The organism is Actinocorallia aurantiaca (assembly GCF_039533685.1).
Taxonomy (GTDB): domain Bacteria; phylum Actinomycetota; class Actinomycetes; order Streptosporangiales; family Streptosporangiaceae; genus Actinocorallia; species Actinocorallia aurantiaca.
This window is the reverse complement of record NZ_BAAATZ010000021.1, coordinates 182487-236589: the sequence shown is the minus strand read 5'-3', so window position 1 is coordinate 236589 and position 54103 is coordinate 182487. Positions and strand designations below refer to the sequence as shown.

56 protein-coding genes and 1 pseudogene (1 of these 57 running past the window's edge) are annotated in these 54103 nt (G+C 70.2%); 35 read left to right on the top strand and 22 right to left on the bottom strand.

Annotation, left to right across the window (positions count from 1 at the left end; all coding sequences use genetic code 11):
- Positions 1–195: the beginning of an alpha/beta fold hydrolase gene (locus ABD327_RS25340; RefSeq protein ID WP_344453404.1), read on the bottom strand. The gene continues 495 nt to the left of window position 1, outside the view; 195 of the gene's 690 nt are visible here — the first part of the coding sequence; it begins with the start codon at positions 193–195; the stop codon falls past the left edge of the window.
- Positions 196–284: 89 nt separating this feature from the next.
- On the opposite strand from ABD327_RS25340, the gene ABD327_RS25335 reads away from it, so the two are divergent.
- A complete protein-coding gene (locus ABD327_RS25335; RefSeq protein WP_344453402.1) occupies positions 285–1283 on the top strand; it encodes a helix-turn-helix transcriptional regulator in 999 nt (332 codons plus the stop codon).
- On the opposite strand, the gene ABD327_RS25330 is transcribed toward ABD327_RS25335, so the two are convergent.
- On the bottom strand, positions 1222–2115 hold the full coding sequence (locus ABD327_RS25330) for a HEAT repeat domain-containing protein (protein ID WP_344453400.1): 894 nt from the start codon (positions 2113–2115) through the stop codon (positions 1222–1224). The genes ABD327_RS25335 and ABD327_RS25330 overlap by 62 nt on opposite strands.
- A 113-nt stretch (positions 2116–2228) precedes the next feature.
- Positions 2229–3419 (bottom strand): lipid-transfer protein, encoded by a 1191-nt coding sequence (locus tag ABD327_RS25325; RefSeq protein WP_344453398.1) that lies wholly within the window; start codon positions 3417–3419, stop codon positions 2229–2231.
- A 112-nt stretch (positions 3420–3531) separates the two neighbouring features.
- Between ABD327_RS25325 and ABD327_RS25320 the strand changes: the two genes are divergently transcribed.
- Positions 3532–5244, top strand: coding sequence for a protein kinase domain-containing protein (locus ABD327_RS25320; RefSeq protein WP_344453396.1), 1713 nt, complete (start codon positions 3532–3534; stop codon positions 5242–5244).
- A 28-nt stretch (positions 5245–5272) separates the two neighbouring features.
- On the opposite strand, the gene ABD327_RS25315 is transcribed toward ABD327_RS25320, so the two are convergent.
- Positions 5273–6325, bottom strand: coding sequence for a polyprenyl synthetase family protein (locus tag ABD327_RS25315; RefSeq protein WP_344453394.1), 1053 nt, complete (start codon positions 6323–6325; stop codon positions 5273–5275).
- A 107-nt stretch (positions 6326–6432) separates the two neighbouring features.
- Between ABD327_RS25315 and metF the strand changes: the two genes are divergently transcribed.
- A complete protein-coding gene (gene metF / locus ABD327_RS25310) occupies positions 6433–7329 on the top strand; it encodes a methylenetetrahydrofolate reductase [NAD(P)H] (protein WP_344453392.1) in 897 nt (298 codons plus the stop codon).
- 8 nt (positions 7330–7337) lie between these two features.
- Here the strand turns inward: metF and ABD327_RS25305 are convergent, their stop codons facing one another.
- The 3 genes from ABD327_RS25305 to ABD327_RS25295 form a co-directional block, all read right to left on the bottom strand.
- Positions 7338–7934 carry a GNAT family N-acetyltransferase gene (locus ABD327_RS25305; protein ID WP_344453390.1) on the bottom strand — a complete coding sequence of 199 codons (597 nt, stop codon included), beginning with the start codon at positions 7932–7934 and terminating at the stop codon, positions 7338–7340.
- A gap of 369 nt (positions 7935–8303) precedes the next feature.
- Complete coding sequence (locus tag ABD327_RS25300; RefSeq protein ID WP_344453388.1) at positions 8304–9269, bottom strand: hypothetical protein; 966 nt, start codon at positions 9267–9269, stop codon at positions 8304–8306.
- A gap of 148 nt (positions 9270–9417) precedes the next feature.
- A complete protein-coding gene (locus ABD327_RS25295) occupies positions 9418–9765 on the bottom strand; it encodes an arsenate reductase family protein (protein ID WP_344453386.1) in 348 nt (115 codons plus the stop codon).
- A 387-nt stretch (positions 9766–10152) separates the two neighbouring features.
- Between ABD327_RS25295 and ABD327_RS25290 the strand changes: the two genes are divergently transcribed.
- The gene (locus ABD327_RS25290; RefSeq protein WP_344453384.1) at positions 10153–11172 is read left to right on the top strand and encodes a hypothetical protein; all 1020 of its coding nucleotides are present in this window, start codon (positions 10153–10155) and stop codon (positions 11170–11172) included.
- A 282-nt stretch (positions 11173–11454) separates the two neighbouring features.
- Here ABD327_RS25290 and ABD327_RS25285 read toward each other — a convergent pair whose 3' ends face one another.
- The gene (locus ABD327_RS25285) at positions 11455–12141 is read right to left on the bottom strand and encodes a TetR/AcrR family transcriptional regulator (protein WP_344453382.1); all 687 of its coding nucleotides are present in this window, start codon (positions 12139–12141) and stop codon (positions 11455–11457) included.
- 143 nt (positions 12142–12284) lie between these two features.
- Here ABD327_RS25285 and ABD327_RS25280 point away from each other — a divergent pair, with 143 nt between their 5' ends.
- From ABD327_RS25280 to ABD327_RS25275, 3 genes are read left to right on the top strand one after another with little or no spacing between them, the layout of a single operon-like run.
- A complete protein-coding gene (locus ABD327_RS25280) occupies positions 12285–13340 on the top strand; it encodes an NAD(P)H-dependent amine dehydrogenase family protein (RefSeq protein ID WP_344453380.1) in 1056 nt (351 codons plus the stop codon).
- 10 nt (positions 13341–13350) lie between these two features.
- On the top strand, positions 13351–13641 hold the full coding sequence (locus ABD327_RS37510; RefSeq protein WP_425547206.1) for a nuclear transport factor 2 family protein: 291 nt from the start codon (positions 13351–13353) through the stop codon (positions 13639–13641).
- Entirely contained in the window at positions 13590–13952 is a 363-nt protein-coding gene (locus tag ABD327_RS25275) for a type I restriction enzyme endonuclease domain-containing protein (protein ID WP_344453378.1), read from the top strand. The genes ABD327_RS37510 and ABD327_RS25275 overlap by 52 nt, the downstream gene beginning before the upstream one ends.
- A 13-nt stretch (positions 13953–13965) precedes the next feature.
- Here ABD327_RS25275 and ABD327_RS25270 read toward each other — a convergent pair whose 3' ends face one another.
- On the bottom strand, positions 13966–15090 hold the full coding sequence (locus tag ABD327_RS25270) for an NsdA family TPR-like regulatory protein (protein ID WP_344453376.1): 1125 nt from the start codon (positions 15088–15090) through the stop codon (positions 13966–13968).
- 152 nt (positions 15091–15242) lie between these two features.
- On the opposite strand from ABD327_RS25270, the gene ABD327_RS25265 reads away from it, so the two are divergent.
- The 3 genes from ABD327_RS25265 (at position 15243) to ABD327_RS25255 (ending at position 17424) form a co-directional block, all read left to right on the top strand.
- Complete coding sequence (locus tag ABD327_RS25265; RefSeq protein WP_344453374.1) at positions 15243–15716, top strand: ATP-binding protein; 474 nt, start codon at positions 15243–15245, stop codon at positions 15714–15716.
- Positions 15688–16071 carry a TetR/AcrR family transcriptional regulator gene (locus tag ABD327_RS25260; RefSeq protein WP_344453372.1) on the top strand — a complete coding sequence of 128 codons (384 nt, stop codon included), beginning with the start codon at positions 15688–15690 and terminating at the stop codon, positions 16069–16071. The genes ABD327_RS25265 and ABD327_RS25260 overlap by 29 nt, the downstream gene beginning before the upstream one ends.
- Positions 16072–16332: 261 nt before the next feature.
- On the top strand, positions 16333–17424 hold the full coding sequence (locus ABD327_RS25255) for an alpha/beta hydrolase (RefSeq protein WP_344453370.1): 1092 nt from the start codon (positions 16333–16335) through the stop codon (positions 17422–17424).
- A 113-nt stretch (positions 17425–17537) separates the two neighbouring features.
- Here ABD327_RS25255 and ABD327_RS25250 read toward each other — a convergent pair whose 3' ends face one another.
- Positions 17538–18425: an NAD(P)H-binding protein gene (locus ABD327_RS25250; RefSeq protein ID WP_344453367.1), complete on the bottom strand. Its 888-nt coding sequence runs from the start codon at positions 18423–18425 to the stop codon at positions 17538–17540.
- Positions 18426–18517: 92 nt separating this feature from the next.
- On the opposite strand from ABD327_RS25250, the gene ABD327_RS25245 reads away from it, so the two are divergent.
- A complete protein-coding gene (locus ABD327_RS25245) occupies positions 18518–19126 on the top strand; it encodes a TetR/AcrR family transcriptional regulator (RefSeq protein WP_344453365.1) in 609 nt (202 codons plus the stop codon).
- Positions 19127–19182: 56 nt separating this feature from the next.
- Here ABD327_RS25245 and ABD327_RS25240 read toward each other — a convergent pair whose 3' ends face one another.
- A complete protein-coding gene (locus ABD327_RS25240; protein ID WP_344453362.1) occupies positions 19183–20067 on the bottom strand; it encodes an SDR family oxidoreductase in 885 nt (294 codons plus the stop codon).
- A gap of 2 nt (positions 20068–20069) precedes the next feature.
- Entirely contained in the window at positions 20070–20996 is a 927-nt protein-coding gene (locus ABD327_RS25235; protein WP_344453360.1) for an EamA family transporter, read from the bottom strand.
- Positions 20997–21085: 89 nt separating this feature from the next.
- On the opposite strand from ABD327_RS25235, the gene ABD327_RS25230 reads away from it, so the two are divergent.
- Both ABD327_RS25230 and ABD327_RS25225 read left to right on the top strand, forming a co-directional pair.
- The gene (locus ABD327_RS25230; protein ID WP_344453358.1) at positions 21086–21610 is read left to right on the top strand and encodes a MarR family winged helix-turn-helix transcriptional regulator; all 525 of its coding nucleotides are present in this window, start codon (positions 21086–21088) and stop codon (positions 21608–21610) included.
- Between the two features lie 75 nt (positions 21611–21685).
- On the top strand, positions 21686–22504 hold the full coding sequence (locus ABD327_RS25225) for a GNAT family N-acetyltransferase (RefSeq protein WP_344453356.1): 819 nt from the start codon (positions 21686–21688) through the stop codon (positions 22502–22504).
- 30 nt (positions 22505–22534) lie between these two features.
- On the opposite strand, the gene ABD327_RS25220 is transcribed toward ABD327_RS25225, so the two are convergent.
- Together ABD327_RS25220 and ABD327_RS25215 are read right to left on the bottom strand one after the other, a co-directional pair.
- Positions 22535–24973, bottom strand: coding sequence for a DUF6042 family protein (locus ABD327_RS25220; protein WP_344453354.1), 2439 nt, complete (start codon positions 24971–24973; stop codon positions 22535–22537).
- 59 nt (positions 24974–25032) lie between these two features.
- Positions 25033–25548 carry an alpha/beta fold hydrolase gene (locus ABD327_RS25215; RefSeq protein ID WP_344453352.1) on the bottom strand — a complete coding sequence of 172 codons (516 nt, stop codon included), beginning with the start codon at positions 25546–25548 and terminating at the stop codon, positions 25033–25035.
- 236 nt (positions 25549–25784) lie between these two features.
- Here ABD327_RS25215 and ABD327_RS25210 point away from each other — a divergent pair.
- A pseudogene (locus ABD327_RS25210) lies at positions 25785–25886 on the top strand (LysR family transcriptional regulator); the annotation flags it as partial.
- A 91-nt stretch (positions 25887–25977) separates the two neighbouring features.
- Here ABD327_RS25210 and ABD327_RS25205 read toward each other — a convergent pair.
- The 3 genes from ABD327_RS25205 to ABD327_RS25195 all read right to left on the bottom strand — a co-directional run bounded on the left by ABD327_RS25205 (position 25978) and on the right by ABD327_RS25195 (position 27884).
- Entirely contained in the window at positions 25978–26349 is a 372-nt protein-coding gene (locus ABD327_RS25205) for a VOC family protein (RefSeq protein ID WP_344453350.1), read from the bottom strand.
- Between the two features lie 108 nt (positions 26350–26457).
- Entirely contained in the window at positions 26458–27405 is a 948-nt protein-coding gene (locus ABD327_RS25200) for a hypothetical protein (protein WP_344453348.1), read from the bottom strand.
- Positions 27402–27884 carry a SigE family RNA polymerase sigma factor gene (locus tag ABD327_RS25195; protein ID WP_344453346.1) on the bottom strand — a complete coding sequence of 161 codons (483 nt, stop codon included), beginning with the start codon at positions 27882–27884 and terminating at the stop codon, positions 27402–27404. Before ABD327_RS25195 ends, ABD327_RS25200 begins: the two co-directional genes overlap by 4 nt.
- A 158-nt stretch (positions 27885–28042) precedes the next feature.
- On the opposite strand from ABD327_RS25195, the gene ABD327_RS25190 reads away from it, so the two are divergent.
- Genes ABD327_RS25190 through ABD327_RS25180 form a run of 3 tightly spaced genes read left to right on the top strand, consistent with a single transcriptional unit; the run spans position 28043 to position 31555 of the window.
- On the top strand, positions 28043–28564 hold the full coding sequence (locus ABD327_RS25190; protein ID WP_344453343.1) for a PadR family transcriptional regulator: 522 nt from the start codon (positions 28043–28045) through the stop codon (positions 28562–28564).
- A gap of 16 nt (positions 28565–28580) precedes the next feature.
- Positions 28581–29273, top strand: a complete 693-nt coding sequence (locus tag ABD327_RS25185) for an ABC transporter ATP-binding protein (RefSeq protein ID WP_344453340.1) — start codon at positions 28581–28583, stop codon at positions 29271–29273.
- Complete coding sequence (locus ABD327_RS25180) at positions 29270–31555, top strand: ABC transporter permease (protein WP_344453337.1); 2286 nt, start codon at positions 29270–29272, stop codon at positions 31553–31555. The genes ABD327_RS25185 and ABD327_RS25180 overlap by 4 nt, the downstream gene beginning before the upstream one ends.
- A gap of 26 nt (positions 31556–31581) precedes the next feature.
- On the opposite strand, the gene ABD327_RS25175 is transcribed toward ABD327_RS25180, so the two are convergent.
- The 3 genes from ABD327_RS25175 to ABD327_RS25165 all read right to left on the bottom strand — a co-directional run bounded on the left by ABD327_RS25175 (position 31582) and on the right by ABD327_RS25165 (position 33508).
- Positions 31582–31992 (bottom strand): VOC family protein, encoded by a 411-nt coding sequence (locus tag ABD327_RS25175; RefSeq protein ID WP_344453335.1) that lies wholly within the window; start codon positions 31990–31992, stop codon positions 31582–31584.
- Between the two features lie 57 nt (positions 31993–32049).
- The gene (locus ABD327_RS25170; RefSeq protein ID WP_344453333.1) at positions 32050–32751 is read right to left on the bottom strand and encodes a siderophore-interacting protein; all 702 of its coding nucleotides are present in this window, start codon (positions 32749–32751) and stop codon (positions 32050–32052) included.
- A 292-nt stretch (positions 32752–33043) separates the two neighbouring features.
- Positions 33044–33508 (bottom strand): YbaK/EbsC family protein, encoded by a 465-nt coding sequence (locus ABD327_RS25165; protein WP_344453331.1) that lies wholly within the window; start codon positions 33506–33508, stop codon positions 33044–33046.
- 49 nt (positions 33509–33557) lie between these two features.
- On the opposite strand from ABD327_RS25165, the gene ABD327_RS25160 reads away from it, so the two are divergent.
- The 4 genes from ABD327_RS25160 (at position 33558) to ABD327_RS25145 (ending at position 36928) form a co-directional block, all read left to right on the top strand.
- A complete protein-coding gene (locus ABD327_RS25160) occupies positions 33558–34415 on the top strand; it encodes a sterol desaturase family protein (RefSeq protein ID WP_344453329.1) in 858 nt (285 codons plus the stop codon).
- Between the two features lies 1 nt (position 34416).
- A complete protein-coding gene (locus ABD327_RS25155) occupies positions 34417–35034 on the top strand; it encodes a lysoplasmalogenase (RefSeq protein ID WP_344453327.1) in 618 nt (205 codons plus the stop codon).
- A 327-nt stretch (positions 35035–35361) separates the two neighbouring features.
- Positions 35362–35802: an SAV_6107 family HEPN domain-containing protein gene (locus tag ABD327_RS25150; protein WP_344453325.1), complete on the top strand. Its 441-nt coding sequence runs from the start codon at positions 35362–35364 to the stop codon at positions 35800–35802.
- Positions 35803–36610: 808 nt separating this feature from the next.
- A complete protein-coding gene (locus ABD327_RS25145; RefSeq protein WP_344453323.1) occupies positions 36611–36928 on the top strand; it encodes a hypothetical protein in 318 nt (105 codons plus the stop codon).
- 125 nt (positions 36929–37053) lie between these two features.
- On the opposite strand, the gene ABD327_RS25140 is transcribed toward ABD327_RS25145, so the two are convergent.
- Positions 37054–37527, bottom strand: a complete 474-nt coding sequence (locus ABD327_RS25140) for a P-loop NTPase family protein (RefSeq protein WP_344453321.1) — start codon at positions 37525–37527, stop codon at positions 37054–37056.
- Between the two features lie 238 nt (positions 37528–37765).
- On the opposite strand from ABD327_RS25140, the gene ABD327_RS25135 reads away from it, so the two are divergent.
- Positions 37766–39118 (top strand): MFS transporter, encoded by a 1353-nt coding sequence (locus ABD327_RS25135; RefSeq protein WP_344453319.1) that lies wholly within the window; start codon positions 37766–37768, stop codon positions 39116–39118.
- Positions 39119–39206: 88 nt separating this feature from the next.
- Here the strand turns inward: ABD327_RS25135 and bldD are convergent, their stop codons facing one another.
- Positions 39207–39701 carry a transcriptional regulator BldD gene (bldD, locus tag ABD327_RS25130; RefSeq protein ID WP_344453317.1) on the bottom strand — a complete coding sequence of 165 codons (495 nt, stop codon included), beginning with the start codon at positions 39699–39701 and terminating at the stop codon, positions 39207–39209.
- A gap of 364 nt (positions 39702–40065) precedes the next feature.
- Here bldD and pyrR point away from each other — a divergent pair, with 364 nt between their 5' ends.
- The 13 genes from pyrR (at position 40066) to metK (ending at position 54092) form a co-directional block, all read left to right on the top strand.
- Entirely contained in the window at positions 40066–40653 is a 588-nt protein-coding gene (gene pyrR, locus ABD327_RS25125) for a bifunctional pyr operon transcriptional regulator/uracil phosphoribosyltransferase PyrR (RefSeq protein WP_344453315.1), read from the top strand.
- Positions 40650–41594 carry an aspartate carbamoyltransferase catalytic subunit gene (locus ABD327_RS25120; RefSeq protein ID WP_344453312.1) on the top strand — a complete coding sequence of 315 codons (945 nt, stop codon included), beginning with the start codon at positions 40650–40652 and terminating at the stop codon, positions 41592–41594. Before pyrR ends, ABD327_RS25120 begins: the two co-directional genes overlap by 4 nt.
- Positions 41595–41613: 19 nt before the next feature.
- Complete coding sequence (locus ABD327_RS25115; protein WP_344453310.1) at positions 41614–42918, top strand: dihydroorotase; 1305 nt, start codon at positions 41614–41616, stop codon at positions 42916–42918.
- Positions 42915–44045, top strand: a complete 1131-nt coding sequence (gene carA, locus ABD327_RS25110) for a glutamine-hydrolyzing carbamoyl-phosphate synthase small subunit (RefSeq protein WP_344453308.1) — start codon at positions 42915–42917, stop codon at positions 44043–44045. Before ABD327_RS25115 ends, carA begins: the two co-directional genes overlap by 4 nt.
- On the top strand, positions 44045–47353 hold the full coding sequence (carB, locus tag ABD327_RS25105; protein ID WP_344453306.1) for a carbamoyl-phosphate synthase large subunit: 3309 nt from the start codon (positions 44045–44047) through the stop codon (positions 47351–47353). The genes carA and carB overlap by 1 nt, the downstream gene beginning before the upstream one ends.
- 29 nt (positions 47354–47382) lie before the next feature.
- Positions 47383–48273: an iron-sulfur cluster-binding protein gene (locus tag ABD327_RS25100; RefSeq protein WP_344453557.1), complete on the top strand. Its 891-nt coding sequence runs from the start codon at positions 47383–47385 to the stop codon at positions 48271–48273.
- A 76-nt stretch (positions 48274–48349) separates the two neighbouring features.
- A complete protein-coding gene (locus tag ABD327_RS25095; protein WP_344453555.1) occupies positions 48350–49345 on the top strand; it encodes a dihydroorotate dehydrogenase in 996 nt (331 codons plus the stop codon).
- Complete coding sequence (gene pyrF, locus ABD327_RS25090) at positions 49342–50034, top strand: orotidine-5'-phosphate decarboxylase (RefSeq protein ID WP_344453304.1); 693 nt, start codon at positions 49342–49344, stop codon at positions 50032–50034. The genes ABD327_RS25095 and pyrF overlap by 4 nt, the downstream gene beginning before the upstream one ends.
- Positions 50035–50219: 185 nt before the next feature.
- Positions 50220–50540 (top strand): integration host factor, actinobacterial type, encoded by a 321-nt coding sequence (gene mihF / locus ABD327_RS25085; RefSeq protein WP_344453302.1) that lies wholly within the window; start codon positions 50220–50222, stop codon positions 50538–50540.
- Positions 50541–50633: 93 nt separating this feature from the next.
- A complete protein-coding gene (gene gmk, locus ABD327_RS25080; protein ID WP_344453300.1) occupies positions 50634–51227 on the top strand; it encodes a guanylate kinase in 594 nt (197 codons plus the stop codon).
- Positions 51228–51247: 20 nt separating this feature from the next.
- Positions 51248–51502 (top strand): DNA-directed RNA polymerase subunit omega, encoded by a 255-nt coding sequence (gene rpoZ / locus ABD327_RS25075; RefSeq protein WP_344453298.1) that lies wholly within the window; start codon positions 51248–51250, stop codon positions 51500–51502.
- An 11-nt stretch (positions 51503–51513) separates the two neighbouring features.
- Positions 51514–52728: a bifunctional phosphopantothenoylcysteine decarboxylase/phosphopantothenate--cysteine ligase CoaBC gene (gene coaBC / locus ABD327_RS25070; RefSeq protein ID WP_344453296.1), complete on the top strand. Its 1215-nt coding sequence runs from the start codon at positions 51514–51516 to the stop codon at positions 52726–52728.
- A 170-nt stretch (positions 52729–52898) separates the two neighbouring features.
- Positions 52899–54092: a methionine adenosyltransferase gene (gene metK / locus ABD327_RS25065; protein ID WP_344453294.1), complete on the top strand. Its 1194-nt coding sequence runs from the start codon at positions 52899–52901 to the stop codon at positions 54090–54092.
- Positions 54093–54103: the final 11 nt, after the last annotated feature.

Genomic DNA, 54103 nt, shown 5'->3' with positions numbered 1-54103 from the left:
GTCGCCGATGACGTCCAGGATGTCCTGGGCGTGGGTGTCCACGTCCACCTTGGGGGAGGCCTCGGCGGCACGCTCGGCCAGGCCGGTGAGGGTGACGGGGAGGACCTCGTGGCCCTGCGAGCGCAGGACGTCCGCGACCTCGTCCCACACCCAGGCGCCGAGCCAGAAACCGGGAACCAGCACGTAAGTCGCCATTTTCGGCACCTCTCGTTGATCTGTCGTTCGGATGCCTGAAGGCTAGAATGATTACCGGACAGAACCTGTCCGGTAAGGAGATGTGCCCCTTGTCACACCCGACCACGCGGGTGCTCGCCATGCTGGAACTGCTCCAGGCCCACCACCGGCTGGGCGGGGCCGAACTGGCCGAACGGCTCGGCGTCGACGAGAGGACCGTCCGGCGGTACGCCCGGCGGCTCGACGACCTCGGTATCCCGGTCGTCGCGGAACGCGGCAGGTACGGCGGCTACCGGCTGATGCCCGGCTACAAGCTGCCCCCGCTGATGCTCACCGACGACGAGGCCACGGCCGCCGTCCTGGGACTGCTCGCCGCGCGGCGCCTCGGCCTGGCCGCGACGGCGGCGGAAGCGGCGCTGGCCAAGGTGCGGAGGGTGCTTCCCGCCGCGCTGGGGGAGAGAGTGGAGGCACTGCGGGAGACCCTCGGGTTCACCCTCGCCGAACGGCAGGCCGTCATCCCGGACTCCGACAAGGTGCTCGGCCTGGCAGCCGCCGTACGGGCACGGCGGCGCGTGACGCTGCGGTACCGCTCCCACCAGGGCGCGGAGTCCGAACGGGAACTCGACGCCTACGGCCTCGTCTTCCACTCCGGACGCTGGTACGTGACGGGCCACGACCACCACTCGTCCGAGACGCGCACGTTCCGCGTGGACAGGGTGCTCACCATGACCCCCGGAACGGCGACCTACGAGATCCCCTCCGACGCCGACCCCGTCCAGCACGTCACGCGCTCACTCGCGAACGTGCCCTACGCGCACCGGGTCGAGGTGGTCGTGCACACGCCCCTCGAAGAGCTCAGAAAACGCATCCCGCCGTCGGTGGGAACCCTCTCCGAGACCTCCGACGGGACGCTCCTGAGCACCCGCGCGGATTCCCTGGACGGCATGGCCGCGATGCTGGCCGGCCTCGGCGGGCGGTTCACCGTCCGGGAGCCCCCGGAACTCGACGACGCCGTGCGGAGGCTGGCGGCGACGCTGCTGGAGAGCGTCAAAGCCAGCCGGACAGGGGATTGGAGCTCAGGAGGGACAGCATGTTCTTCATCCGGTTGACCCGGCGCTCCGGCTCGCGCTCGGTCCAGCCCGCAGAACGCAGCCTCTTCAACGCCTTGCGCAGGGTGCGCTTCATCTGGCGGGAACCGCTGCCGGAGCCCATCCGGCCCGCCGCCAGGACGAGGTCGGGGTGGGGGTCGGGCTCCGCCAGGAGCGTCAGGAGGCGGTCGAGGGCCGCGGAGTCGCCGGTCGCGCCGACACGGGCGAGCGCAGGCGAGCAGACCTCCGGCTCGGGCGCGTACATCAGCCGGGCCATCAGGGCGTTGACCCTCTCCGGCTCGTAGGACCACCGCCACAGCACGTCGGCCGTGACGGCGCGGACCCGGAGGGCGGGGTGCTCCGCCAATCGGCACAGGGTCTCCGTCAGCCGCGCGGGGGAGACGGGATTGTGCCCCTCCCAGTCGTCGATCGCGGAGATGAGGTGGACGACGGACGGGCCGACCTCCGGATCGGGGTGGTCGATCAGCCGGAGGAACTCCTCCAGCGCCCGTTCGCTCAGGCGGGCGTCGCCGATGTCGTCGAGGACCCCCGCGGCGGTGACGACCACCTCGGGATGGGGGTGGCGGAGGAGGGCGAAGAGCTCGGGAGCCGCCTCGACGGACGCGACGAACCCGTACACCTCCAACAGGCGCAGCAGGACGCCCGGCTCGTCCCGCCAGCGGGGCATCATGGCGCGCAGGCCCGGCTCGTCGCCGGGACCGGGACGTTCCGCCTCCAGGGCGGAGAGCGCCGCCTCGACCTGCTGCGGGTCTTCGCTCTGCCAGGCGAAGATCAGCGCGGGCGAAGGCTGCTGCGGGTAAGGGCTCTTCGACGGCGTGGGGAAGGCGTCCACGGCTCACCTTTTCTCTCATGATCCGGTGGCGGGGGAACGACTCGTAAGACACGCGGCCTTCGGGAAAGGTTCCCGTGCCGCCCGGAAAAGAGACGGACGGCACGGGAGGAGGATCAGCGCACGGGCTTCTTGTAGACCGCGACGGCGCAGGCGCTGCCGAGGCCGATGTTGTGCTGGAGCGCGACACTGGCGCCCTCGACCTGGCGGGCGTCGGCCTGGCCGCGCAGCTGCCAGGTCAGCTCGGCGCACTGGGCGATGCCGGTGGCGCCCAGCGGGTGGCCCTTGGAGATCAGGCCGCCCGACGGGTTGACGACCCACTTGCCGCCGTAGGTGGTGGCCTGCGCGTCGATCAGCTTGTGGCCCTCGCCGACCTCGGCCATGCCCAGCGCCTCGTAGGTGATGAGCTCGTTGGCGCTGAAGCAGTCGTGCAGCTCGATCACGTCGACGTCGTCGATGGACACCTCGGCCTCGTCCATCGCGCGCTTGGCGGCCCGCTCGGAGCAGCCGTAACCGACGATGTTGATGGAGGAGTTGCCCTCGAAGCTGTCGGGGGTGTCGGTGGAGATGTACTGGCCGGCGATCTCGATCGCCTGGTCCCACAGGTCGTGCTCGTCCACGAACCGCTCACTGACCACGAGCGCGGCGGCCGCGCCGTCGGAGGTCGGGGAGCACTGCAGCTTCGTCAGCGGGTCGAAGATCATCGGCGCGTTCCGCACCTCGTCCAGGGTGTACTCGTCCTGGAACTGGGCGTACGGGTTGTTGACGGAGTGCTTGTGGTTCTTCCACCCGATCCACGCGAAGTGCTCGGCCGTGGAGCCGTACTTCTCCATGTGCTCGCGCCCGGCGTTGCCGAACATCTGCGGCATCGGCGCCGCCGCCTCCCAGCCGCGCCCCGCGACCATGGAGTTGAGGTGGTGGTCGATGATGGTGACCTTCGAGCCCTCCATGCCCCCGCCGAGCGAGCCCTTCTGCATCTTCTCCATGCCGAGGGCCAGCGTGCAGTCGGCCAGGCCGCCCCGGATGGCGTTGCGCGCCAGGTACAGCGCGGACGAACCCGTCGCACAGGCGTTGGCGACCGTCATCACCGGAATGCCCGTCATGCCGGTCTCGTAGAGGGCGCGCTGTCCCATCGACCCGAACATCGACCCGGCATAGGCCTGCTCGACCTTCTCGTAGGCGACGCCGGCGTCCGCCAGCGCCTTGCCCACGGCCTCCTTCGCCATGTCCGGGTACTCCCAGTCCCGCGACCCCGGCTTCTCGAACTTGGTCATCCCGACCCCGACCACGAACACCCGACCGGCCATCGCCCGTCCTCCTCGACAGAACCGAAACTGATTCGGTGCGAGCATAGGCGGGTAAGGCAGCGCTTGCTTGGGCACGTCCCGGAGTACGGGATTTCGATAGCCTGGCCCCACCATGGAGATCCCCCGGCAGATCGGCCCGTACCGTCCGCTGGACCACCTCGGCTCCGGCGGAATGGGCGAGGTCTACCTGGCCCGGGCCCCCAACGGATCCCTGCTCGCGGTCAAGACCATCCGCGCCGACCTGATCACCCGCCCCGACCTGCGCGTCCGGCTCCGGCGCGAGGCCGAGGCGATGTCCCGGGTGAGCGGCGAACACCTCGCCGAACTCGTCGCCTACGACCTGGACGCCGAACTGCCCTACCTGGCCACCCGGTACGTCCAGGGGCGGTCGCTACGGGACCTTGTGGCGGAGGAGGGGCCGTTGCCTCGGGCCGCACTATGGCGACTCGCGAACGGGCTCGCACGGGCGCTTGCCGGCGTCCACGGGGCGGGGTACCTGCACCGGGACCTCAAACCCGCCAACGTCATGGTCGTGGACGGCTCACCCGTCGTGATCGACTTCGGCATCAGCCACGCCCTGGACGAGACGCGCTTGTCCAGACACGGCCGCGCCAGTGGGACTCCCGCGTACATGGCGCCGGAACTCATCGCGGAGGGGCGTGCTGAGCCTGCGGGGGATGTGTACTCATGGGCGGCTACCGTCGCCTACGCCGCCACCGGCCAGGACGCCCACTGGTCCGCCCTCGGGCCTGTGGCCCTCGCCAAGGCGCTTTTCTCCACGGAGGAGCTCTCTCCGGATTTCCGGGAGATTCTGGACGCGGCTTTCGCTTCTGATCCCCGGGACCGGCCCAGTGCCGGGGAACTCGTGGAACGTCTTGCCCGGCTGGCTCCTGTTACTGGTGCGGATCTGCACTTGGACCATCCGTATGAGGCGGGGGCCACCACTGTCACGCTCACTTTGCCGGGAGGTCGTCAGGTCTCCCTCGACCTTCCGCCCGATGTACAGCCAGGCATTACGCTCCGCTTCCCATGGCAGGGCAGCCTAGGGCGCAACGGAGGACCCCCGGGAACCCTTTACCTGCATCTCGAATTCCATACCCATTCTCAGAGCTCTCCTGTTGTTCCGAAGGGTGTTTCGCTCGAGACGATTTCTAAAAATTCTCGTAGGTCTTTTACTTTGGTGATGGGCGCAGCTGTACTGGTATGTGTACTAGCAGGATTTTTTGCTTTCGGAGGATGGCGTTCTGAAAAGAAGATGTTGGAGGGAAAGCCTGAGGCGTATTCCTCTAAGGGAAGTCGGTCTTCGAAGGTCTATCTGGATCTTCCTTACGCCTGCTCTGTACTGAAGGAGGATCTCGTTCGGAATCTCCTCCCAGAATTCGGCTCTCCACGGGTTTCCTCAAGGTCTCTTGATCAGGAGAGGGTATGTCAGGTCACAGAGAAGGCGCGTGAATCCATACGCGAACTGCGGGTCGAGTTTATACTCGTGACTGCTTCCAGTCCTGAGCAACTTGCTCAACGCGGAGTGGGTCTCTTCCGTGAACTTCAGCAGTTTGCGCGGGACGATCCTTACGCTCAGGCCATCCAGGAAGACTTCCCTCTCGGGGACATGGCTTTTTCCTATGTCTGGGGGGAAGGGGAATCGAACGTAATCTTCGTAACTTCCCTGATAGGTAATGTTGTGGTACGTGCCGAATTTCGGGAAGGGGGAAGAAAGCTTTCTCCTATTGAGAAGTCGGCTGCTCTCGAGAATGTCAAGAAACTGGCGAGAAGCGTCGTCGAAAAACTCCCCGAACAAGTCGTTGAGGCTCGGCCGACTTCCTAGGAGACGGGATTCGATTGACTTTGGAACTTCAGACGCGGCGGGCGGTGGCGGCGACGGTTAGGTCGGTGAGAGCCGCGCGGGCCTCGTCGGTGATGGGAGCCTCGCCGAGGGCCTTGTAAGCCTGGGAGGCGAAGTCTTCGATGAGAGACTCGCAGCCCTCCAAGGCGCCGGTCTCGGTGAGGATGGCGCGCAGTTCCTCCACGCCCTCGAGGTCGAGCTCGGGGTCGCCGAGGCGCCTGTTGAGGATCTCACGCTGGGCCTCTGAGCCGTGCTGGTGGGCGAGTGCGATCAGCACGGTGCGCTTACCTTCGCGCAGGTCGTCTCCGGCGGGCTTTCCGGTCTCAGCCGGGTCGCCGAAGACACCCAGAACGTCGTCACGGAGCTGGAAGGCCGCGCCGAGGGGCAGGCCGTAAGCCGAGAGGGCATCTAGATCCGTCTGGGAGGCGCCGGCCATGGCGGCGCCCAGGTGCAGCGGACGCTCGATCGTGTACTTGGCGCTCTTGTACTTGACGACCCGCAGCGCGGATTCGACGTTGCCGGTGCCACGGGCCTGCTCGAGCATGTCGAGGTACTGGCCGCACATGACCTCACTGCGCATGACGTCGTAGATCGGGCGTCCGGCGGCCAGGACGTCCTGGGAGAGGCCGCTGGTGTCGAACATCTCACCGCACCAGGACAGGACCAGGTCGCCGAGCAGGATCGCCGCGCCGGTGCCGAACGCCTCGGCGCCGCCGGGCCAACCCTCGGTGCGGTGCATGGCCTCGAACCGGCGGTGGACCGAGGGCAGACCGCGCCGGGTGTCGCTGCCGTCCATGACGTCGTCGTGGATCAGCGCGCTTGCCTGGAGGAGCTCCAGGGAGGCGGCGGCCGCCAGGATCTCAGGGCCGTCCGCTCCGCCCGCCGCGCGCCAGCCCCAGTAGCAGAAGGCGGGACGCAGGCGCTTGCCCCCGGACAGCAGGGCGTCCAGGGCCCCGAGCATGGGGGAGAGGTCCTCGGTGATCGCGAGCAGAACGGGACGCTGGCGATCAACGAAGGCGTAAAGGGCCTCATCGACCTCTTTGCGGACACGGCTCGAAGTCATGCGGGCCAGCCTAATGGGGGGCGATCGATTTCTGTACCTTTGGGCGTTCTGTTGTTTCTCTGCTCCCGCTCATCTTCTGTCTAGCGCAGGATCGGTAATCTTCTCCCATGACCTCCGCACGCCCCTCCATCCGTGAGCTCCTCGCCCAGGGCGAGAAGTCCTTCTCCTTCGAGTTCTTCCCGCCGAAGACGGAGCAGGGGGCGATCAACCTGTGGCGCAGCATCCGCGAGCTGGAGGCGCTGAAGCCCACCTTCGTCTCTGTGACCTACGGGGCGGGTGGATCGACCCGTGACACCACCGTGGGGATCGTGGAGAGGATCGCCACCGACACGACCCTCACCCCTGTGGCGCACTTCACAGCGGTGGACCACTCGGTGGCCGAGCTGCGGCAGCTGATCGGGCGATTCGCCTCGGTCGGCGTGACCAACCTGCTGGCCCTGCGGGGCGACCCGCCCGGCAACCCCATGGGGGACTGGGTCCGCCACCCGGAGGGCCTCGAGTACGCCGAGGAGCTGGTGCGGTTGATCAGGGCCTGCGGCGACTTCTGCGTGGGCGTCGCGGCCTTCCCGTACAAGCACCCGCGTTCTCCGGACATCGAGACCGACACCCGCCGGTTCGTGGAGAAGTGCCGGGCGGGGGCGGACTACGCGATCACCCAGATGTTCTTCAAGGCCGAGGACTACTTCCGGCTGCGGGACCGGGTGTCGGCGCAGGGCTGCGACATCCCGATCCTGCCGGGGATCATGCCTGTGACTCAGCTCAGCACGATCGAGCGGTCCGAGCAGCTGTCGGGTGCGCCCTTCCCGCCGGAACTGGCCGAGCGGTTCCATGCCGTTGCGGACGATCCCGAGGCGCTACGACAGCTGGGAATCGAGCACTGCGCAGAGCTCTGCCAAGAGCTTCTGGACGCCGGCGTGCCCGGCATCCACTTCATCACCATGAACCGGTCGACCGCGACACGTGAGGTCTTCGGGCTGCTCAACACGAAAGCGACGACGATCTAGAGGACGGCCTACGTCCGGGAATCCTCGGTGAGGGGCACCCGGGCGAGCGGCAGCGGCGCGCCCATCACCGCGTACGGGGGACCGCCGCCGGGGAATTCGAAAGAGCTGAGCAGGTCGACGAACCCCACGGACCGGTAGAGCCGGTGGGCGGGGGTCTCGGGCTGCCGGTCCAGGGTCGAGAGCACGACGGTGCTCTCGGGCCGGTCGGTGCACAGGGTGGTCAGCAGTTTTCGCCCGAGTCCCATGCCCTGGTAGTCGGGGTGAACGTGGAGCTCGGCCACCTCATAGGCGTCACCCAGCCAGAGGTCGGCGTGCGCACGGCCGCCCCTGGCGTACAGCTCCGATTCCACGACGTCGTGCCACCACTGCCCGGCCGAGCCGTGGAAGCCGTAGATGAAGCCGACGGGAGCGCTGCCGAGGGTTCGTCGGCGCTCCACGACGAAGGCCCGGAAACGGGGGTGGTCCGCATGCCGCTGCATGATCGCCTGACGTCCAGGGAGCTGGCTCCTCGGCGGGTTCATCGCGGCGACGTACACCTCGAGCAGGGCGCTGAGCATTCGCCGGAAGGTCCTGGCGTCGATCTCTCGCAGGGTGGGCTCTCTCACCTATCCGAGCCTAGGCCCGAACACTCGCCCTCGGTCAACCGGTGGGCAGACTCCGTTCGGTGCTGGTCAGCTTTTCGTAGATGCCCCACAAGATGCTGTCAGCCGCTTTCCTTATGTCCTTCTGGCTCTTCAATAGACCGTCACCCCAGGTTCGGGCCTCAGGACCGAGCCAGGCGTCCGTCGCGTTGAAGGTCCGCACTGCTGGGTTGAGTGCCTCTCGCATCTGATCGATGCTCCCATAGGCCGCGCTATACCGTTGAAACAGCTCACGATAGGCAGGGTTAGGCACGTTCCCCGGTGGCACGGTCGCCGGAGTATAGGGCGGGGGGACGCTGTCGGGGGGAGGGGGAGCGGCGGGCATGCCCATGGTCAGCTCACTCTCGCTGCGGTGGTGAGTCTCGTGGCGTCGTCCAACCGCGGGGCCAGCGGGGTGGACTGGAGGACCTGAAGGACCTCGGCCCGGTTGCCGAGCTTGTCGGCCTCGCCGAGCATCGCCGCGACCCACCGGGAGTCCATCTGGAACTGGTTGTCGGCGGTGGCGATCGACTGCGTGATCGCCTTCAGCTTGGCCTTGTCGCCTTCCGCCGCGTCGATGAGCCGGGCGACGCCTTCGGGCCCGAGCCGCTCGTAGTAGGCGGCCGTGTATTCGGGGTCCTTCGCGTGCTCGGCGAGGTTCTTCCACACCCCGGTGGTGACCGGGGAGCCGCCGCCCAGGGCGGTATTGGTGGCGTAGGCGTCGGTGACGGCGACCTTGACGGCCTCGTCGGTGCTGCCGAAGCTGCCCAGGTCCGATCCGGTTCCGGGAGGCACGGCCGGTGTGGCCGGGACGTCGTTCCCGGTGGGCTGGTCGGCGTCGTTGCCGTCGTTGACAGGCTGAGTGACATTGCCGTTGTCGCCCACTGGAGGATTCTGAGGCGGCTTGTCGTCGCCGTTCTCTCCGGTCTGCCCTGGCTGAGAGGGAGTGGGGTTGTTCCCGAGTGTCGTCGCCCCGGTGGATCCGGCGAGCCCGGCGTCGGTGTTGTCCGGCGTGCTCGGCGTGACCTCGCGTCCCAGTTCGGGAGCCGTAGGCGCGTTGACGTCGGGATCCTCCCGCAGGGCGAGGGCGAGATTGCGCCGCCGTGTCAGCATTCCGAGCTGATCGGTGATCCACTGCTGGACGGCCCGCGCCTGCTGGTACCCGGCGGCGGACACCCCGGCCGGCGCGGGATTGGCGCGCAGCCACTGCTCGACGTCCCCGGCGGCCCGCTGCAGTTGCTGGACCACCTGCCCGAGTGCCGCGGGGTCGATCCCCCGGAAGTTGGGGTCACGGCTGGCCGGACCTGACCGCATGCTCATCGGCGCTCTCCGTTCCCGGCTACCTCTCGTGATTTTTGTGTATCACAGGTCTTCCGGATACGTCTGCCATGTCCATCGGTCGTATGAGATTTACAGAAAGGAAAAGGCCGAAGAGCGCCCGATCGCGTCGGACGTCCCCGGCCTCCGGTCAGGAAAGCGCCTGTCCCAGCGAATCCTCGTCCCGCGCCACGTAGGCCCGCCCGTCGTCCGTGATGACGATCGGCCGCTGGATGAGCGAGGGGTGCGCGGCGAGCGTCTCCAGCCATCGCTTCCGGTCGTGCTCGGCGTCCCGCAGCCCCAGCTCCTTGGCGACGGGCTCGTTCATCCGCGTGATGTCCCACGGCTCGAGCCCCAGCTTTCCGAGCACCTCTTCCAGCTCGGCGACGCTCGGCGCGTCCTCCAGATACCGCCGCTCGCTGAACTCCAGCCCGGCCTCCTCCAGCGCCGCCTTCGCGGCCCGGCTCTTGGAACACCTCGAGTTATGCCAGATCTCCATGTCTCCGACTCTAGACCCGGCCCCGCTCTCGCCCGAGCCCGTCCTGCTCGAGCGGCGCCCCGGTCGTCCAGGTGGCCGCGCGGTTCCTGCGGTGTCCACGGTTTGCGGGCGTTCAGGCTGAACAGGCGGCCCGAGGTTAGTGTGGGATGTGACGGAGATTCACGAGAGCGGGACGGTGAGCACCCGCCCGTGCGGCTGCGGCGCCTGCGGCAACGCCGAGACGTACGTGATCACGGGATGGCGGCGGCACCGGCGATGGGGTCGAGACGGTCGAGGCGCGACAGCGGGCCGAGAAGGCCGCACCGGCACCGAGCTGACCGGGTCCGCGGTCCGGGTTCAGCGCGCCGGGCCGGTCCGCGATGAGCCCCCGCGAGGAAGGAGCCGATGATGGACGGTCCCCCGCCCCGCCGTTGGACGCTGGCGGACCTGGAACTGATCCGGCTGGAGGTCGCCATGGACGACCGCCTGGGCCACCTGACGGCCACGCTCACCCCCGAGGAGGCGGCCGCATGGGAGGAGCGCGCCCGCCACCGCACTCCCGATCAGCTGCCCGTGCCCGACTGCGACCTGGCCCCCTCGGAGAGCGTGCCCGCGATGGCGGAGCAGATCCTCGCGGAGCTGACGGATGATGAGAGGACGCTGCGGGCCCTGGCCGGCTCCCGCTACCAGGGCACCCTGCTGCACGTCGCCGAGAACCCCGCCACACCGCTCGCGGTGCTGCTCGGCCTGGCCCGCCACACCTGCGCCACGGTCGTGCGGGCGGCCACCGGGCACCCGCGCCTGCGAGCCGATCACCTGGAGGACCTCTACCGCACCGGCGGCGTTCAGATCCGGGTCGGCGTGCTGAGCCGGATCGACGTGCCCCGCCACCTGGTCGAGAAGGGCGCGAGCGATGCGGCGCACGACGTGCGGTGCGCCGCAGCCGGTCATCCCCGTCTCGCACCCGCCCTGCTGGAGGCGCTCGCCGACGACCCGGCACAGGCGGTCCGTCTCGCCGCCGCCCGCAATCCCGCGGCCTCCTCCGGGCTGCTGGCCCGCCTGGCCGCCGACCCCGACCGCGACGTCCGTCAGAGCGTCGCCCTGCATCCGGCCACCGACACCACCACCGCGCGTGTCCTGGCCGCCGATCCCTCCTCGTGCGTGCGGCTTGCTCTGGCCCGGGGCCCGGCGCTGCTGTGCGAGCCCGCGCTGGCCGGCCTGCTGTCCGCCGATGAGGATGAGCACGTCCGTGAAGAGCTGGCCGCGAACCCCGCCTGCCCCGCCGAAGTCCTGGTGCGGCTCGGCCGCCGCGGGCAGCCCGTCACCGTCCGCCGGGCCGTCGCCGCCAACCCCGCCTGCCCGGCCGACGTCCGGACCCGCCTGGCCGCCGACCCCTCTCCTTACGTGCGCCGCGCCGCGCGCTGCTGAAGGGAGGTCAAAACTGACCGAAAGGGGCCCTGCCAAGTCGCGCGAATGCTCGCGGCTCTCGAACCGGGGCGACGAAGTGCCCCGCCGCGACGACCACACCGGAACCCGGCTCAAGTGATCTCGAGACGCGGACCACGTCCAGGGTTCTGGTCTCAGTGGCAGACCCGCCGTCGGTTCACACCCACACGCTCGGCCGCTTCCCGCGTCGGCCGTCACCCTGGTGGGCGTGGAACGTCGAGAGTTCGTTATCGGTCCGCGGAGTGATCCGGGGCGTGTACGGCTTCAGTCGCCGGTGTCCCGTTTCCGGAGTTGGCTGTAGCCGGCGATGAACGCCGTGATGTCGTGGCCGACGACCTCGGCGAAGCCGCGCTCGCCGTACTCGCCGGAGGCCCAGTGCCGGGTGCCGGTCTCCAGGAGCGTCTGGACGACGCGTGCGAGGTGCAGGACGTCGAGGTCGGCGGGGATTCTGCCGTCGGCCTGGGCGTGCTCCAGCAGGCCGAGGAAGAGGAACCTGGTCGCGTGGTGCTCGTCGGAGGGGTGTTCCGCCAGTGCTCGCTGTTCTGCCCGGTACCCCTCCAAAGTGGTGTGGATGAGAAGTTCCGGGGGATTGCGGCGCATCGTCTGCTCCAGGGTGGCCAGCACCTTGAAGATCACGTCCGGCAGGTCGTAGGGCTCGGCGACCAGTTCGCGCCACTTGTGCCGCGCGTCCCTGGTGGACAGGAAGCCGGCCTCCAGAAGGGCGTCCTCCTTGCGCGGGAAGTAGAAGTAGAACAGCGCTTTGGAGACCCCCGCGGCCCGGCAGATGTCGGCGACCGTGGTGTCGGGGAATCCCTTGGTCCGCCACAACGCGGTCGCCGCCTGGAGGAGCGCGTGTTTGGTCTCGCGGGAACGGGCCTGCGCCAGGCTGGCCCTTCGCTGACCCTGGTCAGCGGGTGTCCTGCTTCGGCTCGCCGCTCTTTCGCCTGCCATGGTCGTACATGTTAACGAACGCGGGATGCCGAGAATGTTGACCGCGGTCAGAAACTGAGCTTAGGCTCCCGGCAACGCCCAGGAACGGCAGGACGTCCGCAGGGGACCTGTCGTGGTGGCCCGGCCCTTCGCCAGGAGGCATCGTGGAACCCGCATCCGACCGTCCCTTCCGCGTCGTGCAGTGGACGACGGGCAACGTCGCGCGCCAGGCGCTCGCGGCCGTCGTGGAGCGCTCCGACCTGGAACTCGTCGGCGTGTACGCCTACAGCGAGGAGAAGGTGGGCCGGGACGCCGGTGAGCTCGCCGGGCTCGGCCGCACGCTCGGCGTCGTCGCCACCGACGACATCGAGGCGATCATCGCCCTCGCGCCGGACTGCGTCCTGTACATGTCGTTGCATCCCGACGTGGAGCACCTGGAGCGGCTGCTGCGGGCGGGCGTCAACGTCCTGACCACCGCTTCGTTCCTCACCGGACGCGCCTACGGCGAGACGGCGAGGGCGGCGCTGGAGGCGGCCGCCCTGGCGGGGAACGCGAGCCTGTTCGGCAGCGGCGTGAATCCGGGTTACGCCGACCAGCTGGCCGCGGTCGCCTCGGCGGTCTGCCGCGAAGTCGACCACGTCAAGGTGTTCGAGTCGTTCGACATCGGCATGTGGGCGGGAGACGCGAACCAGGACGGGCTGGGCTGGGGCCGTCCGGCCGGTGACCCCGGGCACGCCAAGGACGTCGAGAAGGCGACCGCCCCCTTCGGCGACGCCGTCGAGGCCCTCGCCGACCTGCTGGGGGCCGTGGTCGACGACGTCCGCTGCGAGGTCGGTTTCGCCCACGCGACCAAGGACCTCGACCTCCCCGGACGCCCGGTCGGCAGCGGAACCGTCGCCGGGCTGGACATCAGGTGGATCGGCGCCCGCGACGGCGCGGACATCGTCGAGGCGCACGTCCGCTGGACCGTCACCTCCGAGCTCGACCCCGTGTGGGAGGTCGCCATGGCCTACCTGATCGAGGTGCGCGGCCACCCGCAGGTCAACCTCCGCGTCGAGGTCCTCCCGCAGGACATGACCTCGATGAGCCTGGAGGACATGCTCGCCATCGGCTCGGTCATCACCGCCATGCCCGTCGTCAACGCCATCCCCGCCGTGGTCGCCGCGCGTCCGGGCATCGTCACCTACGCCGACCTGCCCACCCAGACCTCCCGCCTCTGACCGGAGCCCCGTGGACGGCATCGAGGCACTCGAGCAACCGAAAGTCCGGTACCGCCGGGCCCTGGACACCGAAGACCGGGGCGCCATGCGCCGGGTCTTCGCCGACGACGTGGTGGTGGACACCACCGGCTCGGGAGGTTCTGTGGTTACCGGCGCCGACGTCTTCCTGGTCTTCCTCGACTCCGCGCCGGACCGCGAGAACCCCATCGCTTCTTCGAGGCGGTGCGGACGTCCCGCAGGAAGCACGCGATGGACGAGCGGGAGGAGCAGGGGCCCGCCACCGCCGCCGACGTCCAGTTGATGATCGCCCAGCTCGACACATCCGTCGTCGCCACCGAGGACGAACTCGCCTTCTATGACGCGCTGGCCGCCGACCCGTCGGCGGTCGAGCAGATGGACGGCTCCCTCCTCGCGCGGATCGCGCACGAGCTGTACGAGCAGATCCGCCGGGACGTCACCGTCGACTGGAAGGTCAAGGAGCAGGTCCGCGACCGGATCATGGCGCGGGTGCTCCGGTTGCTGCGCAAGTACGGGTACCCGCCGGACAAGCAGCCCGCGGCGATCGAGCGCGTACTGAAGCAGGCGGAGGACATGGTGGACAAGCTCACCTGAGCGTTCTGCCCGGTCACACCAGCAGGGTGTGGAGCTGCTGGCGCATGTCCTTGACCTCCCGTACGTCGCGCCACGGGGTCGAGAGGGCCGCGATCTCGGTGAGGTAGCCGTCCAACCGAGCCGAGGAGACCAGCGGGGCGATGCGTGACAAGGTGCCCATGAGTTCTGCGGCGAGGAGCGGCTCGGACGAGCGGAGGGCCGCCTGCACCTGGCGGGCGAGGAGGTTGGCTCCGAGCCAGGGGGAGGCGGGGAGAAGGAACTCCACCGCCTCGTGCAGCGTGTCCTGTGCGGCTTTCCACTCACCTTGCTCGTAGAGGGCGACGCCCACGTTCCCGGTCAGGTTGACGCGCTCGAAATCAGGCAGATCGGTTCCGATCGTCCGTGCCCTGTCCAAGGACATGGAGGAGTGCCTTTTTTCTCCGAGCAGTCCGAGTGCTCGGCCGAGACCCATCGACGCTCGTGCCTCGGAGGCCGGGGAAATGCCGGGAACCGTCAAGGCTTGACGGGCATACCACTCTCCGTGTCGGCCGTCGCCTCGGTAGCAGGAGAACATCGCGAGTTCGTTGAGCGCGCTGACCTGTCTGTCGCGGTCCTGACCCGCTCGGGCGAACGACGCGGCGAGCTTGCCCGCCTCCTGGGCCTGGGGGAGGCGGCAGGCGTCGTACTGGACGAGCGAGACTTTCCGTGCGAGTTCGGACGCTGCTCCGAGGAGTCGGACGTCCTTGCTGCCGGTGACGGCGTTCCGGACGCGGCGAAGATGCCGGTCGGCGTCCTGAAAGGCGGTGAGGCCACCCGATCCGTAGAGGGATTTGTTGACTCTTTCTGCGATGGCCCCCACGTAATCCGGGTCGCGGTAGGGATTGCCTTCGGCGCTGGGAACGAGGGTCACGCTTGCCGCACCGGCGAGAAATGCGCGTCGTTTCACTTCGGCCTCATCGATTTTGCGTCTTATGACCACCTCATAGCCTACTCGCCCGAGTAGTCGGGAAAGGCGGTTGAATCCGATATCTTGTTTCCCGCCCGCCACTGTGGACACCCACGCCTGGGTACGTCCCCAGGCGTCGCCCAGTTGGGCCTGGGTCCACCCGCGTTCCTTCATGATCGCTTTGGTGGCTTCGGGCAGTTCCCTGAACTCCATGGGGCCGAGATTAAAGGACGACAGGATATCTGTCAGTATCGCGTATAAGTAGTTCTCATGCCCGCCTGTTCAATGGGCCCGGAGGTCTTCAGGATCGTTCCGCTCGCGCATTCATCGAGAAGCGCAGGAACAGGGGAACGATGTCACAAGAAATGACGAAGAACGAGAAAGCGGCATTGGCCGGAATCCGGGGGATCGCCGCGGGGATCGAGCTGAACCTCCTCACCCGGCCCGCCCCCGACGTGCCGGCGACGGTCCGCTCCCTGCTGCGCCTGCGGCTCGCGTCCTGGCGCGTCCCGGCGGACCTGGCCGAGGACGTCCTGCTCGCCGCCGTCGAACTCGTGAGCAACGCCTGCGACGCCGCCCCCGACACTGAGATCGCCTTCCGGGCCCGGCTCGACCCGGCCACCGGAGCGCTATGGGTCGGCGCCTGGGACACGTGCCCGGACGTGCCGACCGCGCGGCGGCCCGAACTGACCCTCGAGGGCATCGACGCGCTCCCCGACGACCACACGTTCGGCGGGTGGGGCCTGCCTCTGGTCGCGGCCCTCGCGGCCGACTGTGGAGTGACCCGCACCGCCGACGGCAAATGGGTCCATGCCGTCTTCTCGCGGAGCCCGCGATGAGCGTCCTCCGGATACCGCCGCTCACGGATCCCGCGCCCCGCGTTCGCCGACTTCGGCCTCGTCGCCCTGGACGTCGCGCCGATCACTATCGGCGGCGACGTTCATCATCGGCACGAACGTCCAGCTGCTCACCCCGACGCGCCCGATCGATCCGGAGCTCCGCCGGGGCACGTGGGAGGCCGTCGAGCTGTACGCGGCGGCGGTCCGCGACCCGGTTCTGAAGACCGTCACCCAGGCGTGGACGGCGCGCGGCCGCCGGGCGCTGGAACGCCACTTCGACGCCGCCGCCGCCCGGGAACTCGACGCGCTCATCGAAGGCCTCGTGCTGCACGGCGCCTGTCGACCGACCCGATGACACCCGGGCAGATCCGCCAAGCCGTCCACCGGCACGTGCGCTGACCAGGGGCGATTTCGCGGGGTTCGTCCGTTTGCCCCCCGTACCTTCCGATGCTTGAAGATCGCCTGCTACCTTCATAAATACAGTGACGTCTATTAAAGGAGTGGTCATGAGGCCACATCGATCCGCCTCCGGCCCCTGCTCGGTCGGGACGAACTTCGGCGGCCAGGAGCAGGCCGCCTTCAATGCCGCCCAGGCCGTCACCCCGGGGGCCTGACCATGACCAATCCCCTCAAGCGAGTCCTCGGAGTGCTGGTCGCGGCCGTCCTGCTGGCGCCCATCCCCGCCGGCCAGGCGGCCGCGGCGCGGCCGACGCTGACCGACGGGTTCGGGCTGACCCAGGTCACGAGCGCCGCCAGCACGGCTCCGACCAACACCGACGACAACTTCGTGATCACGGTGACGTCCGCCCAGGTGGCCGGACAGCAGAACATCCGGATCATCCTGCCGGGCGACTACGCGGCCAACCCCGCCAAGCGCTACCCCGTCCTGTACTTCCTGCACGGCTCGCCGGACGACCCGTCCGCGTCCTTCTACGGCAACGACGTGCTCGCGGGGACGCCCGGCATGATCACCGTCGTGCCGGACGGAGGCAACCGCGGCTGGTACGCCAACTGGCTCAAGCAGAACACCGCCGCCGGGGCCGCGAACTGGGAGAACTTCCACATCCAGCAGGTGCTCCCGTTCATCGACGCCAACCTGCGCACGATTCCCACCAAGCAGGCCCGCGCCATCGCCGGAATCTCGATGGGAGGCTTCGGAGCCTTCCACTACGCCCAGCGGCACCCCGGCCTGTTCAGTCAGGTCGCCTCCCTGTCCGGAGACCTGGAGATGGGTGCCAACCAGATGGGGCTGCGCCTGATCGTGGTCGCCTCCCTGACCAACGCGAGCGGCGCGCTGTGCGGCTCCACCTCCGGGACGGTCGGCTGCGACGGCAACGCCTACGCCCCCGGGGTGGACAGCGACGCCCTCTTCGGCAGTCCCTACCCGGTGCTCAACGCCGACTGGCGCTGGAACGAGGCCGACCCGGTCGCCAACGCCGAGAAACTGCGCGGCATGGGCGTCCACATCTACACCGGCAACGGTGACGGCGGGAACTACGACGTCCGCGAGTGGTGGCTGGAGAGCTCATCCGCTCACATGAAGACCAAGCTCGATTCCCTCGGCATCCCCGTCCACTACGAGAATTACGGCAACGGGGCGAACTGGGGCCCCTACTGCCAGGGCGGCGGCCACGAGCCCGGCTGCTGGTACCAGGACCTCATCGACCTGATGCCCCGCCTCCAATCCGCCCTCACCCCGGCCGCCTGACCCACCCCCGGTCGCACGCCGCCAGGCGGCCCCGAGCCCCTGGCGGCGTCACCCCGCCCCGGCACCGAGGACAGGTCTTCGATCGTGCTGACCGTCCCGGAGTGCCGGCTGCCTCATCGCATCTCGTTCTCGAAGAGGGCGCGGAAGGCGCGCGGGGGTCGTCCGGTGATGCACTGGACGGTGTCAGTGGTGCGGTCCTCCGCCCCCTCGGCAATGGCGAGGTCCATCCCGGCCAGGATCGCGGCGAACTCCAGTGGCATCAGCGTCGCGAGGCGATCGCGCATCTGCTCGTAGGACAGGCGGCGGTGGACGACGGGACGGCCGGAGACCTCGGTGACGATCGTGGCGATGTCGTCGTAGCCGAGCGCCTCCGGCCCGGTGAGGACGAGGTCGGTGTTGGGAGCCTGTTCGTCGGTCAGGGCGTGGACGGCGACGGCCGCGATGTCCTCGGCGTCGATGAAGCCGACCCGGCCGTTCCCGGTGGCGGTCAGGATGGCGCCCTCTTCACGGATGCTGAGGGCGTGGACGTGCTCGCCGGTGAAGTTCTGCATGAACCAGGAGGGCCGCAGCACCGCCCACTGCTCGAAAAGGCCGGGGAGGGCCTGGTGCACCATTCCCACCGCCGGGCCGCCTTCGGGGACGGCCGAGGAGCTGAGGAGCACCGCGCGGTGTACGCCCGCCTCGCGGGCCCGCCGGAGGAAAGGCAGCATGGTCGCCGCCGGGTCGGGGTCGCCCACGGGCGGCAGGAGGTAGACGCGGTCGACTCCGTCGAGGGCGGCGTCGTGGGTGTCGGGGCGGTACCAGTCGAAGGGGACCGGCTCCGCGCCGGGGACCGGGGCGGCGTGACGGACGGCGGCTCTGACGCGGTGACCGGCGGCTGTCAGCCGCGCGGAGATGCGGCTGCCGGTGGTGCCGGTGGCGCCGATGACCAGGGCGGCGGCGGTCTCGCCCGCCGAACGCCCGGGCCGGTGGGGATCCGTCGGAGAAGTCGGTGCGGACATGGGTATCCTCCATCTCGTAGAATACGGACCCCGGGTCCGTTTCGTTTTCGAAGATACGGACTCGTGGTCCGTTTCGCAAATGGAGGAGCCGCGTGCCCGAGCGCAGACCACGCAAGGACGCCGTCCGCAACCGGGAGGCCGTGCTCTCGGCCGCCGACGCGCTCTTCGCCCGCGGCGAGAGCCCCGAGGACGTCACCATGGCCGACATCGCAGCGGCGGCGGGCGTCGGCAAGGGAACGCTCTTCCGCGCTTTCGGCGACCGCGCCGGACTGCTCCGCGCGCTGTACGAGGCGCGGCTCGAACCGATCGTGGAGGCCGTCGAAACGGGCCCGCCGCCTCTGGGCCCCGCCACCCCGCCGCACCAGCGCGTGCCCGCCCTGCTCGACGCCATCGTGTGCTTCAAGCTCGACAACCGCCGCCTTGCGCTGGCCCTGGAGGAGACCGGGAGCGGCAGCCCTTACCGAGCCGAACATTACGAGCGGTGGCACAGCCTGCTCCGAGCCGTGTTGGAGCAGATCCCCGGCCTGGCCGACAGCGACTTCACCGCCCACGCGCTACTCGCCGCCACCCGGGCCGACCTCGTCGAACGCCTGGTCGGCCAGGAGGGCGTACCGCGCGAAAGGCTGCGGGCTCAACTGGCGGGCTTCGTCGCCAGAGTCGTGGACTCCCGCCCGTCGCAGGGACCGGCGGCGAGCAACTGATCGAGGAGATCGGCGGGTGGCGTCCCCGGCTTCGGCGGAGGCGGCGGTCCGTGGTTTCAGTCGGCGTCGGCCGGAGCGAACACCGCGGCGTGGTCGCGGACGAAGTCGGTGATGCCGCGCGGGGGACGGCCGAGGAGGTCGGCGACCGTGTCGGTGGTGAAGTCGCCCCAGCCGGAGGCATACGCCTGCGCGTACTCCTCGAGCATGTCGACGATCCAAGTCGGGACGCCGTAGCCGAGCAGGGTCTTGCGTTTGGCGTCATCGCCGACCGGCAGGTACGTGATGGGCCTGCCGAGAGCGAGACCCAGGTGTTCGGCGGCTTCGTCGAACGTCAGGGAGCGCGGGCCGGTGAGGGTGTAGGTCCGGCCGTGGTGGTGGTCCGGGGTGTCGAGGAGCACGCGGGCGGCGCACTCGGCGATGTCGCGTGCGTCGATCATGCCGATCCGGGCCGAGGCCAGGTTCAGTGAGAACGTGCCGGTGGCGGAGATGTCGCCCGCCTCGTTCAGCAGGTTCTGCATGAACCAGTGCGGACGCAGGATCGTCCAGTTCATGCCGCACTGTTCGGTCTCCCGGTCGGACAGCGCGTGCAGCCTGCCGCTGCGGTTCGGCGCGTCGTGTGCGGCGCCGACGACTGACAGGCGCACGATGCGTTCCACACCGGCCTGGCGGGCGGCCCACACGGCGTTCATGTTGTTCTCCGGGGCGCGCGGGCTGTTCGGGGTGAGCAGCCAGACGTCCTGCACGCTCTCGAAGGCGGGCGGCAGCGAGCGCGCGTCGTCGAGGTCGCCGACGAAGACCTCGACGCCTCGCTTGCGCAGGCCGTCCGCTTTGGACTCGTCGCGGACGAGGGCACGAAGGTTCACATCGGCCCCTTCCAGCGCGTTGACCAGTGCGGTGGACACGGTTCCGGTGGCTCCGGTGATCAGTACGGTGCGCGACACGTTCACTCTCCTTTGGCGGTGGCGGGGGTGCGGATCAGGCCACGGACGGTGTCAGGGGACAGTTGTGCGGCGGAGATGGCGGTCAGAGCGAGTACGAACCCGACGCCCTGCCATGGCGTCAGGGATTCGCCGAGGAACACCCGGCCCAGGATCGTGGCGACCAGGGGTGAGATCAGGGAGAGGAACGACACGGCGACCACGGGCAGCCTGCCGAGGCCTCGGAACCAGATCGGGTAGGCGAGCAGGGCGCCGACGACGGACAGCCACGCGTAGCCGCCGATCGCGCGGAGGTCCAGCGCGGGCGGAAGCCCCTCGACGGCGAGGGCGAGCGGGAGGAGTACGAGTCCGCCGGCGGTGAGCTGCCAGCCGGCGAAGGCCGCCGGGCCGACGCCCTCCGGACGTCCCCAGAGCTTGGTCAGGACGAGCCCGCCGGCCATCGCACCGGGAGCCGCGAGGCCGGCCAGGACGCCCAGCAGGTCGAAGGAGACCTGGCCGCGCAGGACGATCAGCCCGACGCCCGCCACTCCGGCCAGGCCCCAGCCGATCCGCCAGCGGGTGGGCTTCTCGCCGAGCAGCAGGAACGCCAGGCCGACGACGATGAGCGGCTGGACGGCGCCGAGGGTCGCCGCGACGCCGCCGGGCAGCCGGTAGGCGGCGACGAACAGCAGCGCGAAGAGCGCGCCGATGTTGAGGGTGCCGAGCAGCAGCGAGCGCCACAGCCACTTGCCGTGCGGCAGCTTGCGCGTGACGGCGAGCAGGATCAGCCCCGCCGGCAGCGCGCGGATCACACCGGACACCAGCGGGTGGCCGGGCGGGAGGAACTCGGTGGTGACCAGATAGGTGCTGCCCCAGCTGATCGGCACGGCCGCGGTCAGCGCGGTCACTCCCAGGGTGCCCTGGACGGGCGCGGTGCGTGGCGCGGTGTCCATGATGACCTCTCAGCGTTGAAATGTTTAACGTTGAGGAACGTATGCCGATGATAACTTAATGTCAAACAGTTCAACGTTGAGGAGTTCTCATGGGGCGTGACGCCGTCGACCTCATCGTCGAGCAGTGGGCCCGCGCCCTCCCGGACCTCGACGCGTCCCCGATGGAGGTCCTCGGCCGCCTCTCCCGGCTGACCCGGATCGTCGAGCGCGAACTCAAGAAGCTCTTCAGCGAATTCGGGCTGGAACGGGGCGAGTTCGACGTCCTCGCCACCCTCCGCCGCGCCGGTTCACCCGACGGCATGACCGCGGGCGCGCTGGCCCGCTCCTCGATGGTGACCTCGGGCGCCGTCACCAACCGGCTCGACCGGCTCGTCGCCAAGGGCTACGTCACCCGCGACGTCGACCCCGAGAACCGGCGCACCGTCGTCGTCGCCCTGACGCCCACCGGCCGCGACCTCGTAGACCGCGCCATCGTCGCCCACGTGGCCAACGAGCAGCGCATCCTCGCCGCACTCGACCGGCACCAGCGGGCCGACCTCGCCGCGACCCTGCGCACCCTGCTGCTCAGCCTCGGCGACGAGGTGAACGACGCCGACGCGGCGGACGAGACCTGAACGGCCGCCTGCGGGCGGGGCGCCCGGAGGAGAATCGGAGTGCGAGCCGCGAGCGGACATGGTGCGATGACCGCTATGAACGAAGTAAGGCGTCCCAGCGGCAGTGATCCCGAGCTGCTGGTCGCGATGGAACGCAACCTCGCCGAGCACGCCTGTCACCTGCACCGCAGGATGGAGGGCCCGACCGTCACGGAGACGGAGGACCTCCTGATCGCCGACAGCGGCCTGGACGACGACACCTTCAACATCGTCGCGGCGGCACGTCTCACCACCGACACCGCACCGGCCCGGGTCACCGAGACCGTCCGGGCCCTGGCCGCGACCCGGCGCCCTTTCTCGTGGTGGGTGGGCCCCGCCTCCACACCGACGGATCTCGCCGCGCTCCTGAAAGACGCCGGTCTTCAGGCGTCAGAGACCGAGAGCGGAATGTCGATGCGCCTGCTCGCACCCCCGGCGGAGCCGCACCTGGAGGATCTGGACATCCGCCCGGTCACGACCCCCGAACAGCTCGCCGACTACTCGACCGTCCTGGCCGCGAACTGGGACCCGCCGGCCGCCACCGTGCGCCGCTTCTTCGCCGACGCCGCCGAGTGGGCCCTCGCCCCCGACTGCCCCGCCCGCTACCGGGTCGGCTACGTCGAGGGCCGCCCCGTCTGCTCCGCCGAGGTCTTCCTCCACGGGGTAGTCGCCGGGATCTACAACATCGCGACCCTGGCGACCGCCCGCCGCCGCGGGTACGGCGGCGCCATCACCCTGGCGACCATGCGCACCGCGTACGACGAGGGCTACCGCACCTTGGTCCTGCAGGCGTCGTCAGACGGCGAACCCGTCTACCGCCGCCTCGGTTTCCAGCCGTGCGGCGTTTTCACCGAGTACGCCATCGCTCCCCGCTGACCGGCGCCTTCTGAACGAAGACCTTCATCTTCAGAACATCGGCTGGACGAAGAGCGGGATGTCGCCCGGCCTTCCGTAGACCGGAAGGCGTTCGAGCTTTCCGCTCTGCACGTTCAGCCGGTAGGCCGGCCGCGGTTCCTCAGAGTGGCCCACGCCCGGGATCAGGAGATGCCGGGTGTCCTCCCACACCATGGCGGGACCGCCGAAGTACTCGGGGTCGCAGTCAGGAGGCAGCCACACGATCCTCGGGTTTCGTCCCAGGTCATGGACGTCGAAGAACGTCAGGGCATGCGGGTCGCGGCGCATCGTGTACAGCAGCCGCCCGCCCGGAGCGAGTTCGGCCGACGGGTCGATCGGCAACCGGAGCCGGGTGCCGTCGGCTGCGATGAGCAGCCTCCCGTCCTTGCGGGCGGCGAGGGCCGTGCCGGTGATCGGATCGACCCATTGCAGCAGAACGTCGAGCTGCTCGGGCGCGTGCCCCGGTCGCCACCGCCATGACCGCGGATAGGGCGGGCCGTTGACCGAGGAGCGGTTGACGTAGACCTGTCCTGCGAAGACCCCGATCACCTGGAGCCAGAAGTCGTCCTCCAGGCCCGGCATCGTCTGGGCGCTTCCGTCCGCGAGATCGAGTAGCCGGACCACGTCGTCCCGGGTGCTGATCGCCACGCTGCGGCCGTCTCGGCTGCGCTGCAGCGTCCGGATCGTGTCGCCGAGCATGTGGACTGTGCCGTCGTGCCGGACGAGTTGGGCCCACTGCCAGTTCTCGAAGTCCTCCTTGTCGAACGCTGCCAGGACGACGCCGTAGGGCGTCTCGAGTGCGACGTCGGGCCCGTCCCGTAGGCAGTTGTCCTCCGGGACGAGATCACAGCGGTCGGTCCGGCCGAGGATCCGTGGTTCCCCGTCCCGCCAGACGATCACTCGGCCGTCGCACCGGAACAACCCGGCGCGGGGCGGGTCGGCCGAGCCGAACTCCTCGGCCCCCTCCTCGGGGTACTCCCGACCGGGTGACTCCCACCATTCGTCGGCGTCTTGCCGCTCGAAGAACTCCCCGGCTTCGGCGAGCCGTTCCTCCAACTCCGCTTCCGGGTCGGGATCCTCATGTTCGACCCAGTCCGGGACGGGCGGGAACGTCGCATCGCTGTCGGCGGGCCACTCGTGCCGGGCCTGCTGGGCGTCCAGTGCACGCAGGAGCTCGGTGTCTTCGTCATCGGGGAGGTGGTGCTCGTCCTCACCGCCCTCACCCGCGTCGCTGCCGCCGTATACGAGGTCTTCGTCGTCCCAGCGGCTGCGTGCGGTGAGGGTGATCGGGTCGTCCGGGCCCGGCTGCAGCACGGTAAGCCCTTCTTCCTGGACATAGGGAAGGGCGGAACAGAAATCCTCGACGCTGATCAGGAGACGGTCGGCGAATTCTGCTGCGGTGCCGGTGATGGTGTGTCCCGGGCTCCATGCGGCAAGGGCGTAGACGTCTCCGGCCAGGCTCAGGTGGCCGGCGCGGTGGCGACGCTCGGCGTATTCGGCGCACTGCTCGGAGGCCAGGCCCAGAACATCTCCGGCCGGCGGGGGCGTAGCGGCGACACGGTATCCCTCCGCGTCTGCGTGCAGTAGCCCGGAGGCGACGAGCAGCGCGAAGGATTCACGTAGGTTCGAAGGCAGCGGCACGCCGAGACGCTCGGACAGCTTGCGCCATTTCTTCTTTCTTTTGGCGGTGCCTTCTGCTGCCGCACGCCATTCACGCCGGTTCTCCCGATCGAGGTCCGCGTGACCGGTGGGCAGCGGTTCGGGCACCGTCCACAGGTCGGCGTCCAGCCAGCCTTCCTCCAGTTCTCTGCTGCGCGGCCAGGGCCGGGATTCATACCGGGAGGCCGCGCGCTCCGGACTGATCGGCGCATCGGTGCCGGCTGCCTCCTCCTGCACCGTGCGGTACAGCTGCCAGACACGTTCGGGAAGAGCTTTCCTCCAGTCAGCGGGTACGAGACCGACCGCAGGCGCGCTCCTGGCGAGCCACCGCGGCGGCTCGACCGGCCCGGTCACCCGCCAGAACCGCAGACACCACCGATCCCGCTCGTCCTCACGCCGCAACAACACCCGGACCCGGTACATCCCGGCCCCGTCCAGCTCGAACTTCAGGCCATCGGCCTCGAACGATTCGATGACGCCGGTTCGGCTCGTATAAGGGGTCTCGACCGCCTCGCACCAGGGCTCGTCTTCGGTCGCAGGCGCTGCGGCGTGCAGTTCGAACCGCACCACGGTACGACGCCATGAGCCTGTGCCCTGCAACCATCCATCACCGGCCCTGGCGACCGTTCCGGCGAGCCCCTGCCCGCCGAAGTATCCGGAGCACCCGCCGAGGAGCCCGTCCCCGACATCGGCCGGAGGCCAGGCGTCCGACTGGTGCCCGGCGTCACCGACCTCCAGCGACGACCAGTCGCTCCAGGACGTGGCGCCGTCCACCCCGCGCTGCAAAGTCATGCGCGCAAGCTAGCAACACCGACGGACACATCGATCATGGCGGCGAACAGCGAAACGGCTCATGACGGTGTTCCCGTCAGGGTGCGCGTGATGTGGTCGCTGAGCCGGGGCAGCCAGTCGGGCCGCGCGTTGCCGAGGAGGTGGTCGCCGTGCGGCACGGACAGGTAGATGCCCTGCGGCGCCAGACGGGCCAGGGGCTTGCCGTTCGTCATGCCGGGGATGACGTCCTGGTCGCCGTCCACGACCAGTAGCGGGGCCGCGATGCGGGGTGCCAGGGCGGCGAGGTCCACATGGCGTGCGAACTCTTGGGCGGCGTAGGCACCTCCGGTGCGCTGAGTCATGATGTCCCGTACCGGCGGGGGTAGTTTCTCCCAGTCGAGTAGGTACTCACCCGCTGAGAGGGCTGATCCCGCGTCCTCCGCGCGCTGGAGGTAGTCGTGTCCGGTGCGGAGGAAGGACGGGCCCCAGTCGGCGACAGAGGCGAGGTCATCGGTGACGCGCCGATACTCGTGGGGGTCCACGCCTGCGCTGGTGGCGCGTGTCCGCTGGGCTGCGGCGAATTCGGTGGCGCTCATCGTGCTCCTCCGGTCGGCGGCATCCGTCGGCCGGTCAGGGAACCGGCTGTACGCAGCAGCCGCAGGTCGGTGATCCCGGCCGGGGGAGAGCCGCTTGTGCGCGTCGTTTCTCCCGTGGGAATCAGTCTTCGCATGGAGAGGATGCAACCCTCGCGGCCGCCTCGAAATCCAACAACGGCCGAGCAAGGCCGAAAACTTTCGGTTGTCGCCTATGGCGGAGAGCCGTGGATCTCGACATGGCGCAGGTACGTGCCTTCGTGCGCACTGCCGAGGAACTGCACTTCGGGCGGGCGGCCGGCACGCTCGCCATCTCCCAGCAGGCGCTGTCCAAGAGAATCGCGCGGCTGAGCGCGGACCACCCGCGAGCGGCCCGGCCTCAGATGGGAATGGCCTCTGCGGACAGGCCGGCGTTTTTCGAATGGCCGACTGTCAGGAGACGCGGGTCCGCAGCAGGCAGAATTCGTTGCCTTCCGGGTCGGCGAGCACGTACCAGGACTCCTGGCCGGTCTGCCCGATGTCGGCGGGCCGCGCTCCTGCGGCGAGGAGGCGCTCGAGCTCGGCGTCCTGGTCGCGGTCGGTGGCGTTGAGGTCGAAGTGCAGGCGCAACTTGCCGTTCTTGGGATCCTCGGACCGGCTGAGCAGCAGAGTGGGCTGAAGGCCGCCGGACCCCTCCGGAGGGCCGATCTCGATATCGTCGTCCTCCCTCCCCAGCACTACGAAGCCCAGCACCTCGCACCAGAACCTGGCAAGCCGCTCCGGCTCACGACAATCCAGCACCAACTCTGTAATACGGCAGGCCATGCGCTACCTCTACCCTGATGACGCCACGCCGTACCCGCACTTTCCGCACACCAGGCGCGGCGGTCCCGGGATCGCCCGCGCGGGCGATCTCTGGAACCGCCGTGGTGGTCAGGGCGTCTTGACGGACTCGATCCGCAGTCCGCTCTTGACCTGTTCGGTCCAGTTCTGTTCGTCCCCGGTGCCGATGATCTGGACTATCGCGCCGTCCTTGCACACCATGGGGCCGCGCAGTTCGCCTTCCCGCTCACGGTCGGCGCCGGTGCAGTCGGTCACCCGGCTGATGTACAGGCTCTTGGTCTCAGAGCCCTGAACGGTCAGGCTCGCGACGGGTCCCATCTCGATGGAGTCGTTCGCGCTCCCCAGCTTGACCGTCGCCAACGGATCCCCGGAGACCTCGAGGAAACCCCGGGGGTCGACGGAGAAGGTCAACCGGCGCAGCTCGGGGAACGGGTCGGGGTCCGTCTCGGATTCCAGCTCGCCCAGGCTGACGAACCAGTCCCCGACCCGGATCGCATAGACGTCGATGTCATGCTCGTTACCCGGTTCCTTGGGCTCCTTCCACAGCTCCAGCTGTTGCCCGCTCGCGTCGGTCACGTTTCGGACGTACTGGGAATCAGTCTTGATGGCGGCGGCGGCGTTCAGGCCGATCTCCATGCCGTCGACGTTGTATCCGGTCTCCATCCCGGAGAGCCGGAGACCCAGACCGGAGGGATAGCTGAACCGAACCTCGGTGCCGTCCTGGAGGACCACGGGCACGGTCGTGCGGCCGCCGCTGTGCGTGACGGGAGGCAGGAACGGCTGCATGTCCGGCGGCAGAACAGGTGTGGTGGCCGAAGCGGAAGGGGTGACCAGCGGCTCGACCTCGTCCTTGGAGGTCGTTCCGCCGAAGGGCGCGAAGCCGAAGAGCAGGGCTGCGGCGAGGCCGCCGCCGGCACCGGTGACCAGGGCCTGGCGGCGGCGCCTGAGTTTGCGGGAGGTGCCGTAGACGCGGTTCAGCAGATCGGCCGGGGCGGCCTGGCCGGCCAGGGCGGACAGTTCGTCGCGCAGATCGTTCATCGGGTGAACACCTCCTCTGCCGCCATGAGGCGGCGCAGCCGGGTGAGGGCTTTGGCGGTCTGGCTCTTGACGGTGCCGACCGAGACCTCGAGGAGCCGGGCCGTCTCGGCCTCGGTGCGGTCCTCGAAGAAGCGCAGCACGATCACGGCGCGCTGGCGCGGGGCGAGTCGCAGCAGCGCCCGCCGAAGATCCAGCCGGCCGGCGTGGTCCACGGATGGACCGGCGCGGTCGGTGCCTTCGAGCGGGCTCTCCCGGAACCGGCGGCGCCGCCACCAGCCGACCTGCAGGTGGTACATGGTCTTGCGGGTGTACGCCTCGGCGTTCCCCACCCGGTCGAGCCTGGCCCACGACCTGTGCGTACGGGCCAGCGCCGACTGCACCAGATCCTCGGCCAGCTGCTGATCACCGGTCAGCAGATAGGCCGAGCGAAGCAGTGCCGGAGTCCGTGCTCGGACGAACTCCTCGAACTCTTTGCTCATAGGGGCGACCTCCTGCACCCCTAGATGGGCACATCGCCTCCAATGGTTGCCCACCCCTTCCCGCTTCGTCCCTCGAGCAGCGATTCGGTGATCTTTCCGGCTCCGGCCTCACGTCGGCTATGCACTCGATGTATACGTCGTGTGTATAGTCGGGCGGCATGTCCGTCGGTCTCGCCCTGCTGGGCCTTCTCGAAGCCGGGCCCCGGCACGGGTACGACCTGAAGCGCTCCTATGACGAGCGGTTCGGGCAGGGGCGCGCCCTGCACTACGGGCAGGTCTACTCGACGCTCGCGCGGCTGCTGAAGAACGGCTTCGTGGAGGTGGAGTCCGAGCCCGGGGACGGGCCGGAACGCAAGCGGTACGCGATCACCCCGGCGGGCGTCGCCGATGTGGCCGGGTGGCTGACGCAGCCGGAGAAGCCCGAGCCGTACCTGCAGAGCACCCTCTACACCAAGGTCGTCCTGGCGCTGCTCACCGGGCGGGACGCCGCCGACCTGCTGGACGTCCAGCGTTCCGAGCACCTGCGGCTGATGCGCGAGCTGACCCGCCGCAAGAGCGAAGGCGACCTCGCCGACCAGCTCATCTGCGACCACGCGCTGTTCCATCTCGAGGCCGACCTGCGCTGGCTGGAGCTCACCGCGGCCCGCCTCGAGCAGTTCGCCGCCCACGTCCGCTCCTGACCCCCCGGAGAGCCGCATGACCACCCCCCTGAACGATCCGCTCCTGATCGCCGAGGACCTGCATCTGAGTTTCGGGCCCACCCGGGCGTTGGACTCGGCGTCGCTGCGCGTGCGCGCGGGGGAGGTGCTGGCGCTGATGGGACCGTCGGGGTCCGGCAAGTCCACGCTGCTGCACTGCCTGGCCGGGATCCTCATCCCCGAATCCGGGCGGGTGCTCTTCGCGGGGCGTGACCTGTCGGCGATGTCGGACGCCGAGCGCAGCGCGCTGCGCCGTACCGAGTTCGGGTTCGTCTTCCAGTTCGGGCAGCTGGTGCCGGAGCTGACCTGCCTGGAGAACGTGGCGCTGCCGCTGCGTCTGGCCGGGACGGGCCGTCGCGAGGCGCAGCGGCACGCGGCCGAATGGCTGGAGCGTCTCGAGGTCGCCGATGTGGCGCGCAAGCGTCCCGGACAGGTCTCCGGAGGGCAGGGGCAGCGGGTCGCGGTGGCCCGCGCGCTGGTCACCCGTCCGAAGGTGGTCTTCGCCGACGAGCCGACGGGCGCGCTGGACTCCCTCAACGGGGAGAAGGTGATGCAGCTGCTCGTCTCGGCCGCCCGCCACACCGGCGCCGCGGTGGTGCTGGTCACCCACGAGACGCGGGTCGCCGCGTACTCCGACCGGGAGGCCGTGGTCCGCGACGGCCGCGTCCGCGAGCAGGAGCCCGTCCGATGAGGCGGTGGGGCGCCGAGCTGGCGCTGGGGATGCGGCTGAGCGTGTCGGGCGGCCGTTCGGGCTGGGTCCGGCTCGTCATGATCGCGATCGGGGTGGGGCTCGGGGTGGCGATGCTCCTGGCCGCCGCGACGATCCCGAACCTGATGGCGGCCCGCGACGTCCGGCTCACCGCGCGGACCGTCGAGCTGAACCAGCCGGTTCCCCAGGGCCCCGACACGCTGCTGGTCAACAGCGGCGGGACGGAGTACCGGGGGCGGACGATCAACGGCGAGCTGGTGCGGGCGGAGGGCGACCGTGCTCCGCTGCCGCCCGGCGTGGAAAGGCTGCCGGCCCCGGGCGAGATGGTGGTGTCGCCCGCTCTGGCGGAGCTGCTCGCCTCCGATGAGGGCGCGCTGCTGCGCGGCCGGTGGAACGAGCGGGTGATCGGCATGATCGGCCCCGAAGGGCTGTCCGGGCCCCGCGAGTACTTCTTCTACCTCGGCACCGACCGGCTGACCCGGGACTCCGCCGTCCGAAGCCGGTCGTTCGGCATCGCGCAGAGCCGGGAGGGGGCCATGGCGACGGTGCTGCTGCTCCTGTGCCTGATCGGCCTGGTGGCGTTGCTGCTGCCGGTGGCGGTCTTCCTGACGTCCGCGGTGCGCTTCGGCGGGGAGGGCCGCGACCGCAGGCTCGCCGCGCTGCGGCTGGTCGGCGCGGACGCCGCCATGACCCGCCGGATCGCCGCCGGGGAGACCCTGGTCGGCGCGCTGCTGGGGCTCGTCGTCGGCGGGCTGCTCTTCCTCGCCGCGGGCCTGCTGGCGTACCGGTTCGTGCCCGCGGCCGTCAGCTTCTACTCCGCGGACTTCCGGCCGGTGCCCGCGCTGGCGGCTCTGGTCGTGGTGCTGGTGCCGGTCACCGCGGTGCTGGCCACGGTCTTCGCGCTGCGGCGGGTGGTGGTCGAACCGCTGGGCGTCGTCCGCCGTGCCGACGAGCGCCGGCGGCGGCTGTGGTGGCGACTCTTCCTGCCCGTGGCCGGCCTCGCTCTGCTGTACCCGCTGCGCGACGGGCTCTCCACGCTCTCTTACGGGGACGTGTACCAGGTCATGGCGGGGGTGGCAGCCCTGCTGGCCGGTGTGGCGCTGCTGCTGCCGTGGCTGGTGGAGGCGGTGGTCCACCGGCTGGGAGGCGGAGGCGTCGCCTGGGAACTGGCGGTGCGCCGGCTCCAGCTCGACAGCGGCACGGCCGTGCGGGCGGTCTCCGGCATCGCCGTCTCCGTCGCGGGCGCCATCGCGCTGCAGGGGCTGCTCGCCACCGTCCAGGCCCAGTACACGGTCGAGACGAGGCACGGCACCGACCGTTTCCAGGCCTTGGTGACGCCCAACGACGAGCAGTCCGGGCAGGGCGGACGCTGGAAGGAGGCGCTGGAGAAGACATCCGGAGTCCTCGCGGTCGAACCCTTGACACTGATAATGCCGACGCAGTCGGGCGGCCAAGAGGGCTACGCCGGGCTGCAGATCGGCAGCTGCGCCGTTCTGCAGCAGTTCGCCGAGCTCGGCTCCTGCACGGACGGCGACACCTTCGTCATCTCCGATCCGGGTGTACCGCAGCCCCGCCCCGGTGAGGCCTACTTCCTCGACAGCGCCAGGAGCGAGGCGTCCCGGTGGACGCTGCCGCCCACGGTTCGTACCGTTCCTCCCACACAAGGCGACATACACCGCTCTGGAGCGCCGGCCATCCTGGTCACCCCCAAGGCGTTGAAAGGCGTCCGGACCGACCCGACCTCCGCCGGTCTCTACGTCGCGCTCGACCCCTCCGATCCCGACGCCGTCGAACGGCTCCGCAACACCGTCGCCCGGACGGATCCGACCGCCCATGTCGCCCCGGTCATCGAGCGGACGGTCCTGAGCACCCTGGTGAAGATCAGGCAGGCGCTCCTCGCCGGAGCCACCGCGCTGCTGCTGCTCATCGGCGCGAGCATGCTGGTCAACGTCGCCGAGCAGCTCCGGGAACGGCGCCGGGTGCTCGCCGTGCTGATGGCCTTCGGCACCCGCCGGAGCACCCTGGCCGGATCGGTCCTCTACCAGGTGGCCGTTCCCGTGCTGCTCGGCCTGGCGCTGGCCGTCGCCACCGGCACCGGCCTGGCGGCCATCCTGCAGGCCGCGGCCGAGGTCCCGGTCCAGCCGGACTGGTCCGGTATCGGCGCCACCTCCGGCGCGGCCGTCCTCGTCGTCCTCCTGACGACGGCGGCGAGCCTCCCCCTGCTGTGGCGGCTGACCAGCCCCGGCGGCCTCCGCAGCGAATGACGCCTTCCGCTCGGCCCGAAACGCCCCTAGCCGCGCTCGGGCCAGACCAGGCCCCGGTCGGTCCAGATGACGCCCTTGTTGCGGCACAGGCAGAAGGGGTGGCCGACCGGGTCGGTGTAGACCCGCCAGCCGTAGCCGTCGGGGCCGATGAGGTCCTGCTGCAGCGTCGCGCCGAGGTCGAGGACGCGGCGCTGCTCGGGCTCGATCTCGTCCACTTCGAAGTCGAGGTGGAACTGCTTGGGGTGCGCGCCGTCGGGCCACTGCGGAGCGCGGTAGTCGTCCACCCGGTAGAAGGCCAGTTCGACCTCGCCGAAGGCGATGCCGGCCCAGTGCTCGTCACTGCCGTCCTTGATCGGGCGGCCCGTCAGCTCGGAGTAGAAGGCCGCCAGCTTCATCGTGTCCGGGCAGTCGATGATGAAATCGGTGAATCGCAGCATTTCGCGATCTTGTCACAAGATTGATTCAAGCGAGGCGGGCAACCGGTCGTCGAATGGTCAGTCCATTCCGCGGCGGCCCGGGGTCCAGAAGGGCTTGACCACGATGTCGCGGCGCGGCCAGCCGCGGTCGTTCAGCAGGTGGCGTTTGACGGCTTGGCAGGTTTTGGCCTCGCCGGCGAGGTAGGCGACGGTTCCCGGTACGAGCCCCTCCAGCGAGGCGACGGCCTCCACCAGGCGTTCGGAGTCGTGGGCGGGGGCCGTACCGCGTTCGAGCCACTCCACGTCGCCTTCGATCGGGAGCCGGTCGGCGGGGTCGCCCACCTCCACGACGGCCCGGGTCCGCCCGTCGAGGGACCGCGTCATCGCGCCGAACGCCACCGATGCCGTCTCCTCGCCGACGAACAGGTGACCCGCGGCGCCCTCCCGCACGGTGAACCTGCCTTCGGGGGCCTTGAACATCACCTGGGCGCCGGTCTCCAGTTCCGCGGCCCACCGCGCGCCCGGGCCTTCACCGTGCTCGAACACCCGGAGCTCCAGCGCGTCGCCGTCGTAGTCCCACACCGTGTAGGTGCGCAGCAGGTCCCGGGGGGCCCGCAAGGACAGCTCTCCCACCTGCACCCGCACGTGGTGGCCCGGCTTCCAGTCGAGCCCGCGGGCCCCTTCCAGCCGGACGCGCCGCCATCGGCTCCCGGCGTTCTCGACCGCGGTGGCGGTTCCCCGCTCCAGCAGCCGCTCCAGCACCCACTCGCTACGTCCCATCACAAACCTTCCTCGATATATCTTTAGATCGATTAGAACATATCGATAGAAGGGGTGCTGTCTCTTCTGGAACGAGGTACCGGCCGGGTGTGGCCTGCCCCGGGGCGTTCGGGATCAACGCTGCTCATGGGTGGGCACCCCGATTCCGCGGGCGCGCAGGGAATCGGCGACCTTTCCCAGCAGCCTGAGCAGGTCGCGCCGCTCATCGGGCGTGAAGTCGTCGACAGCGCCGCGGCCGCCGCGTGCGACGGTCCGAGCTCCTGCTCCACCACCCGCCCGGACGGCGGAGGAGTCAGGCGACGTCGGTGGCGGTGCCCTCGGTGAGGCGGAGGAGCTCGTCGTAGGTGGTGGGGAAGACGGTGTGGGGGTGGCCGCCGGCGGCCCAGACGACGGGGTGCTTCGCCAGCCAGGTGTCGACGAGGGTGCGCAGCGGCGCGGGGTGGCCTACGGGGGCGACGCCGCCGATGGGCTGGCCGGTGGCCTCGCGGACGAACTCGGGGGTGGCGCGCTTGACCTTGGCGGCGCCGATGACAGAGGCGACGTGCTTGACGTCGACGCGGTGGGCACCGCTGGTGAGGACGAGCAGGGGAGCGCCGTCGGCGTCGAAGACGAGGCTGTTGGCGATGGCGCCGACCTCGCAGCCGAGGAGGTCCGCGGCGGCCTGGGCGGTGGGTGCGGGCTCGGCGAGTTCCACGATCTGGCCGGCGGCGCCCTTGGCGGTCAGGGCGGCGGCGACGCGTTCGACGTTCGGATGCACGGGCCACAGCCTATCGACGGGGGAAAACGTCCGCCCTTAACATCCGGCCATGAGTGATTTGCCCGATGTGGTCCTCTGGGCCGTTCCCGCGTTCGTGCTGCTGCTGGCACTGGAGGCGGTCTCCTACCGGTTGTGGCCCGACGAGGGCGAACTGGGCTTCGCCGGACGCGACACCGCGACGAGCCTGGCGATGGGACTGGGCAGCCTCGGCTGGGACCTGCTGTGGAGCCTTCCCATCGCGGTCGCCAACGGGCTGCTCTTCGGCTGGCTGTACGACCTGACGCCGTGGACGGTCCCCGTGACGTGGCAGTGGATCGTCGTCGCGGTCTTCGTGACCGACTTCTTCTACTACTGGTCGCACCGGACGCACCACCGCGTTCGAATCCTGTGGGCGTCCCACGTCGTCCACCACTCCAGCCGCCGGTACAACCTCTCGACGGCGCTGCGCCAGCCGTGGACGGGCTTCACCGGCTGGATCTTCTACGTGCCGATGGCCGTCATCGGATTCCATCCGGCCGTGCTGGCCTTTTCCTATGGAGTGAACCTCGTCTACCAGTTCTGGATTCACACCGAACGGATCGGCAAACTGCTGCGGCCCGTCGAGTACGTCTTCAACACGCCGTCCCACCATCGGGTGCACCACGGTTCGCAAGGCTCATACCTGGACCGGAACTACGGCGGCATCGTCATCCTGTGGGACCGGCTGTTCGGGACGTTCACTCCCGAGACCGAACGGGTCGTCTACGGGCTGACGAAGAACATCGGCACGTTCAACCCCCTGCGCGTCGCCTTCCAGGAATACGCGTCGATCGCACGGAACATCAGGTCGGCGCCCGACTGGCGCGGGCGGCTCGGATATGTGTTCGCCGAACCGGGCTGGCGGCCCGATACCAAGAGGAGCGCGTGAGATGGCCCGGATCCTGTTCTTCGTTCTGGGCGCGGCGCACATCCTGGCGCTGATCGTCGAAATCCCCGTCGCGGAGTTCACGACGAAGGCGCTGCTGATGCCGGTGCTCGCGTGGTGGCTGCACCAGCGGGGCGGGCCCGGGCTCATGGTCGCGGGGCTGCTGCTCTCGACCGGGGGAGACGTCGCGCTGGAATTCGACGGGCTCTTCATCGTCGGGATGCTGTTCTTCGCGGCGGCCCACGTCTGTTACGTCGTCTTCTTCGCACGCTCCCGCAAGGCGGAGGGGCGTCTGCGGTGGACGATCCTCGGATCTTTCGGGGTCATGTGGGCGGTGGGCGTCGTCATTCTCTGGCCGGGGCTCGGTTCGCTGCAGATTCCCGTGGCGGTGTACTCGCTTCTGCTGACGGCCACCGCCGCCACCGCGGCTTTGTACGGGGTCCGGACGGGCATCGGCGGCGCATTGTTCCTGGTCTCGGACCTGCTCATCGGTCTCAGCCTCACGGACACGGAAGTGCCGATGCACGGAGTGCTCGTGATGGCGACGTATATGGCGGCGCAGTATCTGCTCGCCTCGGGGACTCTCCGGCGCTCCGAAAGGAGGGTTCCCACACCCGCGTGACCCGTTTTGTCAGACCCGTGTGTTCTCCTCGAAGTACCCGGTTGACCTGGGGTTCGAGTGGATCTCGAACACGTCGATCGAACGTATTGACGATTGATTGACGGTCAGGTTTACTGGGGGCATGTCGAACCGATGTTCGACATGGTGTGGGACTCGCGGCCCGCACTGGAGCACGGGTGGACCGGAGGCAGCGCACCGCCGGTCCACACCGGTCCCGGGCAGGGGGAGGGGAAGCCCCTTGCCCGGGCCGGACGCTCCGGAGTGCGGACGCGAGTGATCGTCCCAGGTGAGGCCGGTCGGCCGCGCCTGGCGAAAGGAGGCCACGCAATGACCGTGCACCCCATGCCCCCCGGCCGCCCGTCCCCCCGGACCGTTCCGGCCGCGCAGAACCTGCTCCGCCTCGCCCGCCAGCTGCTGGCGGACGCCGCGGAGGCCACCCACCCCAACATCCGCTACTCCACCGCCCACCTGGCCGCGCTCCGCGCCGCCGCGGCGGTCCTGGCCGTCCGTGAGCCCGCGTCCGCCCCCCGCCGCGGCCGCCCCCGCAGCGCCTGGGTCCTCCTGGCCGCGGCCGAGCCCCTTCTCGCCGAGTGGGCCGCGTTCTTCGCCGCCGGCGCCGACAAGCGCGCCGCGGCCGAGGCGGGCCTCCCGGACGCCGCCACCCCCGCCGACGCCGACGCCCTCCTCCACGACGCCGGTCTCTTCGTCGCCCTGGTGGAGGACACCCTGGGCATCTCCACGCAGCAGTCACTCCCCATGACCGGCTGACCCGCCCCTTCCCCGCAGAGCGGCCGCCCCGGCCCGGGGAGCGACCGACACCTCCATGGGACGCATCAGACGGCATCCTCGACAGGCCCGCATCACCCGTCTGAAGACCGCGCCCGTCGCCATCCCCGATGACGCCACGGCTCGACCAGGCCGTGTCTCTTCCGGGAGCGGTCGGCATCCCTGCGGCACGCACTCGTACGGCGGTCGGCAGGTCAGGCGCGGACCTGTTCCCTTGTGATGCGATCCGGGCCGTCCCTCGGCTCGGCCACGGGCCTTCGGGGTCGAGATCGCAAGGCCGGGTGCGACCCGCGACTCCGCGGCTACGTCCTTGAAGCCGCCGACGGCCCTCCTCCGGCCGGCTGACGGGTCGGGACGGCGTAGCGCCTCGCCTTCTCCGGGCAGGGTGCTCCCGGCGACGATGCCGGGCCGGTGCCGCCTTGATGTCATCCGTCATCGTGCGGGCTGCTTCCCGGTCGGGCCCGTTCTTCGCAGGTGCACGCCACACGGATCCGTGCTGTGCGGCCCGCCTCGCCCTCGGCCGGACGGCCATGGTCTTGCTGGACCCCTCCGGGCGGATGCCGCCTCCGGCCCACCGGCAGGGCCTCGATGGCGCGTGGTCCCGGATGAATGGCATCCAAACAATCCGCCGCCGACCCGGGCGCATTTATTGCAATTGAATAAGAAGAACTCTCGTCTTCAGGTAAACGCAAAGCCGGGCAAACTAATGAATACTTTGGCGATATTGACGCGGATTGTCTCGGTCGTTTTATCCTGAAATTGCAGGACCTTCGACAGAGAGGAAGACGACATGAAAGCAGCGAAGCGTGCGGCTCTGCTGAGCCCGGTGCTCCTTGCCGCTCTCGCCACCTCGCCTGCTCACGCCACCTCCGACACGGCCGCTCGGGGCTCGTCGAGCTCGGCGGCGGCCAGTGCCCACGCCCTGCCCTTCGACCCCTATGACCGGGGCTACCGGGACGGCTTCCGGCAGGGAGTCCGGGACGGCCGCAAGGACTGCACCAGGAGCTTCGGCGACAAGAACCGGAGCTTCAACCAGAAGCCCAACAGGTACACGCGAGGCTACATAAAGGGATACAAGAAGGGTTACTTCACCGTCTGCGACGACTGACCGAAGAATATTCGCCTGAATATATCCAAGGAAGTCTGCTGCCGGCCACGGTGTCGTCACCGTGGCCGGCGGTTCGTGATCAGCGGACCGTCTATGCGGCACCTCGTGCGGGCCGTATGGCCCCGTCAGCGTTCGGAGGACTCGACGTGGTCGAGGAATCCGGCTACGTCGTCGGGAGTCCGGAGCACATGAAGGTCGGCGGTGCCTGCGTGTTCGGCGATGGCGGCCAGGACGCCGGGAAGGCTGCGGTACCGGTAGGCGAGGACCCAGCGCCAGAAGGCCGCGTTCTCGCAGGATCGGCGCAGGGCGCGCCAGGCGCAGCGCCAGAGCGGGAAGTCCAGCACGATCACGGTGTCGGCGGCGCGCAGCCGGACGTCGAGAACGTCGTAAGGGCCGAGGTCGCCGTCGAGGATCCACCGGCCGCCGCTGGTGAGCCGGTGCTGGATCGCCCTCCACCGGTCCTCGGGAACAGGGGTCAGGTCAGGCGACCAGAAGTGCCGGTCCAACTCGATGACGGGCAGCGCAAGGGCGGTCCCGAGACGGAAGGCGAGTGTGGACTTGCCCGCGCCGCCGCGTCCGAGGACGACGATCCTCTCCATCCCGCCAGTGTCTCCCCCTTCCGGTATCGGCACTATCGCCATGTCAAGTCGGGCAGGGTGCCGGACGCCGGATGCCGCTGAGCCGGTGCTCGGGGTAGGGATCGCTCTCCGGGGTGTTCCCTCCCGGTGGGTGACCGCCGGGAGGGAGGGCGGTGGGGGGTTATGGCACTCTAATCCGGCTATGGGGTCATTTGGGGCTGGCCGGCCGGTGGTGCCGCTGCTGGCGTTTCTGGGGGCGATGGCGTATTCGCTGCCGATGGCGGTGATGACGCCGGCGCTGCCCGATCTCCAGGCGGAGATGGGGACGAGCGCGGCGGGGGCCGCGTGGAGCGTCACGGGGATGGTGCTGAGCGCCTCGGTGGCGACGCCGGTGGCGGGGCGGCTGGGGGACCTGCTGGGGGCGCGGCGGGTGCTGCTGTGGGTGCTGGCGATCGGGCTCGCGGGGCAGGTCGTGTCGGCGGTGGCGGGGAGCCTGCCGGTGCTGCTGGCGGGGCGGGTTCTGGCGGGGGTCGGCAGCGGGGTGTTCCCCCTCGCCTACACGATCATCCGGAAGGGGTACCCGCCGGAGCGGGCGGCGTCGGCCATCGGGCTGATGTCGGCGATGCTCGGGCTGGGCGGGGTGCTGTCGTGGGTGATCGCCGGGCCGGTGATCGACCACCTCGGGTGGCGGTGGCTGATCTGGGTGCCGGCCGTGATCCTGCTGCCTGGAACGTTCCTGGCCCGGTGGGCGCTGCCGTCGATCGCGGGGGAGCCCGGCAGGGGAGTCGACTGGTGGGGGGCGCTGCTCTTCGGCGGCTGGCTCACCGCCGCCCTCACCGCGCTCACCCAGGGCTCGTCGTGGGGCTGGACGTCCGGCCCGGTGCTGGGCCTGCTGGCGGGCGCCGCCGCGGGCGCGGCGGTGTGGGCCTACGTCGAGGCCAGGGTGACCGACCCGCTGGTCGACCTGAGGCTGATGCGGCTGCGCGGCGTCTGGACCGCCAACCTCGGCTCGCTGCTGGCGGGGTTCTGCCTGATGGCGGCGGGACTGCTCTTCCCCCTGCTGATCCAGATGCCGGAGAAGGAGGGTTTCGGGTTCGGCGGCACCGCCACCGACACCGCGGTGGTCGCGCTGCCCGCCGGCATCGCGATGACGCTCATGGGCCTGGTCAACGGCAGGCTCGACCGGCGCTTCGGGGGACGGGCCGTCCTGGCGGCGGGAGCGGTGCTCACCGCGGTCGGGTACGTGATCCTGATCTTCTGGCACACCGAGCTGTGGCAGCTCGTGGCCGCCAACGCGCTGCGGGGCTCCGGGCTGGGCATGGCGTATGCGGCCGTGGCGACGCTCGTCGTGGCGGCCGTCCCGGTCTCCCAGACGGGCGCGGCGAGCGGCGTCAACACGCTGCTGCGGACGGTCGGGGCGGGCCTGGGCACCCAGCTGACGGCGATCCTGGTGGCCGCCTACTCGCTGACGCGGCCGGGATTCGTGCTGGCCTTCACGGTCTGTGCCGTCCTGTCGCTGGGCCTGCTGGCCGTGGCGCTGCTGGCGCCACGCCGCGTGAAGGCCGACCCCGCGGCCCGTCCGGCCGACGAGGGGCCGCCCACGGCCTTCTGAGCGGGGCCGGGGACGGGTGCGGACGGAAAGCCGTAAGCCCGGTCCTCGCCGAGGACCGGGCCACAAGACGTCACCCCCGGGGGAGGGGTCAGAAGCTCTCGACGGCGCGGCGCGCCTCCGGGTCGAGCACGCCCCAGTTGATGAGCTCCTCGGTCAGCTCGGTCGGGGACTTGTCGTAGATCACGGCAAGGGAGCGCAGGTCCTCCTGCCGGATCGACAGGACCTTCCCGTTGTAGTCGCCCCGCTGTGACTGGATCGTCGCGGCGTAGCGGGCGAGGGGCCCTGCCTTGTCCTTCGGAAGCTGGGCGAGGCGCTCCAGGTCGATGACGAGCTTCGGCGTCGGGCCCAGGGGGCTCGGCGCGGCGCCGCCGGGGAGCAGCTCGTTGACGGGCACGCCGTAGAACTCGGCGAGCTCGTTCAGCTTCTGGACGGTGACGGCGCGGTCGCCCCGCTCGTACGAACCGACGACGACGGCCTTCCAGCGGCCACGGGACTTCTCCTCCACACCGTGTAGGGACAACCCTTGCTGGGTACGGATGGCGCGAAGCCTCGCGCCCAGAGCCTTTGCGTATTCAGACGGCATCTTTGCGGCCCCCAGGCTCACTCGTTAGTCGGACGTCGGCTCAGGGCGGTCCGGGGTCCCAATGAATTCGGGTGACCACCCTGAGTATGGTTACGGACAGTGACGGTAAAACGGAGACGGCCAAAGGTCAAGCTGTTCGGAAAAATCAGGTCGAACCTGTCACTGCATCCTGACCCTCCGTCGAAGGGATAAGCGCCGTCCCCGAGGGCTTCGTCACACCCTCCGGAGCCGGGTGTGACCCCTCTCACCTGCTCTTATGAAGGGTACGGGCGCGGGATGGGACGAGGGGCGAGGCTGATACCGTAAAGATGACATCACGTCCTTTAAGGCCCGTCCCGTGAGGCGGGAAAGGAGGTTGACGGTAATGAGCGCTGCCCGAAATCAGGAAGAACCCCAGCATAAGGCCGTTCTGGAGGCCCCGGAGATCCGCCGGGCCCTCACCCGGATCGCGCACGAGATCCTCGAACGCACCAAGGGCGGATCCGACGTCGTCCTGCTGGGCGTGCAGACGCGGGGCGTGAACCTCGCCCGGATGCTGGCCAGGCGCCTCGAAGAGGTCGAAGGCCTGAAGATCCCCTGCGGATCGCTCGACGTGACCATGTACCGTGACGATCTGCGCATGAAACCCGCCCGCGCCATCGGCCGGACCGAGCTTCCCGCGGACGGCATCGACGACAAGGTCGTGGTGCTCGTCGACGACGTGCTCTTCTCCGGGCGGACGATCCGCGCCGCGCTCGACGCCCTCAACGACCTGGGCAGGCCCCGCGCCGTCCAGCTCGCGGTCCTGGTGGACCGGGGCCACCGCGAACTGCCGATCCGCGCCGACTACGTCGGCAAGAACCTCCCCACCTCGCTGAAGGAGACCGTCAGGGTCCTGCTCGGCGACGTGGACGGGCGTGACGCGGTCCTGCTGGGACCGAAGACGGAATCCAAGGGGGATGACGGCAAGTGAAGCGCCACCTGATCTCCGCGGCCGACCTGTCCAGGGACGACGCGCTCCTGGTCCTGGACACCGCGGAGGAGCTGGCCAGGATCTCCAGCCGCTCGGTCAAGAAGCTGCCGACGCTGCGCGGGCGGACGGTCGTCAACCTCTTCTTCGAGGACTCGACCCGCACCCGCATCTCGTTCGAGGCGGCCGCCAAGCGCCTGTCCGCGGACGTCATCAACTTCTCCGCCAAGGGCTCCAGCGTCTCCAAGGGCGAGTCCCTCAAGGACACCGCCCTCACCCTGGAGGCGATGGGCGCCGACGGCGTCGTCATCCGGCACGGGGCGTCCGGCGCCCCCTACCGGCTGGCCGACTGGGTGAACGGCAACGTGGTCAACGCCGGGGACGGCACCCACGAGCACCCGACCCAGGCCCTGCTGGACGCCTTCACCATGCGCCGCCACCTGGGCGACCTGGCCGGGCGCAAGATCACCATCGTGGGCGACGTGCTGCACAGCCGCGTGGCGCGCTCCAACGTGCTGCTGCTGTCCACGCTGGGCGCCGAGGTCACCCTGGTGGCCCCGCCGACCCTGCTGCCGGTCTCGGTGGACACCTGGCCCTGCCACGTCTCCTACGACCTCGACAGCACGCTGTCCAAGAGCGACGCCGTCATGATGCTGCGCGTCCAGCGCGAGCGCATGAACGCCGCCTACTTCCCCACGGTCCGGGAGTACAGCCGCCGCTACGGCCTGTCGGCCGACCGGTACGCGCACCTGCCCGACCACGCCATCGTCATGCACCCCGGCCCGATGAACCGGGGTGTGGAGATCGCCGCCGAGGTCGCGGACTCCACCCGGTCCACCATCGTCGAGCAGGTCGGCAACGGCGTCAGCGTGCGCATGGCCGTCCTGTACCTGCTGCTGGGCGGATCCGAGCCCGCGATCGGGGGCCCGGCGAGTGAGCAGTGAACGAGAAGCAGAGGACGCAGTGAGCACCTTTCTCATCAAGAACGCCCGGATCCTGGGCGGCGAGCCCCGCGACATCCTGGTCGCCGACGGCCGGATCACCGAGGTCGGCACCGGCCTGGCGGCGGACGGAGCCCAGGTCGTGGACGCCACCGGGCTGATCGCCCTGCCCGGCCTGGTCGACCTGCACACGCACCTGCGCGAGCCGGGCCGCGAGGACAACGAGACGGTCCTCACCGGCACCCGGGCCGCCGCGAAGGGCGGTTTCACCGCGGTCCACGCGATGGCCAACACCACCCCCGTGGCCGACACCGCGGGCGTCGTCGAGCAGGTGTGGCGGCTGGGCCGCGAGCACGGCTACTGCGACGTCCACCCGGTCGGCGCGGTCACCGAGGGCATCGCCGGCAAGAAGCTCGCCGAACTCGGCGCGATGGCGGACTCCGCGGCGGGCGTCCGGGTCTTCTCCGACGACGGCCACTGCGTCTCCGACGCGGTGATCATGCGCCGGGCGCTGGAGTACGTGAAGGCCTTCGACGGCGTCATCGCCCAGCACGCCCAGGAGCCCCGGCTGACCGAGGGCGCCCAGATGAACGAGGGCGAGGTCTCCGACCGGCTCGGCCTGCAGGGCTGGCCGGCCGTCGCCGAGGAGGCGATCATCGCCCGGGACTGCCTGCTCGCCGGGCACGTCGGCTCCCGCCTCCACATCTGCCACGTGTCGACGGCCGGCTCGGTCGAGCTGATCCGCTGGGCCAAGGGCAAGGGCTGGAACATCACCGCGGAGGTCACCCCGCACCACCTCTTCCTCACCGACGCCTGCTGCGAGCGCTCCCCGGCCGGGCGCTCCTACGACCCGATCTACAAGGTGAACCCGCCGCTGCGCACCCAGGCCGACGTGGACGCCGTCCGCGCGGGCCTGGCCGACGGCACCATCGACTGCGTCGCCACCGACCACGCCCCCCACGCCGTGGAGGACAAGGAGACCGAGTGGGCCGACGCCGCCATGGGAATGATCGGCCTGGAGACGGCGTTGTCCGTGGTCCACGCGGCCATGGTCGGCACCGGGCTGCTGGACTGGGCGCAGGTCGCGGACCGCATGTCGGTGAAGCCGGCGGAGATCGGCAGGCTCGAGGGCCAGGGCCGCCCGCTGGAGGCGGGCTCCCCGGCCAACATCACCCTCTACGACCCCGAGTACCGGGCGCAGGTCGACGTGTCGTCCTTCGCCTCCAAGAGCCGGAACACCCCTTACACCGGCCTAGAACTGCCCGGACGGGTGGTCGCCACGTTCCTGCGGGGCCGCCCCACCGTGCTGGAAGGAAAGCTCGTATGACCCAGGCCATGCTCGTCCTGGAGGACGGCCGTGTGTTCCACGGCGAGTCCTTCGGAGCGGAGGGCGAGACCTTCGGGGAGGTCGTCTTCAACACCGGCATGACCGGCTACCAGGAGACGCTCACCGACCCGTCCTACCACCGGCAGATCGTCGCGATGACCGCGCCGCACATCGGCAACACCGGGGTCAACGACCTCGACCCCGAGTCCGGCCGCATCCAGGTCGCCGGCTACGTGGTGCGCCAGCCCGCGCGGGTGGCGTCCAACTGGCGCGCCCAGCGCTCCCTCGACTCCGAGCTCAAGGCCCAGGGCGTGGTCGGCATCGCGATGCCCGGCACCCGCGCCCTCACCCGCCACCTGCGCGACCGGGGCGCGATGCGCGCCGGCATCTCCTCGGTGGAGACCGACCCGCGCGCCCTGCTGTCCCGGGTGCTGGTCAGCCCCGGCATGGCCGGCTCGGACCTGGCCGCCGAGGTGGCCACCAAGGAGCCGTACACCGTCGCCGCCCGCGGCGAGACCCGCTTCCGGGTCGCGGCCGTCGACCTCGGCATCAAGACGATGACGCCCTACCGGCTGTCCGAGCGCGGCTGCGAGGTGACGGTCCTGCCCGCCACCGTGACCGCCGAGCAGATCCTGGCGCTCGGCCCCGACGGCGTGTTCTTCTCCAACGGCCCCGGCGACCCGGCCACGGCCGACGGCCCGGTCGCCGCGATGCGCGGCGTCCTGTCCGCGGGCAAGCCGGTCTTCGGCATCTGCTTCGGCAACCAGATCTTCGGCCGGGCCCTGGGCCTGGGCACCTACAAGCTGCGCTTCGGCCACCGCGGGGTGAACCAGCCGGTGCAGGACCGCCGCACCGGGCAGGTCGAGATCTCCGCGCACAACCACGGGTTCGCCGTGGACGCGCCCCTGGACGGGCCGTTCGACACGCCGTTCGGGCGGGCCGAGGTCTCGCACGTCAACCTCAACGACGGCTGCGTCGAGGGCCTGCGGCTGCTGGACCGCCCGGCCTTCTCCGTCCAGTACCACCCCGAGGCCGCTGCCGGGCCGCACGACTCCACCGGGTTGTTCGACCAGTTCTGCGCCCTCATGCAGCATCACCGTTCCAACGAACACGGGGAAGGTGCCTGATGCCCAGGCGCGAGGATCTGAAGTCCGTACTCATCATCGGCTCCGGGCCGATCGTCATCGGCCAGGCCTGCGAGTTCGACTACTCCGGGACCCAGGCCTGCCGGGTGCTCAAGGCCGAGGGCCTGCGGGTCATCCTGGTCAACAGCAACCCGGCGACCATCATGACCGACCCGGAGTTCGCCGACGCCACCTACGTCGAGCCGATCACCCCGGACGTCGTCGAGAAGATCATCGCCAAGGAGCGGCCGGACGCGCTGCTGCCCACCCTGGGCGGCCAGACCGCGCTGAACTGCGCGGTCGCGCTGCACGAGGCCGGCGTCCTGGAGCGGTACGACGTCGAGCTGATCGGCGCGAACTTCGACGCGATCCAGCGCGGTGAGAACCGCGAGATCTTCAAGGGGATCGTCGAGGAGCTCGGCGCCGAGGTGGCGCGCAGCTTCATCTGCCACACCATGGACGAGGTGCTGGCGGCCACCGGTCAGCTCGGCTACCCGGTCGTCGTCCGGCCGTCGTTCACGATGGGCGGCCTCGGCTCCGGCTTCGCCCACGACGAGGCCGAGCTGCGCCAGATCGCCGGCGCGGGCCTGGCGGCGTCCCCGACCAGCGAGGTGCTCCTGGAGGAGTCCATCCTCGGCTGGAAGGAGTACGAGCTGGAGCTGATGCGCGACAAGAACGACAACGTCGTGGTCGTCTGCTCCATCGAGAACCTCGACCCGATGGGCGTGCACACCGGCGACTCCATCACCGTCGCCCCGGCGATGACGCTCACCGACCGCGAGTACCAGCACATGCGGGACGTCGCGATCGCCGTCATCCGCAAGGTCGGCGTGGACACCGGCGGCTGCAACATCCAGTTCGCGGTGCACCCGTCCACCGGGCGCATGATCGTCATCGAGATGAACCCGCGGGTCTCCCGCTCCTCGGCGCTGGCCTCCAAGGCCACCGGCTTCCCGATCGCCAAGATCGCGGCCCGGCTGGCGGTCGGCTACACCCTGGACGAGATCCCCAACGACATCACCAAGGTCACCCCGGCGTCGTTCGAGCCGACCCTCGACTACGTCGTGGTCAAGGTGCCGCGGTTCGCGTTCGAGAAGTTCCCCGGCGCCGACCCCACGCTGACCACCCACATGAAGTCGGTCGGCGAGGCCATGGCGATCGGCCGGTCCTTCCCCGAGGCGCTGCAGAAGGCGCTGCGCTCGCTGGAGCAGAAGGGCGCCTCCTTCTCCTGGGAGACCCCGCCGGCGCTGGAGGAGCTGCTCGAGCGCATCCGCGTCCCGCACGACGGGCGGCTGCACGAGGTCCAGCAGGCGCTGCTGGCGGGCGCGACCATCGCGCAGGTCTACTCGATCACCGGCATCGACCCCTGGTTCCTCGACCAGATCGTCGCCATCAACGAGATCGCCGCCGACGTCCGGCTCTCGGAGGACGCGCTGACCGCGCGCAAGCTGCTCGCCGCCAAGCGGCACGGCTTCTCCGACGCCCAGATCGGGCAGCTGCGCGGCCTGTCGGAGGAGGTCGTCCGGGAGGTCCGGCACGCGCTGGGCGTGCGCCCCGTCTACCTGACGGTCGACACCTGCGCCGCCGAGTTCGCCGCCCAGACCCCGTACATGTACTCCTCCTACGACGAGGAGACCGAGGTGCCGGTCGGCACCAAACCCAAGGTGCTCATCCTGGGCTCGGGACCTAATCGCATTGGCCAGGGCGTGGAGTTCGACTACTCCTGCGTCCACGCCTCCTTCACGCTGTCGGAGGCGGGCTACGAGACCGTCATGGTCAACTGCAACCCCGAGACGGTCTCCACCGACTACGACACCTCCGACCGGCTGTACTTCGAGCCGCTCACCCTGGAGGACGTGCTGGAGGTCGTGCACGCCGAGCAGCGCACCGGCGTGGTCGCGGGCGTGATCGTCCAGCTCGGCGGGCAGACCCCGCTGGGCCTGGCGCAGCGGCTCAAGGACGCGGGCGTGCCGATCGTCGGCACCTCGCCCGAGAGCATCCACCTCGCCGAGGACCGCGGCGCGTTCGGCCACGTGCTGGCCCAGGCGGACCTGCCCGCGCCCAAGCACGGCACCGCGACCTCCGCCGAGGAGGCCGTGAAGATCGCCAACGAGATCGGCTACCCGGTGCTGGTCCGCCCGTCCTACGTGCTGGGCGGCCGCGGCATGGAGATCGTCTACGACGACGCCAGCCTGGTGACGTACATGTCGACCGCCACGGAGGTCAGTCACGACCGGCCGGTGCTGGTCGACCGCTTCCTCGACGAGGCCATCGAGATCGACGTCGACGCCCTCTACGACGGCACCGAGCTCTACCTCGGCGGCGTCATGGAGCACATCGAGGAGGCCGGCATCCACTCCGGCGACTCGGCGTGCGCGCTGCCGCCGATCACGCTGGGCCGCGAGGACATCAAGCGGATCCGCGAGTCGACGCTGCGCCTGGCGCGCGGCATCGGCGTGCGGGGCCTGATGAACGTGCAGTACGCGCTGTCCGCGGGCGTCCTGTACGTCCTGGAGGCCAACCCCCGCGCCTCCCGCACCGTGCCGTTCGTGTCCAAGGCGACGGCCGTGCCGCTGGCCAAGGCCGCCGCGCGGGTCATGATGGGCGCCACGGTCGCGCAGCTGCGCGCCGAGGGCGTGCTGCCCCCCTCCGGGGACGGCGGGACGCTGCCGCTGGACGCGCCGATCGCGGTCAAGGAGGCGGTGCTGCCCTTCAACCGGTTCCGCAACGCCCAGGGCCAGGGAGTCGACACCGTCCTGGGCCCGGAGATGCGCTCGACCGGCGAGGTCATGGGCATCGACGAGGTCTTCGGCACCGCCTACTCCAAGTCCCAGGCCGCCGCCTACGGGCCGCTGCCGACCAAGGGCAGGGTGTTCGTCTCGGTCGCCAACCGCGACAAGCGCCACATGATCTTCCCGGTGAAGCGCCTGGCCGACCTGGGCTTCGAGATCCTGGCCACCTCGGGCACCGCCGAGGTGCTGCGCCGCAACGGCGTTCATGCCAAGGTGGTCCGCAAGCACAGCGACGGGCCCGGCCCGGACGGCGAACCGACGGTCGTGCGGCGCGTCCTCGACGGGGAAGTGGATCTCATCGTCAATACTCCGTTCGGTGGCCCCGGTCAGCCCGGGCCCCGGCTGGACGGCTACGAGATCCGCACCGCGGCCGTGGTGCGGGGCATCCCCTGCGTCACGACGGTGCAGGGACTCGCCGCCGCGGTCCAGGGGATCGAGGCCGTCACCCGCGGAGACATCGGGGTGCGCTCGCTCCAGGAGCACGCCGGCCGCCTGCGCGGCGGCTGGGACCCGCAGTAGGGACGACAGCGACAGAGAGGTAGGCCGCCATCTCCGCCGAGGGACCGGTCCAGTCACCCGGCACCGTGCTCACGGTCCGGCAGGTGGCGGCCTATCACGCGATGACCCTGGTGGCCCCCGCGGTCGCCGAGAAGTTCCGTCCCGGCCAGTTCGTGGCCCTGGCGGTGGGCGGGGAGCACACCTCGCTCCTGGCCCGCCGCTGCTTCCCCGTCTACGAGGTGAAGTCCGACTACGGCGGCACGGTGGAGTTCGTCTTCGAGGTGAACGACCCGGGCACCGAGTGGCTGGCCTCGCGCCGCTCCCGGGACGGGCTCGACGTCATCGGCCCGCTGGGGCGGCCGTTCCCGCTGCCCCGCGATCCGGCGTCCTGCCTGCTGGTGGGCGGGGCGCACGGATCGTCCGGCCTGTTCTCCCTGGCCGACGCGCTGCGCAGGCGCGACTGCCAGGTGCACTTCGTCCTCGGCGCGCCCCGCGCCCACGAGGTCTTCGGCGCCCGCAGCGCCCAGCGCATCGGCGACAGCGCCACCGTGGTGACCCGCGACGGCTCGCTGGGCGCCTCGGGCACCATCCCGGACGTGCTGCCGCGGATCATGGAGGAGACGGGGTCCGACGTCGTGTACGCGGCGGGCCCCACCGCCCTGCTGAGCTCGGTCGGCTCGGTCTGCGCCGCGATGGGCGTGCCCTGCCAGGTGAGCATGGGCGAGTGGCTGGCGCGGACGGCCGCCTGCGGGATCGGCGTCTGCCAGTCGTGCGTGCTGCCGGTGATCGGCGACGACGGGCACACCCGCATGGTCAGGGCCTGCGCCGAGGGGCCGGTGCTGCGCGGTGAGCGCGTGCGCTGGGCGGACCTGGGGACCATCCCCCTGGACGCCCTGGGAGGGCCCCGCGCGCCCCTGACGGCGCCGGAGCCCGCCTCTTGAGACCGGAGCCCCCCTTCTTCCCGCCTCCGGCCCGCCGGCCGCGTCGGAGGCCCGCCCGCCCGTGCGACGACGGAGGATCGCCTTGGACCTGAGTACGCGGATCGGCGCGGTCACCCTGCCGAGCCCGGTGCTGACCGCCTCCGGCTGCGGGGGCAGCGGGCGGGAGCTGGCGCAGTTCACCGACCTGGCGCGGCTCGGGGCGTTCGTCACCTGCTCGGTGATGATGCAGCCGAGGGCGGGCCGGCCCACCCCGCGCATCGCCGAGACGCCCAGCGGCGTCCTGAACGCGATGGGCCTGCCGGGTCCGGGCGTCGACTCCTTCCTGGCACGGGACCTTCCCTGGCTTTCCGGACAGGACGTCAGGACGGTCGTCTCGGTCGCCGGCAACACCCCGGGCGAGTTCGGGGAGGTGGCCAGGCGGCTGGCGGACTCCCCGCTGGCGTCGGCGATCACCGGGGTCGAGGTGAACGTGGCGTGCCCCAATGCCGAGGACCGGGGACGCATGTTCGCGGCCTCTCCTTCCGCCGCCGCGGCGGTGGTGCGGGTGGTTCGCGGTGCAATTCATCGAGATACTCCGGTATTGGCGAAGCTTTCGCCTGATGTAACCGATATCGGGACAATTGCCCTTGCGTGCGCGGACGCGGGTGTCACCGGACTCTCCCTCATCAACACGATGTCCGGTCTGGCCATTGATCCGCACACATTGCGCCCCGCTCTCACCGGGGTTTCGGGCGGCCTTTCCGGACCCGCCCTCCGGCCCGTCGCGCTGCGCTGCGTCTACCAGGTCCACGCCGCCCTTCCGGAAATGCCGATCGTCGGCGGCGGGGGAGTGGCGACCGGCCGGGACGCCCTGGAATTCATCGTGGCGGGCGCCAGCGCCGTCTCGGTGGGCACCACCCTGCTGCACGACCCCTCGGCCCCCCAAAGGATCTTGAGGGAGCTGGAGGACGCCCTGAGCGCCCACGGCATCGCCCGGCTCGCCGACGCGGTGGGGCTGGCGCACCGCGCGGCCGCCGCGGTCCCCCCGCAGATCGTGCGCGCCCTCGAAGAACCGATCAAGGAGCTGAAATGACCCCCGCACCCGTCGCGGTCGCGCTGGACACCGACGACCTGGCCGTCGCCGCCCGCTGGGCCGGGCAGGTGGGCCCGCACGTCAGCACCCTCAAGGTGGGGCTGGAGCTCTACCTCCGGTACGGGCCCGCGGCGGTGGAGGAGATCCGCGCGGCGGGCGGCGGGCGGATCTTCCTGGACCTGAAGCTGCACGACATCCCCGCCACCGTCGGCGCCGCGGCCGGGGCCGTCTCCGGGCTCGCCCCGCACTACCTGACCGTGCACGCCTCCGGCGGCGCCGACATGGTCAAGGCGGCGGTCGCCGCGGCCCCCGACGTGAAGATCACCGCGGTCACCGTCCTCACCTCGATGGGCGAGCCCGACCTCGCCGCCGTCGGGCTCACCGGGCCCGCGCTGGACGCCGCGCGCAGGCTCGCCGCGCTGGCCGTCGGCGCCGGCGCGCGCGCCCTGGTCTGCTCGCCCCGCGAGGTCGCCGCGATCCGGGCGGAGGTGGGCCCCGGCATCGACCTCATCACCCCCGGAGTGCGCCCGCGCGGCGCCGCCGCGGACGACCAGACCCGGATCGCGACCCCCCGCGAGGCCCTCGACGCGGGGGCCGACCTGCTCGTGATCGGACGCCCCGTCACCCGCGCCGCGGACCCCGCCGCGGCCGCCGCGGAGATCGCTTCGGCACTGCGCGGACGGGTCTGAAGAAAGTCCAGGCAGCCGGGTTTTCGGGGCCCTTTGGTGGACACAGGGTGATCTTGTGATTACAGATAGAGAATTTCGTGAATTTCTGGCCAGATAAACGGCCGATCACGTTGCTTTATCGGGGGGTAAGTCGCTAGTTTCCGGGGCGTCCGACTCCGTCGAGTGGAAAACACGAGGTGACCGGCGTGGCCCTTCCGCCCCTTACCCCCGAACAGCGTGCCGCGGCCCTGGAAAAGGCCGCACTGGCCCGCCGTGAGCGCGCCGAGGTCAAGAACAAGCTCAAGCACGGGGGAACTTCTCTCACCGAGGTCCTCAAAGCGGGCCAGACCGATGACATCGTCGGAAAGATGAAGGTCTCCGCTCTGCTGGAATCACTTCCCGGCGTGGGCAAGGTTCGTGCCAAGCAGATCATGGAGCGCCTCGGCATCGCCGAGTCCCGCCGAGTGCGGGGCCTGGGCGCGAACCAGCGCGCTTCTCTGGAGCGCGAGTTCGGCGGCGGCCGCTAGTCGGCGAGTCCGCCGGCGACCGTCCCGTCCGGCGGGGTCAGGGGATAGGTCCTGACCCGGCCGGACGGTCCACCGTGATAAACCTGAACCGCGATGGACACCACTGAATCCGCGGCCTCCGCGACCTCCCAGTCCTCGGCCCGCCGGCTCACGGTCCTGTCCGGGCCCTCCGGCGTCGGCAAGAGCACCGTCGTCGCCCGGCTCCGCGAGTCCCACCCCGAGGTGTGGCTCTCGGTCTCCGTGACGACCCGCAGGCCCCGGCCCGGAGAGACAGACGGGGTCCAGTACTTCTTCACCGACGACGAGGGCTTCGACCGCCTGGTCGCCTCCGGCGAGCTGCTGGAGTGGGCGGAGTTCGCGGGCAACCGCTACGGCACGCCGCGCCGCCCCGTCGAAGAACGGCTGGCCGCCGGAGTCCCCACCCTGCTGGAGATCGACCTCCAGGGGGCCAGGCAGGTCCGGGAGAGCATGCCCGAGGCGCTGCTGGTCTTCCTCGCCCCGCCCAGCTGGGACGAACTGGTGCGCAGGCTCACCGGCCGCGGCACCGAGCCGCCGGACGTGATCGAGCGCCGGCTGGAGGCCGCCAGGGTCGAACTGGCCGCCGAGAAGGAGTTCGATCTCACTCTCGTCAACCACTCCGTCCAGGGCGTCTGCGATGAACTGCTAGCCTTGTTGGCTGACCATTGAGGACTCTGAAAGGCGTCAGTGTGGCAGCCAACAGCGAAGGCATCACCAACCCGTCTATCGACGAGCTCCTGGAGGTCGTCGACACCAAGTACGGCCTGGTGAGCATCGCGGCCAAGCGGGCCCGGCAGATCAACGCCTACTACGCCCAGCTCGGCGAAGGCCTGCTGGAGTACGTCGGGCCGCTGGTGGAGACCCAGGTCCAGGAGAAGCCGCTCTCCATCGCGCTGCGCGAGGTGCGCGAGGGGCTCCTGCACACCGAGCCCGTCGAGGGCTGAGCCCCCCGGCCTTGGACGAGCAGCGGAAGAAGCAGGACGGCCCGAGGGTCGTCCTGGGAGTCGGCGCGGGCATCGCCTCCTACAAGGTGTGCGAGCTGCTGCGTCGGCTCACCGAGTCCGGGCACTCCGTGAAGGTCGTGCCCACCGCGGACGCGCTGCGCTTCGTGGGGGAGCCGACCTGGGCGGCCCTTTCCGGGCAGCCCGTCGCGACCTCCGTCTGGGAGGGCGTCTCGGAGGTCCCGCACGTGCGCATCGGGCAGCGGGCCGACCTGGTGTTCGTCGCGCCCGCCACCGCCGACCTCCTGGCCAAGGCCGCCCACGGCCTGGCCGACGACCTGCTGACCAACACGCTCCTCACCGCCCGGTGCCCGGTGGTGTTCGCGCCGGCCATGCACACCGAGATGTGGGACCACCCCGCCACCCAGGCCAACGTGGCGACGCTGCGCGAGCGCGGCAACATCGTCGTCACGCCCGCCTCCGGACGGCTCACCGGCGCGGACACCGGGCCCGGACGGCTGCCCGAGGCCGCCGAACTGTTCGAGGTGGCCGTGCGCGTCCTGGCCGGGGCGCCGCAGGACCTCGCCGGACGACACGTCGTCGTCTCCGCCGGAGGGACCCGCGAGCCCATCGACCCGGTGCGCTTCATCGGCAACCGCTCGTCCGGGATCCAGGGGTACGCGCTGGCCAAGGTCGCGGCGGCCCGGGGGGCGAAGGTCACCCTGGTGGCCGCCAACACCTCCCTGCCCGACCCGGCGGGAGCCGCCGTCGTGCGGGTCGGCTCGGCGCTGGAGATGCGCACCGCCGTCCTGGAGGCCGCGGCCTCGGCCGACGCGGTGGTGATGGCGGCGGCCGTCGCCGACTTCCGGCCCGTGACGTCCGCCACATCCAAGATCAAGAAACGGGAGGGCGAGGACACCCTGCCGATCGAGCTGGTGAAGAACCCCGACATCCTGGCCGAGCTCGTCCTGCGGCGCACGCCCGGGCAGGTCATCGCCGGATTCGCGGCCGAGACCGACGACGTGCTGGAGCACGGGCGGGCCAAGCTGGCGCGCAAGGGGTGCGACCTGCTCGTCGTCAACCAGGTCGGGGAGGACCTCACCTTCGGGGCCCCCGACAACGCGGGGGTGGTGCTGTCCGCTTCCGGACCCGAACGCGAGATCCCGCGCGGGAGCAAGGAGGCGCTGGCCGCCGTCGTCTGGGACGAGATCGCGGCCCTGCTGGGCTGAACCCCGCACGCACGGGCCTTCGGCGTGGCCTGGGCCATACCGATCTTCCCCGATAGGACTAGACTGCCTTCGGCTCGGCCGGGTACGCGTTTCGTGAGAACCGGTCCGTCCCGAGTACCGCAAACCATCTGCTACTGGTGAGTCAGCAGCCGCTGCAAGGAGTTCACGTAGTGTCCCGTCGCCTCTTCACCTCTGAATCGGTCACCGAGGGCCACCCGGACAAGATCGCGGACCAGATCAGTGACGCGATCCTCGATTCCATGCTCAAGGACGACCCGAAGAGCCGGGTCGCGGTCGAGACCATGATCACCACCGGCCAGGTGCACGTGGCCGGCGAGGTCACCACCGAGACCTACGTGGACATCCCCGGCGTCATCCGGGAGAAGATCCTCGAGATCGGCTACGACTCCTCGGCCAAGGGCTTCGACGGGCACTCCTGCGGCGTGTCGGTGTCCATCGGCGCCCAGTCCCCCGACATCGCCCAGGGCGTCGACGACGCCTACGAGTCCCGCGAGGGCGAGGCCGGCGACGACCTCGACCGCCAGGGAGCCGGCGACCAGGGCCTGATGTTCGGGTACGCCACCAACGAGACCCCGCAGCTCATGCCGCTGCCGATCACCATCGCGCACCGGCTGGCCCAGCGCCTGTCCCAGGTCCGCAAGGAGGGCCAGGTCGCCTACCTGCGCCCGGACGGCAAGACCCAGGTCACCATCGAGTACGACGGCGCCAGGGCCGTCCGCCTCGACACCGTCGTGGTCTCCTCCCAGCACGCCCCGGACATCTCCCTCAAGGAGCTGCTGACCCCGGACATCAAGGAGCTGGTGGTCGACCCGGTGCTCGCGGAGTTCGAGCTCGACACCACCGACTACCGGCTGCTGGTCAACCCGACCGGCCGCTTCGAGATCGGCGGCCCGATGGGCGACGCCGGCCTGACCGGACGCAAGATCATCGTCGACACCTACGGCGGCTACGCCCGCCACGGCGGCGGCGCCTTCTCCGGCAAGGACCCGTCCAAGGTCGACCGCTCCGCCGCCTACGCCATGCGCTGGGTCGCCAAGAACATCGTCGCGGCCGGCCTCGCCGACCGCGCCGAGGTCCAGGTCGCCTACGCCATCGGCAAGGCCCAGCCCGTCGGCGTCTTCGTCGAGGGCTTCGGCACCGAGAAGGTCGACATCGAGAAGCTCCAGGCGGCCGTCCTGGAGGTCTTCGACCTGCGCCCGGCCGCGATCGTCCGCGACCTCGACCTGCTGCGTCCGATCTACTCCCAGACCGCCGCCTACGGCCACTTCGGCCGCGAGCTGCCCGACTTCTCCTGGGAGCGCACCGACCGCGCCGACGCCCTGCGCGCCGCCGCCGGCCTGTAGTCCCCGCACCA

What these genes read in the sequence shown, in the direction of transcription:
- gmk (WP_344453300.1), top strand. Translation starts at nt 50,634, where the DNA reads ATGGACACCACTGAATCCGCGGCCTCCGCGACCTCCCAGTCCTCGGCC.
- ABD327_RS25260 (WP_344453372.1), top strand. Translation starts at nt 15,688, where the DNA reads ATGCCGTCTTCTCGCGGAGCCCGCGATGAGCGTCCTCCGGATACCGCC.
- ABD327_RS25255 (WP_344453370.1), top strand. Translation starts at nt 16,333, where the DNA reads ATGACCAATCCCCTCAAGCGAGTCCTCGGAGTGCTGGTCGCGGCCGTC.
- ABD327_RS25220 (WP_344453354.1), bottom strand. Translation starts at nt 24,973, where the DNA reads ATGACTTTGCAGCGCGGGGTGGACGGCGCCACGTCCTGGAGCGACTGG.
- ABD327_RS25265 (WP_344453374.1), top strand. Translation starts at nt 15,243, where the DNA reads ATGACGAAGAACGAGAAAGCGGCATTGGCCGGAATCCGGGGGATCGCC.
- ABD327_RS25235 (WP_344453360.1), bottom strand. Translation starts at nt 20,996, where the DNA reads ATGGACACCGCGCCACGCACCGCGCCCGTCCAGGGCACCCTGGGAGTG.
- ABD327_RS25320 (WP_344453396.1), top strand. Translation starts at nt 3,532, where the DNA reads ATGGAGATCCCCCGGCAGATCGGCCCGTACCGTCCGCTGGACCACCTC.
- ABD327_RS25140 (WP_344453321.1), bottom strand. Translation starts at nt 37,527, where the DNA reads ATGGAGAGGATCGTCGTCCTCGGACGCGGCGGCGCGGGCAAGTCCACA.
- ABD327_RS25325 (WP_344453398.1), bottom strand. Translation starts at nt 3,419, where the DNA reads ATGGCCGGTCGGGTGTTCGTGGTCGGGGTCGGGATGACCAAGTTCGAG.
- ABD327_RS25175 (WP_344453335.1), bottom strand. Translation starts at nt 31,992, where the DNA reads ATGCTGCGATTCACCGATTTCATCATCGACTGCCCGGACACGATGAAG.
- metF (WP_344453392.1), top strand. Translation starts at nt 6,433, where the DNA reads ATGACCTCCGCACGCCCCTCCATCCGTGAGCTCCTCGCCCAGGGCGAG.
- ABD327_RS25275 (WP_344453378.1), top strand. Translation starts at nt 13,590, where the DNA reads ATGGACGAGCGGGAGGAGCAGGGGCCCGCCACCGCCGCCGACGTCCAG.
- ABD327_RS25195 (WP_344453346.1), bottom strand. Translation starts at nt 27,884, where the DNA reads ATGAGCAAAGAGTTCGAGGAGTTCGTCCGAGCACGGACTCCGGCACTG.
- ABD327_RS25315 (WP_344453394.1), bottom strand. Translation starts at nt 6,325, where the DNA reads ATGACTTCGAGCCGTGTCCGCAAAGAGGTCGATGAGGCCCTTTACGCC.
- ABD327_RS25155 (WP_344453327.1), top strand. Translation starts at nt 34,417, where the DNA reads ATGGCCCGGATCCTGTTCTTCGTTCTGGGCGCGGCGCACATCCTGGCG.
- pyrF (WP_344453304.1), top strand. Translation starts at nt 49,342, where the DNA reads ATGACCCCCGCACCCGTCGCGGTCGCGCTGGACACCGACGACCTGGCC.
- carB (WP_344453306.1), top strand. Translation starts at nt 44,045, where the DNA reads ATGCCCAGGCGCGAGGATCTGAAGTCCGTACTCATCATCGGCTCCGGG.
- ABD327_RS25300 (WP_344453388.1), bottom strand. Translation starts at nt 9,269, where the DNA reads ATGAGCATGCGGTCAGGTCCGGCCAGCCGTGACCCCAACTTCCGGGGG.
- pyrR (WP_344453315.1), top strand. Translation starts at nt 40,066, where the DNA reads ATGAGCGCTGCCCGAAATCAGGAAGAACCCCAGCATAAGGCCGTTCTG.
- ABD327_RS25185 (WP_344453340.1), top strand. Translation starts at nt 28,581, where the DNA reads ATGACCACCCCCCTGAACGATCCGCTCCTGATCGCCGAGGACCTGCAT.
- ABD327_RS25225 (WP_344453356.1), top strand. Translation starts at nt 21,686, where the DNA reads ATGAACGAAGTAAGGCGTCCCAGCGGCAGTGATCCCGAGCTGCTGGTC.
- ABD327_RS25250 (WP_344453367.1), bottom strand. Translation starts at nt 18,425, where the DNA reads ATGTCCGCACCGACTTCTCCGACGGATCCCCACCGGCCCGGGCGTTCG.
- ABD327_RS25290 (WP_344453384.1), top strand. Translation starts at nt 10,153, where the DNA reads ATGGACGGTCCCCCGCCCCGCCGTTGGACGCTGGCGGACCTGGAACTG.
- ABD327_RS25190 (WP_344453343.1), top strand. Translation starts at nt 28,043, where the DNA reads ATGTCCGTCGGTCTCGCCCTGCTGGGCCTTCTCGAAGCCGGGCCCCGG.
- ABD327_RS25150 (WP_344453325.1), top strand. Translation starts at nt 35,362, where the DNA reads ATGACCGTGCACCCCATGCCCCCCGGCCGCCCGTCCCCCCGGACCGTT.
- ABD327_RS25285 (WP_344453382.1), bottom strand. Translation starts at nt 12,141, where the DNA reads ATGGCAGGCGAAAGAGCGGCGAGCCGAAGCAGGACACCCGCTGACCAG.
- ABD327_RS25160 (WP_344453329.1), top strand. Translation starts at nt 33,558, where the DNA reads ATGAGTGATTTGCCCGATGTGGTCCTCTGGGCCGTTCCCGCGTTCGTG.
- ABD327_RS25205 (WP_344453350.1), bottom strand. Translation starts at nt 26,349, where the DNA reads ATGGCCTGCCGTATTACAGAGTTGGTGCTGGATTGTCGTGAGCCGGAG.
- ABD327_RS25230 (WP_344453358.1), top strand. Translation starts at nt 21,086, where the DNA reads ATGGGGCGTGACGCCGTCGACCTCATCGTCGAGCAGTGGGCCCGCGCC.
- ABD327_RS25170 (WP_344453333.1), bottom strand. Translation starts at nt 32,751, where the DNA reads ATGGGACGTAGCGAGTGGGTGCTGGAGCGGCTGCTGGAGCGGGGAACC.
- ABD327_RS25200 (WP_344453348.1), bottom strand. Translation starts at nt 27,405, where the DNA reads ATGAACGATCTGCGCGACGAACTGTCCGCCCTGGCCGGCCAGGCCGCC.
- bldD (WP_344453317.1), bottom strand. Translation starts at nt 39,701, where the DNA reads ATGCCGTCTGAATACGCAAAGGCTCTGGGCGCGAGGCTTCGCGCCATC.
- ABD327_RS25180 (WP_344453337.1), top strand. Translation starts at nt 29,270, where the DNA reads ATGAGGCGGTGGGGCGCCGAGCTGGCGCTGGGGATGCGGCTGAGCGTG.
- carA (WP_344453308.1), top strand. Translation starts at nt 42,915, where the DNA reads ATGACCCAGGCCATGCTCGTCCTGGAGGACGGCCGTGTGTTCCACGGC.
- ABD327_RS25135 (WP_344453319.1), top strand. Translation starts at nt 37,766, where the DNA reads ATGGCGTATTCGCTGCCGATGGCGGTGATGACGCCGGCGCTGCCCGAT.
- ABD327_RS25270 (WP_344453376.1), bottom strand. Translation starts at nt 15,090, where the DNA reads ATGGAGTTCAGGGAACTGCCCGAAGCCACCAAAGCGATCATGAAGGAA.
- ABD327_RS25295 (WP_344453386.1), bottom strand. Translation starts at nt 9,765, where the DNA reads ATGGAGATCTGGCATAACTCGAGGTGTTCCAAGAGCCGGGCCGCGAAG.
- ABD327_RS25145 (WP_344453323.1), top strand. Translation starts at nt 36,611, where the DNA reads ATGAAAGCAGCGAAGCGTGCGGCTCTGCTGAGCCCGGTGCTCCTTGCC.
- ABD327_RS25215 (WP_344453352.1), bottom strand. Translation starts at nt 25,548, where the DNA reads ATGAGCGCCACCGAATTCGCCGCAGCCCAGCGGACACGCGCCACCAGC.